The organism is Vineibacter terrae (assembly GCF_008039615.1).
GTDB classification, from domain to species: Bacteria; Pseudomonadota; Alphaproteobacteria; order Reyranellales; family Reyranellaceae; genus Vineibacter; species Vineibacter terrae.
The window spans coordinates 1-56,808 of record NZ_VDUZ01000043.1 but is presented as its reverse complement, the minus strand read 5'-3'; the positions used below and the strand labels follow the sequence as shown (position 1 = coordinate 56,808).

Annotated in this window: 47 protein-coding genes and 2 pseudogenes (1 of these 49 only partly in view); 28 read left to right on the top strand and 21 right to left on the bottom strand. The window is 68.6% G+C overall.

The window, feature by feature from the left end; all coding sequences use genetic code 11:
* Positions 1 to 511 carry the 5' portion of a hypothetical protein gene (locus FHP25_RS30115; protein ID WP_147850694.1) on the bottom strand. Its footprint begins 413 nt before the window's first position, so only the first 511 of its 924 coding nucleotides appear in the window; it begins with the start codon at positions 509 to 511; its stop codon lies beyond the left edge, outside the window.
* Positions 512 to 713: 202 nt separating this feature from the next.
* Here FHP25_RS30115 and FHP25_RS30110 point away from each other — a divergent pair, with 202 nt between their 5' ends.
* Positions 714 to 1,595, top strand: coding sequence for a hypothetical protein (locus tag FHP25_RS30110; RefSeq protein ID WP_147850693.1), 882 nt, complete (start codon positions 714 to 716; stop codon positions 1,593 to 1,595).
* Positions 1,596 to 1,645: 50 nt separating this feature from the next.
* On the opposite strand, the gene FHP25_RS30105 is transcribed toward FHP25_RS30110, so the two are convergent.
* Together FHP25_RS30105 and FHP25_RS30100 are read right to left on the bottom strand one after the other, a co-directional pair.
* A complete protein-coding gene (locus FHP25_RS30105) occupies positions 1,646 to 2,092 on the bottom strand; it encodes a hypothetical protein (protein ID WP_147850692.1) in 447 nt (148 codons plus the stop codon).
* A gap of 79 nt (positions 2,093 to 2,171) precedes the next feature.
* The gene (locus tag FHP25_RS30100) at positions 2,172 to 3,134 is read right to left on the bottom strand and encodes a hypothetical protein (protein ID WP_147850691.1); all 963 of its coding nucleotides are present in this window, start codon (positions 3,132 to 3,134) and stop codon (positions 2,172 to 2,174) included.
* A 231-nt stretch (positions 3,135 to 3,365) separates the two neighbouring features.
* Between FHP25_RS30100 and FHP25_RS30095 the strand changes: the two genes are divergently transcribed.
* Complete coding sequence (locus tag FHP25_RS30095; RefSeq protein ID WP_178133891.1) at positions 3,366 to 5,075, top strand: N-acyl-D-amino-acid deacylase family protein; 1,710 nt, start codon at positions 3,366 to 3,368, stop codon at positions 5,073 to 5,075.
* A 177-nt stretch (positions 5,076 to 5,252) separates the two neighbouring features.
* Here the strand turns inward: FHP25_RS30095 and FHP25_RS30090 are convergent, their stop codons facing one another.
* Positions 5,253 to 6,563: an adenylate/guanylate cyclase domain-containing protein gene (locus FHP25_RS30090; RefSeq protein ID WP_178133890.1), complete on the bottom strand. Its 1,311-nt coding sequence runs from the start codon at positions 6,561 to 6,563 to the stop codon at positions 5,253 to 5,255.
* Positions 6,564 to 6,952: 389 nt separating this feature from the next.
* On the opposite strand from FHP25_RS30090, the gene FHP25_RS30085 reads away from it, so the two are divergent.
* The 3 genes from FHP25_RS30085 to FHP25_RS30075 all read left to right on the top strand — a co-directional run bounded on the left by FHP25_RS30085 (position 6,953) and on the right by FHP25_RS30075 (position 9,808).
* The gene (locus tag FHP25_RS30085; RefSeq protein ID WP_147850688.1) at positions 6,953 to 7,678 is read left to right on the top strand and encodes an SAM hydrolase/SAM-dependent halogenase family protein; all 726 of its coding nucleotides are present in this window, start codon (positions 6,953 to 6,955) and stop codon (positions 7,676 to 7,678) included.
* A gap of 174 nt (positions 7,679 to 7,852) precedes the next feature.
* Positions 7,853 to 9,106, top strand: a complete 1,254-nt coding sequence (locus FHP25_RS30080) for a radical SAM protein (RefSeq protein WP_147850687.1) — start codon at positions 7,853 to 7,855, stop codon at positions 9,104 to 9,106.
* A gap of 321 nt (positions 9,107 to 9,427) precedes the next feature.
* Positions 9,428 to 9,808, top strand: coding sequence for a hypothetical protein (locus FHP25_RS30075; RefSeq protein WP_147850686.1), 381 nt, complete (start codon positions 9,428 to 9,430; stop codon positions 9,806 to 9,808).
* A 509-nt stretch (positions 9,809 to 10,317) separates the two neighbouring features.
* Here FHP25_RS30075 and FHP25_RS30070 read toward each other — a convergent pair.
* Entirely contained in the window at positions 10,318 to 10,599 is a 282-nt protein-coding gene (locus FHP25_RS30070) for a hypothetical protein (protein ID WP_147850685.1), read from the bottom strand.
* 91 nt (positions 10,600 to 10,690) lie between these two features.
* Between FHP25_RS30070 and FHP25_RS30065 the strand changes: the two genes are divergently transcribed.
* On the top strand, positions 10,691 to 11,833 hold the full coding sequence (locus FHP25_RS30065) for an acetamidase/formamidase family protein (RefSeq protein WP_147850684.1): 1,143 nt from the start codon (positions 10,691 to 10,693) through the stop codon (positions 11,831 to 11,833).
* A gap of 61 nt (positions 11,834 to 11,894) precedes the next feature.
* Here FHP25_RS30065 and FHP25_RS30060 read toward each other — a convergent pair whose 3' ends face one another.
* Positions 11,895 to 12,677, bottom strand: a complete 783-nt coding sequence (locus FHP25_RS30060; protein WP_147850683.1) for a phytanoyl-CoA dioxygenase family protein — start codon at positions 12,675 to 12,677, stop codon at positions 11,895 to 11,897.
* Between the two features lie 207 nt (positions 12,678 to 12,884).
* On the opposite strand from FHP25_RS30060, the gene FHP25_RS30055 reads away from it, so the two are divergent.
* Entirely contained in the window at positions 12,885 to 13,607 is a 723-nt protein-coding gene (locus FHP25_RS30055; protein WP_147850682.1) for a phosphatase PAP2 family protein, read from the top strand.
* A 271-nt stretch (positions 13,608 to 13,878) separates the two neighbouring features.
* A complete protein-coding gene (locus FHP25_RS30050) occupies positions 13,879 to 14,196 on the top strand; it encodes a hypothetical protein (protein ID WP_147850681.1) in 318 nt (105 codons plus the stop codon).
* 669 nt (positions 14,197 to 14,865) lie between these two features.
* Here the strand turns inward: FHP25_RS30050 and FHP25_RS30045 are convergent.
* Both FHP25_RS30045 and FHP25_RS30040 read right to left on the bottom strand, forming a co-directional pair.
* Positions 14,866 to 16,788: a hypothetical protein gene (locus tag FHP25_RS30045; protein WP_147850680.1), complete on the bottom strand. Its 1,923-nt coding sequence runs from the start codon at positions 16,786 to 16,788 to the stop codon at positions 14,866 to 14,868.
* A gap of 231 nt (positions 16,789 to 17,019) precedes the next feature.
* Positions 17,020 to 20,802: a hypothetical protein gene (locus FHP25_RS30040; RefSeq protein ID WP_147850679.1), complete on the bottom strand. Its 3,783-nt coding sequence runs from the start codon at positions 20,800 to 20,802 to the stop codon at positions 17,020 to 17,022.
* Positions 20,803 to 21,324: 522 nt separating this feature from the next.
* On the opposite strand from FHP25_RS30040, the gene FHP25_RS30035 reads away from it, so the two are divergent.
* From FHP25_RS30035 to FHP25_RS30005, 7 genes and pseudogenes are all read left to right on the top strand, one after another.
* Positions 21,325 to 22,137 carry an urease accessory protein UreD gene (locus tag FHP25_RS30035; protein WP_147850678.1) on the top strand — a complete coding sequence of 271 codons (813 nt, stop codon included), beginning with the start codon at positions 21,325 to 21,327 and terminating at the stop codon, positions 22,135 to 22,137.
* A gap of 159 nt (positions 22,138 to 22,296) precedes the next feature.
* Positions 22,297 to 22,596, top strand: a pseudogene (locus FHP25_RS30030) (urease subunit gamma); the annotation flags it as partial.
* Positions 22,597 to 23,121: 525 nt separating this feature from the next.
* Positions 23,122 to 25,173 (top strand): urease subunit alpha, encoded by a 2,052-nt coding sequence (ureC, locus tag FHP25_RS30025; RefSeq protein WP_147850677.1) that lies wholly within the window; start codon positions 23,122 to 23,124, stop codon positions 25,171 to 25,173.
* A gap of 196 nt (positions 25,174 to 25,369) precedes the next feature.
* Positions 25,370 to 25,843, top strand: a complete 474-nt coding sequence (ureE, locus tag FHP25_RS30020; protein ID WP_147850676.1) for an urease accessory protein UreE — start codon at positions 25,370 to 25,372, stop codon at positions 25,841 to 25,843.
* A 141-nt stretch (positions 25,844 to 25,984) separates the two neighbouring features.
* Positions 25,985 to 26,668: an urease accessory protein UreF gene (locus FHP25_RS30015; RefSeq protein ID WP_147850675.1), complete on the top strand. Its 684-nt coding sequence runs from the start codon at positions 25,985 to 25,987 to the stop codon at positions 26,666 to 26,668.
* 154 nt (positions 26,669 to 26,822) lie between these two features.
* Positions 26,823 to 27,473 carry an urease accessory protein UreG gene (gene ureG / locus FHP25_RS30010; protein ID WP_147850674.1) on the top strand — a complete coding sequence of 217 codons (651 nt, stop codon included), beginning with the start codon at positions 26,823 to 26,825 and terminating at the stop codon, positions 27,471 to 27,473.
* Between the two features lie 125 nt (positions 27,474 to 27,598).
* Positions 27,599 to 28,186, top strand: a complete 588-nt coding sequence (locus tag FHP25_RS30005) for a HupE/UreJ family protein (protein ID WP_147850673.1) — start codon at positions 27,599 to 27,601, stop codon at positions 28,184 to 28,186.
* Here the strand turns inward: FHP25_RS30005 and FHP25_RS30000 are convergent.
* The 8 genes and pseudogenes from FHP25_RS30000 to FHP25_RS42030 all read right to left on the bottom strand — a co-directional run.
* On the bottom strand, positions 28,149 to 29,384 hold the full coding sequence (locus FHP25_RS30000; protein ID WP_147850672.1) for an MFS transporter: 1,236 nt from the start codon (positions 29,382 to 29,384) through the stop codon (positions 28,149 to 28,151). The two genes, FHP25_RS30005 and FHP25_RS30000, sit on opposite strands and share 38 nt — an antisense overlap.
* A gap of 101 nt (positions 29,385 to 29,485) precedes the next feature.
* Positions 29,486 to 30,388: an FkbM family methyltransferase gene (locus FHP25_RS29995; protein ID WP_147850671.1), complete on the bottom strand. Its 903-nt coding sequence runs from the start codon at positions 30,386 to 30,388 to the stop codon at positions 29,486 to 29,488.
* Positions 30,385 to 31,905, bottom strand: a complete 1,521-nt coding sequence (locus tag FHP25_RS29990; protein WP_178133889.1) for a lipopolysaccharide biosynthesis protein — start codon at positions 31,903 to 31,905, stop codon at positions 30,385 to 30,387. Before FHP25_RS29990 ends, FHP25_RS29995 begins: the two co-directional genes overlap by 4 nt.
* A 19-nt stretch (positions 31,906 to 31,924) precedes the next feature.
* Positions 31,925 to 32,887: a glycosyltransferase family 2 protein gene (locus FHP25_RS29985; protein ID WP_178133888.1), complete on the bottom strand. Its 963-nt coding sequence runs from the start codon at positions 32,885 to 32,887 to the stop codon at positions 31,925 to 31,927.
* 103 nt (positions 32,888 to 32,990) lie between these two features.
* Positions 32,991 to 33,668 (bottom strand): FkbM family methyltransferase, encoded by a 678-nt coding sequence (locus FHP25_RS29980; RefSeq protein WP_178133887.1) that lies wholly within the window; start codon positions 33,666 to 33,668, stop codon positions 32,991 to 32,993.
* A 332-nt stretch (positions 33,669 to 34,000) separates the two neighbouring features.
* Entirely contained in the window at positions 34,001 to 35,482 is a 1,482-nt protein-coding gene (locus tag FHP25_RS29975; RefSeq protein WP_147850667.1) for a caspase family protein, read from the bottom strand.
* Between the two features lie 188 nt (positions 35,483 to 35,670).
* Positions 35,671 to 36,159, bottom strand: coding sequence for a glutathione S-transferase family protein (locus FHP25_RS41570; protein ID WP_218578708.1), 489 nt, complete (start codon positions 36,157 to 36,159; stop codon positions 35,671 to 35,673).
* Between the two features lie 130 nt (positions 36,160 to 36,289).
* Positions 36,290 to 36,457 (bottom strand): annotated as a pseudogene (locus FHP25_RS42030) (glutathione S-transferase family protein); the annotation flags it as partial.
* Positions 36,458 to 36,804: 347 nt separating this feature from the next.
* Between FHP25_RS42030 and urtA the strand changes: the two are divergent.
* The 6 genes from urtA to FHP25_RS29940 all read left to right on the top strand — a co-directional run bounded on the left by urtA (position 36,805) and on the right by FHP25_RS29940 (position 44,841).
* Positions 36,805 to 38,088, top strand: coding sequence for an urea ABC transporter substrate-binding protein (urtA, locus tag FHP25_RS29965; protein WP_147850666.1), 1,284 nt, complete (start codon positions 36,805 to 36,807; stop codon positions 38,086 to 38,088).
* A gap of 155 nt (positions 38,089 to 38,243) precedes the next feature.
* Complete coding sequence (gene urtB / locus FHP25_RS29960) at positions 38,244 to 39,851, top strand: urea ABC transporter permease subunit UrtB (RefSeq protein ID WP_147850665.1); 1,608 nt, start codon at positions 38,244 to 38,246, stop codon at positions 39,849 to 39,851.
* Between the two features lie 159 nt (positions 39,852 to 40,010).
* On the top strand, positions 40,011 to 41,144 hold the full coding sequence (gene urtC / locus FHP25_RS29955; protein WP_147850664.1) for an urea ABC transporter permease subunit UrtC: 1,134 nt from the start codon (positions 40,011 to 40,013) through the stop codon (positions 41,142 to 41,144).
* Complete coding sequence (urtD, locus tag FHP25_RS29950) at positions 41,141 to 41,923, top strand: urea ABC transporter ATP-binding protein UrtD (RefSeq protein ID WP_147850663.1); 783 nt, start codon at positions 41,141 to 41,143, stop codon at positions 41,921 to 41,923. Before urtC ends, urtD begins: the two co-directional genes overlap by 4 nt.
* A 151-nt stretch (positions 41,924 to 42,074) precedes the next feature.
* Entirely contained in the window at positions 42,075 to 42,770 is a 696-nt protein-coding gene (urtE, locus tag FHP25_RS29945) for an urea ABC transporter ATP-binding subunit UrtE (RefSeq protein ID WP_147850662.1), read from the top strand.
* Between the two features lie 658 nt (positions 42,771 to 43,428).
* Complete coding sequence (locus FHP25_RS29940; protein WP_147850661.1) at positions 43,429 to 44,841, top strand: pyridoxal phosphate-dependent decarboxylase family protein; 1,413 nt, start codon at positions 43,429 to 43,431, stop codon at positions 44,839 to 44,841.
* Between the two features lie 4 nt (positions 44,842 to 44,845).
* On the opposite strand, the gene FHP25_RS29935 is transcribed toward FHP25_RS29940, so the two are convergent.
* Positions 44,846 to 46,519 carry an N-acyl-D-amino-acid deacylase family protein gene (locus FHP25_RS29935; RefSeq protein ID WP_147850660.1) on the bottom strand — a complete coding sequence of 558 codons (1,674 nt, stop codon included), beginning with the start codon at positions 46,517 to 46,519 and terminating at the stop codon, positions 44,846 to 44,848.
* A 217-nt stretch (positions 46,520 to 46,736) separates the two neighbouring features.
* On the opposite strand from FHP25_RS29935, the gene FHP25_RS29930 reads away from it, so the two are divergent.
* Positions 46,737 to 48,065, top strand: a complete 1,329-nt coding sequence (locus FHP25_RS29930) for a patatin-like phospholipase family protein (RefSeq protein ID WP_147850659.1) — start codon at positions 46,737 to 46,739, stop codon at positions 48,063 to 48,065.
* A 55-nt stretch (positions 48,066 to 48,120) separates the two neighbouring features.
* Here the strand turns inward: FHP25_RS29930 and FHP25_RS29925 are convergent, their stop codons facing one another.
* On the bottom strand, positions 48,121 to 48,768 hold the full coding sequence (locus FHP25_RS29925; protein WP_147850658.1) for a glutathione S-transferase family protein: 648 nt from the start codon (positions 48,766 to 48,768) through the stop codon (positions 48,121 to 48,123).
* Between the two features lie 224 nt (positions 48,769 to 48,992).
* Between FHP25_RS29925 and FHP25_RS29920 the strand changes: the two genes are divergently transcribed.
* The 3 genes from FHP25_RS29920 to FHP25_RS29910 all read left to right on the top strand — a co-directional run bounded on the left by FHP25_RS29920 (position 48,993) and on the right by FHP25_RS29910 (position 51,364).
* Positions 48,993 to 49,388: a RidA family protein gene (locus FHP25_RS29920; RefSeq protein ID WP_147850657.1), complete on the top strand. Its 396-nt coding sequence runs from the start codon at positions 48,993 to 48,995 to the stop codon at positions 49,386 to 49,388.
* A 124-nt stretch (positions 49,389 to 49,512) separates the two neighbouring features.
* Positions 49,513 to 50,325, top strand: coding sequence for an SDR family NAD(P)-dependent oxidoreductase (locus FHP25_RS29915; RefSeq protein WP_147850656.1), 813 nt, complete (start codon positions 49,513 to 49,515; stop codon positions 50,323 to 50,325).
* 166 nt (positions 50,326 to 50,491) lie between these two features.
* A complete protein-coding gene (locus FHP25_RS29910; RefSeq protein ID WP_147850655.1) occupies positions 50,492 to 51,364 on the top strand; it encodes an enoyl-CoA hydratase in 873 nt (290 codons plus the stop codon).
* Positions 51,365 to 51,687: 323 nt separating this feature from the next.
* On the opposite strand, the gene FHP25_RS29905 is transcribed toward FHP25_RS29910, so the two are convergent.
* Both FHP25_RS29905 and FHP25_RS29900 read right to left on the bottom strand, forming a co-directional pair.
* The gene (locus FHP25_RS29905; protein WP_147850654.1) at positions 51,688 to 52,863 is read right to left on the bottom strand and encodes a mandelate racemase/muconate lactonizing enzyme family protein; all 1,176 of its coding nucleotides are present in this window, start codon (positions 52,861 to 52,863) and stop codon (positions 51,688 to 51,690) included.
* A 122-nt stretch (positions 52,864 to 52,985) separates the two neighbouring features.
* Positions 52,986 to 53,855, bottom strand: a complete 870-nt coding sequence (locus FHP25_RS29900; protein ID WP_147850653.1) for a TauD/TfdA dioxygenase family protein — start codon at positions 53,853 to 53,855, stop codon at positions 52,986 to 52,988.
* A 113-nt stretch (positions 53,856 to 53,968) separates the two neighbouring features.
* On the opposite strand from FHP25_RS29900, the gene FHP25_RS29895 reads away from it, so the two are divergent.
* On the top strand, positions 53,969 to 54,649 hold the full coding sequence (locus FHP25_RS29895; protein ID WP_147850652.1) for a DUF4286 family protein: 681 nt from the start codon (positions 53,969 to 53,971) through the stop codon (positions 54,647 to 54,649).
* 206 nt (positions 54,650 to 54,855) lie between these two features.
* Here the strand turns inward: FHP25_RS29895 and FHP25_RS29890 are convergent, their stop codons facing one another.
* Complete coding sequence (locus FHP25_RS29890; RefSeq protein ID WP_147850651.1) at positions 54,856 to 55,650, bottom strand: enoyl-CoA hydratase/isomerase family protein; 795 nt, start codon at positions 55,648 to 55,650, stop codon at positions 54,856 to 54,858.
* Between the two features lie 130 nt (positions 55,651 to 55,780).
* On the opposite strand from FHP25_RS29890, the gene FHP25_RS29885 reads away from it, so the two are divergent.
* The gene (locus FHP25_RS29885; protein WP_147850650.1) at positions 55,781 to 56,245 is read left to right on the top strand and encodes a DUF1801 domain-containing protein; all 465 of its coding nucleotides are present in this window, start codon (positions 55,781 to 55,783) and stop codon (positions 56,243 to 56,245) included.
* A gap of 47 nt (positions 56,246 to 56,292) precedes the next feature.
* Positions 56,293 to 56,727, top strand: a complete 435-nt coding sequence (locus tag FHP25_RS29880; RefSeq protein ID WP_147850710.1) for a helix-turn-helix domain-containing protein — start codon at positions 56,293 to 56,295, stop codon at positions 56,725 to 56,727.
* Positions 56,728 to 56,808: the final 81 nt, after the last annotated feature.

The window sequence follows — 56,808 nt, the reverse complement described above, 5'->3', positions numbered from 1 at the left end:
TGACCGGGCCGTCCACCTGCATCCGTCCGGTCGGCAGGGTTTCTGCGTAGCTTGCCGACAGCCGCTGCGCCGCCGGCACGATCGCCAGCGCGCCGCGGATCAGCCGGCCGTGGAAGTACGGCGACCATGCGTGCGAGTAGCAGGCGTAGATGCCGGCAAGCGAGACGTCGTGCTCATGATGATGGCCGGCCGGTCCGTCGGCCCCGTCGGCGTGCCGGCGCAGCGTGTCGGGGTCGCGCTGATGGCGGGCGCAGAGCGCGTCGAGGAAGGCCTCGCTGTCGCATTCGGCGATCCATGCCCCGGCGCGGCCGAGATCGACCAGCTTGGCCCAGTCCTCGTAGACCTGCTGCTCGCGCGGCCGGGCGCGGCCCTGCAGCCATTTGCTGGCGCGCTCGACGTCGAATGCCGTTGCCGGGTTGACCCGGCGGAACGCAGCCGCAAGGTCCTTGCGCGTGACGGTGCCCAGCAGCGCCGCCGTCAGTCGCAGTTTGCGGTCGATCTCCCGCGCCACGAGCCCCCCTGGCCGCCGGCTCACCGCGCCGGTGAATTTCCCGGCCGATCTTCCAGGAAAAGACGCGGAAATCCAGTGCCTTCCGGACGTGGGGCCTTACGCAGTGCGAAATGCGCCGCAAGATGGCGCCAGCCGGCCCTGCCGCGGAAACAGCCTGCCGTGCCGCAGGAAATCGTCGTCAGGGCGGTACTGGAGGGGAGAGATGCTGCTGCTCAACCACCGCAACTTCAAGGTTGTCGCGTCCGCCGGGGTCGTCAATTCCGGCGAGGCCGCGACGCTGGCCAACGATGGCCTGTTCCAGAACAAGATGAAGCGCATTCTCGACATGGCCACCGAAATGGTGTCGGCGGCGTCCTGGGCGCTCTTGAATTTTGACAGCGCCTGGCGCGTGAACCCGTCAGGGGCGGCCACGGACACCGACGTCATCGTCGTCGCGCCGGCGCTGCTGAAGTACTTCCATATCGAGATCGACGCAGCCAACGAGTCCGCGCGGCGCAAGCAGCTCAGCCGCATCGACCGCATCCGCTGGGTCTACCAGACCATCAACACCGGCCTGTCGTTGCGCAGCTGCGACATCATCATCGAGCATATGAGCGCCACCACCAAGGCGCGCGTGGCGCTCGAGCAGGTCAAGCGCGACGGCGCCAGCCCGATCCGCCGCAATTTCGGGTTCACCGACGAGTTTGGGCACAAGCAGTGGCAGCAGGCGATCGGCGACATCGAGCTCAACCTCAACTATGTCAAGGGCGAGCCGCCCGACACCGTCGCCCGCACCGTCGTGCACGAGGCGTCGCACAAGTTCGCCAACACCAAGGACGTCCTCTACAAGGATGGATCGTTTGCCAAGCTGCCTGCCGATCAGTTCGATGAGGCCCGCGACCTGGGCATCATCGGGGCCAACGACCAGCGCGAGATCACGCTGCCAGGACGCACCAAGAAGCTGCGCCCGATGTCGGGGTGGGAGAAGAACACCAACGACGTCATCACCGACGATCGGTGGCTGGAGAATGCCGACAGCTACGCCTGGACGGCGCGACGGATCTGGAAGAAGAAGACGGGGTTCAGGAAGGACCAGGCGGCGTAGCCGCTTCAGCTGCTTGCGGCATGCTGTCCGGGGAGAAGGGACGCCCCCGGTCAGCGCCGCCGCCCCAGCAGGAACAGCCCGCTCCACCAGGCATGCAGGCCGGCGACCGGCGCCGCATACCACAGCCATAGGTCGGCGGCGCGCCGCGCGCTCAGCACCAGGACCAGCACTGCCAGCGAGACGAGGCTGGCGATCGCCGTCAGCTGCAGCCAGCGCCGCAAGGCGGCGGCCATCGGCGGCGTCGCCGACCAGGCGATCCACGACGCCAGCGGCGCGAGCACGAGCGCCGCGCCGGTGCCCAGCAGCATCAGCGCCAGCAGCACGCCGCCGCCCCAGCCGGCCGAGGCCGGCCACACCACAATGATCAGCACCAGGGCCTCGAGAAGGGTCGCCGCCAGCGATCCCAGCACGTAGACGCCCCGCGAATCCCGCCACAGCCCCGACCGCGCCGGTGCCGCCGCCATCGCCATCGCCGGCGACGGCGTCCGCTCCCCCATGCCCCGCTCCCCGCATGTTCTGCCGGCCGCAGCGTGACGGCCTGGGGGCGTCCTGGCAACCGGCAGCCGGGTGGCGGCGTCAATACGCCGGGCGGTTGCCGCTGCCGTAGCGGGGCTCGCGCGGCTGGTACGATGCCGGCTGCAGCGAGCCGATGTATTTCGCCGCCGACGGCCCGTCGACCGCCACCACGCTGCCGTCGGTGTAGACGATGCTGACCTCGAGCCCGCCCGATGCCGGCAGGTCGAAGGTGATCAGGCATTTCATGCGGTCGTCGAAGTTGCTCAGGCCGACGAGGTTCTTGAACAGGTTGATCATGCCCTCGTTGTGCACGAAGCCCGAGGTGAGCTGCATCAGGCTGTCGAGGCTCTTGATCTGCGAGGTGCGCACCTGGGTCAGGGCCCGGATCAGCTTGGCCAGCGCGCCGGCGGTCTTGGGATTGGCCAGGCGCTGGCTCTTGAGCCAGGCCGACCAGCGCGCGCCCAGGCTGAGGTTGAAGTCCCAGCCGCCCAGCCCGATGCCGAGCGCGCCCTGCGGGCTGTCGAAGCCGTAGCCCAGGCACAGCACCACGCCGCCGCTGGCGCCGGCGCCCAGGCCGACGCGGCTGGCCGTCGCCACGAACGGGAAGCCGAGGTCGGCGCTGTGCAGGTTCCACAGCGAGCCGACAAGCGCCTCCTTGCCGCCGGCGACCACGGTCACGCCGCCCTTGAGCCCGGCGCCGATCCAGGCTTTCGCCGGGTCGACCCGCGGCGCCATGCGCGCGATCACGATCTTATCGCGCCAGCCGTCGGGCCGGATGATGACGCCGCTGGCCGTCTCGCCGACAGCCGGCAGGCGGTCGAGCTGCATGATCTGGCGGTGGTTCTGGTCCTCCAGGAAGACCGTCGCCGTGATGCTGCCGCCGCCCGGGATGCGGGCGCCGCCATAGGTCGAGCTCACGGGCGCGATCCGCACCCAGGTGCCGATGATGTTCTCCAGCAGGCTCTTGTTGAAGGGCGGCCGCTGGCGCCAGTTCTGGCTGGTGCTGATGGCGCCGGCGCGCACGTCTCGAACTCGATATAGCAGCAGCGGCCACCGTTGCTGATCACGTAACACGCGCCCATGCCTGCCTCCAGCCTGCCGGCAGGATAGGCAAGCCGGCCAGCGCCGGCCGGGGGCGTGTCGGGGCACGTCATGGCATCGCAGGGCAGGCCCTGCATGATCGCCGGCGCCGCCGTCTTGCGCGCAGCCCGGGCCGCCCTATCATCGGGCCAACCAACGGCACGAGGAAACGCCATGACGCTCGATCTGCTCATCCGGGGCGGCACCGTGGTCGACGGCTCCGGCGGCCCGCGCTTTTGCGCCGATATCGGCATTTCAGACGGCCGCATCACCGCCATCGGCCGCATCAAGGCGCCGGCGCGCCGTGCGCTCGATGCCGACGGCCTGATCGTGGCGCCCGGCTTCATCGACGGCCACACCCACATGGACGCGCAGGTGGCATGGGACCCGCTGGGCTCATGCTCATGCTGGCACGGCGTGACATCGGTGGTGATGGGCAATTGCGGCTTCGCGCTGGCGCCCTGCAGGCCGCAGGAGCGCGAGTGGTTCGCGCGCTGCCTCACCGCTGTCGAGGACATCCCGACCGAGGCGATCATGGCCGGCGTCGACTGGCGCTGGGAAAGCTTCCCGCAATATCTCGACACCGTCGATGCTCTGCCCAAGGCCATCAACTACGGCGCCTATATCGGCCATTCGGCGATCCGCATGTATGTGATGGGCCGACGGGCCATGACCGAGCCCGCCACCGACGACGACATCGCGCGCATGCGCGCGCTGGTGCGCGAGGCGCTGCAGGCGGGCGCCATGGGCTTCTCGACCTCGCGCTCGCCCACCCACACCGCGCCGGGCGACGTGCCGGTGGCCAGCCGCGTCGCCGATTGGTCCGAGGTCGAGCGCATCGCGTCGGTGCTGGCCGAGGCGGATGCCGGCATCTTCCAGATCGCGCCCGACACGACCTCGGGGGCGCGCCAGCGCGCCTTCCTCGAGCGCCTGCGCGGGCTGGCGCTGGCGCTGGGCCGGCCGGTGATGTTCGGCACCATCGCCACGCGCCAGGGCGAGGCGCCTAACCCCTGGCAGTACCAGACGCAATGGCTCGACGACGTCGCCGCCCAGGGTGCCCGCGTCTGGGGCCAGACCACCACGCGCTCGATCAACGCGATCTTCTCGCCCAAATCCTATCTGCCCTTCGACGTGCTGCCGGCCTGGCAGGCGGTGCGGGCGCTGCCGATCGCCGAGCAGGTCAGGTGTTTCGCCGATCCGCAGACGCGCCGTGCGCTGGTCGAGGCCGAGGCGCAGATGAAGCCGCGCGACAACGTCTTCCAGGGCGGCGGCGCCGCCACCACCGACCCGCGCAAGCCCGACTACGACAACCTCTTCGCCCTGCAGGGCGTCGACTGGGACGAGCCCTCGGTCGGCGAGCTGGCGCGGCGGCGCAATGCGCATCCGCTCGAGGCGATGCTCGACCTGATGGCGGCCAACGAGGATCAGGTGTTCGTGCAGCCGCTGGTGAACGAGCGGCCCGACGAGGTGCTGGGCCTGCTGAAGCATCCGCGCACCCTGGCCACCTTCTCCGATTCGGGCGCCCATGTGGCGCAGGAGATGGGCTCCTCGCTGCAGACCCACATGCTGAACTACTGGGTGCGCCAGCGCGGCGCCTTCACCCTGGAGGAGGCGGTGCGCAAGATGACCTTCGACATCGCCTCGGCCTGGGACCTGCGCGACCGCGGCCTGCTGCGCCCCGGCATGGCTGCCGACATCGTGGTGTTCGACGACAAGAGCGTGCGGCCGCTGCTGCCCGTGGTCGAGCGCGACCTGCCCGGCGGCGCCCGTCGCCTGGTGCAGAAGGCGCAGGGCATCGCCGCCGTCGTGGTCGGCGGCGCCGTCACGCAGGAGCACGGCGCCGACACCGGCGCCAGGCCCGGCCGCCTGCTGCGCCGCGCGTAGCTAACCTCTCCCGCGAGCGGGAGAGGTCGACGGTTGCGCAGCAACCGGCGGGTGAGGGCCTACGCACTCGGCGCCTCGTGCTTGGGCCCTCACCTTCCCATCCCTTCGGCGGGCTCAGGGCAGGCTGCTGACGCGATGGGCCCCTTCCTCTCCCGCAAGCGGGAGAGGAGAAGACGCTCACGCCGCCCGCGGTCCGCGCCGGCGTCCCGCGCGCGCCTGGCAGGGCTGGTCGTTGGCGGCGCGGATTGGGCTTTCGATGCCGGCCAGCGCCGTCGCCTGCAGCCGCGCCGGGCGGAACACGCCGATCGGCGCGTCGACGCCGCGCAGGCATTCGCGGCCCAGCTTCTCCCATGTGCCGCCACAATCGGTCGTGAACGCGCGGCTGGCCACGATCGGCGTCGCGAACTTCTTGGTCAGCGTCTCCAGCCGTGCCGCTTCGTTGACGGCCGAGCCGAACACCGAGAACGACAGCCGCTCCGGCAGCCCGACATTGCCGAACAGCACGCTGCCGACATGCAGGGAGAGCCCGTAGCCCAGCGCCGTCTTGCCGTCGGCGGCGCGCCGCCGGTTGGTCTCGCTCATCGCGTCCATCGCCGCTGTCGCCGAGGCCAGCGCCCGGCGGCAGGCCTCGCGCGATTCCTTGCGGCTGCGGTCGCACGGGAAGATTCCGAGGAAGCCGTCGCCCATGAAGGCCAGGATGTCGCCGCCCGCCCGTGCCACGGCGCCGGCCGTGGCGTCGAAGAACGCGTTGAGGTTGTCGATATAGGCCTGGCGCCCGAGCTGGTCGGCCATGCGCGTCGAGTTGCGCAGATCGCCCCAGACGATGGCGGCGCGCGTGGTCTCGCCGTCGCCGCGCCGGATCTGCCCGGCCAGCACCCGTTCGCCGGCATTGGCGCCGAGATAGGTCGACAGGGCGCTCTTGGCGACACCGCTGAGCATCGCCATCCGGCACGCCATCGCCAGCGACGACTGCACCGCCAGCAATGCCGCGATCTCGCCGTCGCTGAAGCCGCCGCGCTGCGCCGTCGACCACGAGCCCAGCATGCCCTGGCCCTTGGCCCTGGCGAAGTTGTGCGCGAACCCAAGGTAGTCGGTCAGCCCCTCGCGGCGCAGCTTCTCAAGGCTGGGGAAGCCGGCCGGCCCGTCGGTGTCGAGCCGGCAGCGCACATGCTCCACTTCATGCTTGAGCAGGTGGTAGTAGGGCGTTTCGCGGAAGTAGTCCGGCTGCGCCCCGTCGGTGGCGTGAGCGTAGGTGTGCGCCTCCAGCGGCAGGCCGCGGTGCCAGGTGAAGCCCACGGCGCGATAGAGCGGATGCAGCACCGAGAACACCACGTTGACGCGTGTGATCGGCAGGCCGGCGCCCTGCAGCCGCTCGCAGCAGCCCTGCACCACGGCCGCAAGGTCGGTATCGGTCAGCGCCTGCTCGCGCAGCCAGGCGGCGACCCGCTCGACAAGGGGCGGCGATACGGATGGTGTGGTGCTGCTCATGAGGGGGCCCCGTGTCAGTATATTGTAAGTGTGTGCGCACTCATATTTGACATCGCGGGGTATCATCAGCAAGCCCACGCGGCCAATCAGATCTCCTTGTCGATGTCATAAGCGGCCCTTTGGACCGCGCGTCGTACGTGTGCGAACGAAAGAACGGCAGTGCTGCTGATATATTCCGCCGGCGGCCTGCGTTGTCACGCCGACGTGACCGGCACCGGCTTTCCAAAATTGCACAGAGCAAGACGCGACCAAGCCAAAGGCGTGCAATGTCTTACCTCTGTGCCGTCTCTGTGCCTGTGCGTCTGTGTGATTTGCTTTCATGATGGACATGCCGGCCGTTCCCGGGTCTGGTTGCCGAGGGTGTCCGACGAGCCGGAGATTGTCGCCGCATGTTCGTGCTGTTCACCGATTTCGGCCTGCACGGCCCGTACACCGGCCAGATGAAGGCCGTGCTGCACCAGATGACGCCGGGCCGGGCCATCATCGACCTCTTCACCGACGCACCGGCGGGAGATCCGCGTGCCTCGGCCTACCTGCTGGCGGCCTACGCCGCCTGGTTCCCGATCGAAACTGTGTTCCTGTGCGTCGTCGATCCCGGTGTCGGCGGGACGCGGCCGCCGCTGGTGCTGGTGGCCGACGGCAAGTGGTTCGTCGGTCCCGGCAACGGCCTCTTCGAGCTGGTGCAGCGCCGTGCCGTCGAGGCGCAGCGCTGGGACATTTCCTGGCAGCCCGAGCGCCTGTCGGCGAGCTTCCATGGCCGTGATCTCTTCGCCCCGGTGGCCGCGGCGCTGGCGCGCGGCGAGCAGCCGCCCGGCCGCCTGCGCCATGACGATTCGGACCGTTTCCCTGACTGGCCCGACGATCTCGCCGAGATCGTCTATGTCGACCACTACGGCAACGCCATGACCGGCCTGCGCGCCGCCGTGCTGGCGCCCGACGCGACGCTCGCTGTTGGCGGCCGCGCCCTGCCGCGCGCCCGCACCTTCGGCGACCAGCCGCCCGGCACCGCGCTGTGGTACGAGAACTCCAACGGCCTGGTCGAGATCGCCGTCAACCAGGGCCGCGCCGACCACGCGCTTGGCCTCACGATCGGCGCGCCTGTCACGATCTCATGAATCTCCTCTCCCGCTGCGCGGGAGAGGAAGGGGCCCATCGTGCGCAGCACGATGGGAAGGTGAGGGCCCACAGACCGGGTGCCGCCTTCGAAGCCTCATCTGCAAGCAGGCGAGGCCGATTCCCACCCGGGGCATTTCCGCCTATGCTGTCGTCCACACGACTCGAGCCGCCCCATGAGCGACCTGCCCAGGCTGCGCATCTGGGAAGACCCCGCGATCCGCAGGGCGCTGTCGTGGTATGTCGCCGTCGCCGAGAACTATCGCCCCGCCAAGTTCCGCATCGCCGCGACCCTGCCGACGCCGCTCGACCTCGCATCCAGCGGCGAGGATGCGCTGTGGGTCGAGCTCGACCGCCTCACGCCGCTCTTCCTCGAACGCTGGCAGGCGATCCGCGCCGGGGCGCCGCTGCCGACGCCGGCGCCGGGCCCGAGCCTCCTGGAGCTGTGCCGGGCGCTGTCCTACCGAATGCTCGCCCATTGCAATTTCTGCCCGTGGGACTGCCGCGTCGATCGCGCCGCGGGCACGAAGCTCGGTGCCTGCAAGCTGGCCGCGGGGTCGCGTGTCAGCGCGCATTTCCATCACACCGGCGAGGAGCTGTTCTATCGTGGCACCCAGGGCTCGGGCACGATCTTCTTCACCTCGTGCAACATGCGCTGCGCCTTCTGCCAGAACGGCGACATCAGCACCGACAAGGACAATGGCGTGGAGGCCAACCCGCGTGTGATCGCGGCGATGGCCTGGACGCTGCGCCGCGAAGGCTGCCACAACATCAACTGGGTGGGCGGCGAGGTCGTGATCCACCTGCACGCCATCGTCGATGCCATCGCGCTGCTGGGCCGCGACTTCACGCCCAAGCCTGCCGAGCTGGCGCGGGCGCGCCAGACCAAGGCCGACCGCTTCTCCGCCTTCGACGAAAGACCGGCCGCCGCCGCCTACAACGGCAAGTTCAATGTGCCGATGCTGTGGAACAGCAACTTCTTCGTGACACCTGAGAGCATGAAGATCCTGCGCGTCCTGATCGATGCCTGGCTGCCCGATTTCAAGTTCGGCCCCGGCCGCTGCGCGATGTCCCTGGCGAAGACGCCCTGGTACTGGGAGACGGTGACGCGCAACCTGGCGCTGCTCGCCGAATGGGACGAGGACTTCACCATCCGCCACCTGGTGATGCCCAACCACGTCGACTGCTGCACGTTCCCGGTGCTGGAATGGATCGCCGGGAACATGCCGGCCGCGCCGGTGAACGTGATGGCGCAGTACCATCCCGACAATTTCTGCGATCCGGCGAGCGACAAGTACCGCCCGCAATACGCGGGGATTGCCCGGCCGCCATTGTCTGCCGAGCTGGCGCAATCCTGGCATCGCGCGCGCGAGCTGGGGCTTGCGTTCGAGACCGCCACGTTCGACGGACGATACGCCATCAGCCTCTAGCAGCTTTGCCTCTGCTAGGCCGGACGCAGACCATCGCACACGGTACCATCATACGTGTCGGGCCGCGCCGCTCCAGCGGCGCCTGTTTCTGATCTGGCCGCTTCAACGAAGCTGAACGACCGACAGCGATCACGGTGTCATCTCGAGTCAAAGGCGAAGGTTTCAGACACGGCACCCGGCTCCTCACTGCGCTCGGGATGACCGGCTCGGGCTGCGCCACCCGTCCTGTGACCAATCTGCGCCGTAGCATTTTTTATCCACCCCCCGGCAGCCTCCGCGCCTCAAATCCATTCTCTCTGCGCTCCCTCCGAGAGGACCGCGATGGACACGACGAAAGAACGGCTGTTCAAGCTTGAGATGCGCCTGGCGGCCATCGAGTACCTGGTCGCCAACATGTACGCCGTGGCGATCTCGCAGGTGCCCGATGCCGAACGCAAGATGAAGGCTGCCAATGAGGCCCTGCGCGCCAATCTGCGCGGCCAGGTCGTGCCCGGCCTCGATGCGGCATGGTCCGATCACATCATGGCCGAGATGCAGGACGCGATGGAGCGCGTGCTGGTGATGATGGAAGAGCTGGTCGCGAACCTGGCCAAGGCGCAGGCGCCAGGATCGGCCAAGGCGGTCGCTGCCGTGCCGGTGGCCACGCACCGCGGCAGCGCGATGAGCGCCATGCGCTCCGCGTGGCTGCGGCTTTCGTCCTGAGGCGCATTTTTCACCGTCCTGCATTCATAGTCCTGCACGAAGCGCAGAATCCGGTAGACTGCGGCATTGCTGCGAACAGGAACCCGCCGCCGGCCGTTACGTTGCTTGGCCGCAAGAAGCGGTCGCGCATCCGTTCTTCATCTTCCTGGTGCTGTTCGTCGTCGGTGCCCTGCTCGGGCTGGCAGGCCGCAGCCGATAGGGAGATTGTCATCGGCGATTTGAGTCTGCTCGCTGTCATCCTGAGCGCAGCGAAGGATCTTTTGAACGGTTCTATGGCACGGGAACGATGGTGGCGTACGTCGTCTCGACGGGGCGTGCCCGTGCGAAACGACGGTCTAAAAGATCCTTCGCTGCGCTCAGGATGACAGCGAGCGCGTGGCGAGCCCTGTCTTTTGATTGCGGCCAACGGCTGCGCTGTGCATCCCTCGCAGGAGATCCCTCTCCTGAGCCTGTCGAAGGGGCGCTAGGGATGACGGAAGGCTACTCGCGGAATGAAAGTAGTGTGCCTTTCAATCCGCCTCGAGCCTGATCCTGATCTTGTTGCCCAGGCGCACGCCTTCGGCCGTGAGCCGCACGCTGTGCACGTCGCGTCCGCCGATGGTCTGCACCCAGCCCTCGTCGGCGGCATGGCGCGCAGCCGCCTGGCCGATTGCGTCGTCGGTCACCCGCAGCTTGCGCTGGATGTCGCGCAGCGGGATCCACCGCCGCATGTCTCCCTCGGCGGCTTTGTGCACGGCATCGCGCAGCCTTGCGGCAAGTCGGTTCACCGGCGCCATGGCGGGACAACGCATGACGTCATCATTGGCTCCCGGCCTGCCGTGGCATTTCAATTGCATTCACCTTCCGCGCAGACAACGATGTGTCGCGAAAGCGGGGGGACACATGGCGCACAACCACATCCACATCGATCCGGCGCTGCCGTTGGCGCGCCAGGCCGACAAAGGCCACAACCGCTGGCATCCGGACATCGCGCCAGCCGTGCGCATCGCCTCGGGCTCGACGGTCGAGATGGAGACGCTCGATGGCCTCGACGGCCAGATCACGGCGCGCACCACGGCGGCCGACCTCGCCGGCATCGAGATGGGCCGCATCCATCCGTTGACCGGGCCGGTGCATGTCGAAGGGGCGCAGCCCGGTGATCTGCTGGCGGTGAGGATCGAGCAGGTCCTGCCGGCCAGCCGCGGCTTCACCATGATCCTGCCGGGCTTCGGCTTCCTGCGCGATCTCTTCGCCACGCCGTTCCTCGTGCATTGGGAGATGGCCGACGGCTTCGCGCGTTCCGAGCAGCTCCCCGGCGTGCGCATCGCCGGCGCGCCGTTCATGGGCGTGATGGGCGTGGCACCCTCGCACGAGCTGCTGCAGCGCATCGTGGCGCGCGAGGCCGAGCTGGCCGGCCGCGGCGGCATGGCGCTGCCGCCCGACGCGGTCGGCGCCGTGCCGACGGCCGAAGGCATCGCCAGCCATGCGATCCGCACCATCGCGCCGCACGAAACCGGCGGCAATTTCGACATCAAGCAGCTCACGGCCGGCGCCACGCTCTATCTGCCGGTGCAGGTGCCGGGGGCGCTGTTCTCGGTCGGCGATGCGCATTTCGCGCAGGGCGATGGCGAATCCTGCGGCACCGCGGTCGAGACCTCGGCCACCTTCGTGGCCCGCTTCGAGGTGCTGAAGGGCGAGGCCGGGCGCCGCGGCCAGCGCGACCCGTCCTATAAGCTGCCCGGCCATGCGCATCACGGCGCCGCCGGCGTGCACGGCGCCCACGGCGTGACGCCCAGCAAGGGCTACTACGCCACCACCGGCATGTCGCTGCGCGCCGACGGCCGCGCCGAATCGGAGGACATCACGCTGGCGGCGCGCAACGCGCTGGTCAACATGATCGACTACATCGCCGATGCCTACAGCTTCACGCGCGAGCAGGCCTATTGCCTGGCCAGCGTCGCCGTCGACCTGCGCATCAGCCAGGTGGTCGACGTCCCCAACATGACCGTCTCCGCCGTGCTGCCGCTGGACGTGTTCGATCGCTGAGCGCCGATCAGATCGGTCCTCTCATTCCGGGCGCTCACTTCGCCCGAGCGTTCAGTCTCGGCTACGCCAGCGCCCGCCGGATCGCTTCCTCGACCGGCGCGTAGGCGCCGTCGTCGCGCATCAGGCGCAGAGGCTCCGCCGGATGCAGCGGTGGCTGGGCCATGAACCGCGGCTGCGTGCCGTGATGTTGCTGGGCGGCGTGCACCAGAAAGGGGTGGCACAGATAGACCGTGCCGGCCGTGCCCGTGGCGTGCACCTCCGGCCGCGCCGCCGACTCGGCGAAGCCGCTCGACGCCAGCTCGGCAAGCGACAGTCCATCCTCGCCCGCAGGGGCAAGCTGCCGCGCGACATCGATGTGCGAGCCGGCACGGATACGGGTCGGCGCGTCATGCGGACCGACATCGCTGAGCAGGAACAGCATCAGAAGCGCACGTCCCTTCGAGGCGATATTGGCCCGCCAGTGGAAGTAATCCGTACCCGCGGGCCCGAAGCTGACATCGATATGCCAGCCTGTGTCGCCGGGATCGCCGGGCACGGGGAAACGTACGGGAAATGTTCCGAGATCCCCTCGAGGCCGCCAGCGCCCGTGTCCGACCAGCTGGTCGAACGCGCGGTGCAGCGTCGGCGTGTTGACGGCCGCCGTGAAGGGCGCTTGGCCGTGGTATCCCAGCCGCACCACGGGCCGCGTCCATGTCGACGGATCGTCCGGATCGCAGCCGGTCGCGGGCCACAGAATCGCGCATGCCGCGTCCGCGACCGCGCGTGGGAACGCCGCCTCGATCCGCACGAACCCGTCGGCGATGAACTGCTCGATCTGCGCGTCGTTCAAGCCGAGATCCGACATGCCATCCACCCTCACCCAAAAAGCGGCACCCTGCGCCGCCGTCGTGGTCTGTGGCTTGATCCTCTCCCCGGAGGATACGTATTCACACATCTTCACCCTCGCTGCGCTCGGGAGCGCAGTCCAGATTTCCGGGCACAATCCGTCATGTCGAGCCCGGCGCTGCATCCGGGCGTTGACCCCCGCCGGGTGAGCCGGCATCACCGCGGCATGAACATCCTGCGCAGCCCGTTCTGGGCGACCACTTGGCGGCTGATCAAGGACGAGGTCGGCCTGCTGGTGGCCCTGGCCATCGTCACCGGCGGCCTGCTGGGATTCCTGGCGATCGCCGACGAGGTAATCGAAGGCGAGACCGCCGCCTTCGATCGCGCCGTGCTGCTGGCCTTCCGCCAGCCCGGCGATCCCGCCGCCACGGTCGGCCCGCACTGGCTGCCGGCGGTGGCGCTCGACATCACGGCGCTGGGCAGCATCGCGGTGCTCAGCCTGATCGTGGTGTTCACCGTCAGCTACCTCGTGCTGGTGCGCAAGCGCCACGCGGCGCTGTTCGTGCTGGTCGCCGTGCTGGGCGGCCTGGGGCTCAGCAATATGCTAAAGGCGCTGGTCGGTCGCACCCGGCCCGATCTTGTGCCTGGCGCGCCGGTCGAGCTGTCGGCCAGCTTTCCCAGCGGCCACGCCATGCTGTCGGCTGTCACCTACCTGACCTTGGGCGCCCTGCTGACCCGGGTGGAGACCGACCGCCGGGCCCGGCCGTTCTTCCTGGTCGTGGCGGTGATCCTCACCCTGATGGTGGGCTACAGCCGGGTCTATATCGGCGTGCACTGGCCCACCGACGTGCTGGCCGGGTGGTGCCTGGGCGCCGCCTGGGCGACGCTGTGCTGGATGGTGGCGCTGTGGCTGCAGCGCCGCGGCCAGATCGAGCCCGCCGGCGCCTGACGATCCACAGCCGGCGCCACCGGGCATATTTTATTTTAGAAGTTTTAATGGGAACCGCGGCGCCGCATCCCGTAGGTAACGCTCTCGTCAACCCGTTGTGGCTTCGTGCCGCGATATCCCGGTGGCGACCACCTGAACCCCACCCGCCATCGGGTGCTGGACCGCGCGGCGACCCCACGCGCCGCGCGGTCCTAGCGCGGCGCGCCCGCAGCCGCATTTTATATTTCTACATGACGATGTATGTTGTGGCCGTGCAGCAGGGGAGGCGGGGATGCTCGAGCTGATCGCGCTGGTGGCGGCGGTGGTGGTGTGCATCTGGACTCCGATCGAGACCCGCAAGGTGCGCGGCGGCTGGATGCGCAAGAACTTCAAGGGCGACCATGCCGAGTTCGTCGCCAAGTACCGGCGCCAGCTCACGGTGATGAGCTGGATCGGCTTGGTCCTTGGCGTCCTCAACATCGCCCTCGGGCTGGTGGCCGATGGGACGGCGGGCCTTGTCGTGAAGCTGGTGGCGGGCGCGATCTGGATCGCCGCCGGCATCGTGTCGATGACCTCGCGCCGGATTTTGGACTTGCCACACACGACGTAGGCAATCCCTGGCGCCATCCCCGTCTGGCGCAGGGCGATCACATGTGGCGTTGCCGGCGGAACTATCGAAAGACGAACCACAGAGGCACAGCGCAGCCGTTGGCCGCAACCCAGCGGGCACGCTGCATGTTGCCGGCTCGCTGTCATCCTGAGCGCAGCGAAGGATCTCTTGGACCATCGGCTCGCACGGCCGGAACCATCGACGCACCATGCGCCAGCGACGGGCCTGTGCGATAGCACCGCCCAAAAGATCCTTCGCTGCGCTCAGGGTGACAGCGAGCCGGCTCAAATCACCGCGGCTTGCGAAGATTTTTGAGGTCAATAGTACAGAGACGCAGAGTTCACACAGAGCAAGACATCATCGCGCGCCGAAGGCGCGCAATGATTTTCTCTCTGTGTTGCCTCTGTACTACTGACCTCAAGAAATCTTCGCAAGTTACGGTGATTTAAGTAGCCTCATGGTGAGCCTGTCGAACCATGAAGGCGTCGCACGAGCAGTGGTACGGCGCTTCATGGTTCGACAGGCTCACCATGAAGCGGTCCTTCCGCTTGGTTGCGGCCAAAGGCTGCGCTGTGCCTTTGTGCCTCTGTGGTTTTCTTTTCGTGGTGCGACACGCGATCGCCCTGCTATCTGCCGATTGGCGGGCAGCCGCCGCGCGATGCAGGATCTTCAGGCGCCGTTGATGTCCAGCCCGGCGTGGTCCCGGGCGGCTTCGAGGTAGAGCTGCAGTCTCCGGAAGTTTTCCGCCACGGCGAAGCTTTTCTTCAGGTTGCTGTGCCCCTGCATGGCCGGGAGCGAGAACACTTGGCGCTGCAGGGAGTACTCCAGGGCCGCGTCGAGGGCCGGCACCAGCCCGTTGTCCCGGATGATCGTCATCACGGTATTGACCGTATCGGCTGCCTGCAGCGCCACGGCATCTGGCGCTGCGATGGGCGGGAACCATGGCGGCACACCGCCCGCTGCGCGCCACGCCTGCTGCACGCCGACCGTGCGCCAGACCAGCTCGCCCGCAGGCAGGGTCGGATCGAAGCCTGTGCCGGGTGGATTGTAGTAGACGGCGTTCTGGCTCCAGAACCGGTCCGCAGCCTGCAAGGCGGCGGCATGCGCGCTCGCCGTGCCTTGCGTCCACCCGGCATTGTCCAGCAGGGCGGGAAGCCAGCTCGCGTCGGGAATCGCGCTCCTCCAGCCGGAAGCGGCGGGTTCGGCCTCCCACTTGCTTCGCAGCCGCAGCAGATCCTTCAGCACGCGGATCACGCACCCCATGAACAGCACGTCGCCAAGGTGATAACGCAGATAGGCGGTGAACGGACCAAAGCGCGGCACCGTTGGATCGGCCGCGCGGTCACGCCAGGCGAGCAAGGACAGCGGATTGAGGCGCGATCGATACCAGCGCGCCGCCGCCTTCAAGGCAGCGAACGTGGCGTTGCCATAGTCGTCGCTCAGCAGGAAGAGGCGTTCGGGATTGGCGGCTGTCGGCTCTGCTCGCGCCTTGTGCAGGCGCATCAGCTCGTTGAGCTCGGCATAGGCGGCATCGAGGCTGGGCCCCAGCGCCGGCAGGCTGTCCTGCGTCTCGAGCGCGCTCATCCATAGCGTCTCGAGCAGCCGGTCGTAGGTCGGCCGGTTGACGACGGCGAGCCTGCTCCTGCGGGTGAGCGATGCCGCACGCGCGCTGTTCGAGCGGAAGTCGGCTTCCGCGATCTCGCGCAGCTCGTCGCCGGGCTGCAGCGACCATGTCGTCAGGGCGTCCAGCCCGCCGATCCAGTTGAGATTTTCCTGGGCCAGCTTCAGGCGGAAGTCTTCGTCGGCGCCCGTCGTCAGAAGGCTGGCGCTGATCACGAGGAGCCATCCCGGCCGGCTGGCGGACTTGTCGGCGGCAGCGGCGCCTCTGTCGCGGATGACGTCAGGCGTGCGGCATGTTCCCGTGCGGGTGAGCGTCAGGGGGCCATGGGGAAAGCTCAGCTCGGGCGGGGCGCAGCAGCAATTCCCCTCCATGCGGTAGAGCGCCAGCAGCTCGGTGAACGAGACCGTGTGGCGCGCCGGCAGCATGCTCAGCCGGGTCACGTAGTCGAAGCGGCGAACCAGCTCATGCACCTGCCGCGCGGCCTGCAGGCCGATCGCCTGAACCTCGCGCGTCAGCGATGCGGTCTGGCCCTGCAGCACCTGGCGCATCAGCGACAGCAATGTCTGCCCGGGAAACGTCGCCAGCTGCGCCGTGAAGGCGGCGACCTCGTCCAGCGCCACCATGCAGCCGAGGTCCTGCAGCAGGATGTCGGGCATGGGCTCGGCGTGCAGGCCGCGGCGGCCCGCATCAGTGCCGATCACGTCCGGGTCGGACGCCGCCGCGGAGAACGTGAGCGCCGGAGGCGGCGCGGCATCGAGCTGCGACAGGTCGGCGATCCACGGTGCCAGCGTGCCGGTCCAGTAGGCGCGTGCCGCCCGCAGGCGCGCGGCATCGTCGACGATCGCCAGCGCCTCGTTGGGATTCTGCGTCGGCCCGCCGAACCAGAACGCCTGGACGCCGGCCAGCAGCTGATAGCCGATCCGCACCATCAGGTCGGCGAACGAGAGATCGCGATCAAGCGCGTCAGGCATGGTCGTTTCCTCCTCCCTGACACCTCTCCCCGCGGGAGCGGGGAGAGGGAGGGGCCCGCGCGTAGCGCGGGAGGGTGAGGGGTACGATCGTCCAGTCCCGGTATTCCGGCGCATGCTTTGAGCGTTCCTACCCCTCACCTTCCCATGCCTGCGGCATGGGCCCCTTCCTCTCCCCGCTCTCGCGGGGAGAGGTGATTTCGTGCGCCGCCTTCCCTCGGGGAAGGTTGCGAATCACGCCGGCCCGCGCAGGATGCGCGATCGTGGCGTGATCTTCTGCGCCTGCACCTGGCGCAGCAGCCGGCCTTGCGCCTCCTGGCGCAGCGCCGCCCGCTCGAACAGGAAGCGGGCCTTCTGCTTGCGCGGCGCCTTGGGCGGGCGCGCCGTGCCGGGCATCGGCACGTGCACGCGGACCGGCGGCTTCTTCACCGCCATCGGCGGCACCGCCAGGAACGCGGCGGTCTGCTCCACGCGGCTCTGGCCTTCGGCGATGACGACCAGCAGCGTGTGCAGGCCCTCGTCGAGACCCTCGATGTCCAAGGTCATGCGCAGGCGAAGGCCCCCTGGACCGCTCGCTGCGCCCGGGATGACAGGGACCGCTGCGGCACGGCCGCCTTTCCGCGTCCGCGCCTTGGCGCCGAGCACCGGCGCGCTCGCCCACGTGGCGGGCACCGCCTTCAGCGCTGCGCCCGGAGCGCCCATGCGCAGGCCGGGCAGCACGTGCTGGCCCCAGGCGCCGGCATTGCGGCGGATGTCGCCGATACGATTCGCCAGGCCGTCAGGCGTGCTCTCCACCTGGAACCGGTCGAGATCGACGGGCACGCCGTCGAGCCAGACGAAGACGCGCTGCTGTTCGTTGTCGCCCAGGCCGAGGAACGACAGCGGCACACCGTCGAGCGCGATGCTGACGGGGATGTCGCGATCGAGAGCGGTTGCGTGGCCCGGTGTCTCGATGTGGATGCTGCGTTCGTGCGCCTGCGAGTCGGCGCGCTGGGCGTTCACGTGCTGCTGCTCGTCCTGCGCCTCGTCGCGATCGCGTTGCGCCTGGTCAAGATCCTGCTCCAGGCCGAAGGCATGGGCCAGCGACGTAGCGATCTGGTTGACGGTGCCCTGGAACAGCTGCAGGCCCTTGATCATGTCTCGCAGCGTCGGCTCCAGCCAGCCGAGGTCCAGCCGGACCGCGCCGAGGTTGATCTCCTGCTCGAAGCGCCTGGTGCGGACATGCACGCCCGAGAAGTCGATCTCCACCACGTCCATGGTCCAGGACACGTCGAAGCGGATGGGAATCGTGGGTGTGGTACCGATGCGATCCAGGATGCGGTCGACGAACCAGTCCACCAGCACATCGGCGACCTCGCTGGCCAGGTTCGCACCGGGCTCGATGTCGCGGAAGCGATCGATCAGGTCGTCGGTCTCGGCCGCCACCGCGCCGATGGCGTCCCAGACCCGGTCGGCCACGGCATTGTCGAGGGCAGCGTCGATGGCACCCTTGAGCGCGTTGCGCGCCACCTGCTTCACCCCGCCGGGCAGCGCGGCATAGACCAGGTTGTCGGTCAGCAGCGGCTTGATGAAGTCGTACACCGCCGCCGACAGGCCGGTGCGCAGCTGGTTGCGACCCGGGCCGGATGACAGCGTGTGGATGAGATCCCGCAGCTGATCGAGCGCATCGGCGAAGGCAGCTGCAACCTGGGCCGCCAGCTGCTCGATCTGGCGCGCGAGGTCGGCCAGTCGCTGCAGGATCTGTTGTGCCAGATGCTCCAGGTCGGCGAGCCAGCGCTGCACCTGGGCCTGGATCGCCTGCAGCGTCTGAAGCAGGTCCTCGATCACCTTCTGGCCGATCCGCACCAGCAGCAAGGCGACGAACTGCATGAAGCGCTGGCCGGCGATCCCGGCCAGCTCCTTGGAAAGCGCATCGAGCCCGGCCGGATCGGGCAGGAAGAGATTGTCGGCAAGCTGGTCCACGAAGCCCGCCTGGCCGGTGAGGGGCAGCGGCTCCAGCAGCTCGTACAACAGGTTGCGGATATGGGCGCGCGTCTCCTGCGGCAGGGGGCCGAACACATCGGCGCCGACCCGCAGCACCTCGGCCATGGTCTCCGCGATCTCCTGGGCGCTGGCGCCGCCCATCACCGGCGTCAGCATGCGCACCAGGCCGACATCGTCGACATGGTCGGCCAGATCCAGCAGCAGGGCCTGCATCTGCTGCTGGGCGGTGGTCATCAGGATGTCGGCCGTGACCGTCAGGCTGCGGCCGAACAGCATCACCAGCACGCTGGAGAGTGCTTCGGTGAAGGCGCTCTTGTCGACGGGCTGCGTGTCCCAGGCCAGCACGCGATCGAACACCAGCTCGGTCGTGAGGTTCAGCGACGGCACCAGGACCTCGTCGAAGTACAGTCGCAGGTCCGGGTTGTCGGCTGCCAGGTTCTGCACGATGGGGGCGAGCTGCCCGCGCACGGTCTGCACCAGAAAGCCGGACAGCCCGGCGGCCAGGGCGCCGAGGCTGGCCTTGACGTCCGGGCTGCCCTGGCTGTCCGTCTTCATCGGACCAAGCTGCGAGAGCAGCACGGCCGCCACATCGGCGACCGTGGCCCCGACCGGACCCTGGAAGATCTTGAGGTACACCGCGACGTCGGGCAGCACCGTGACGGCGAGCTGGATGCCCTGGTCCACCAGGTATTGGATCAGCTCCTCGAGCCGCAACGGGGCGGTCGTGGTGTTGCCGCGGATCTCGCGGCGGATGGCCGCGCCGGGATCGGAGACGGTTGGGCCTTGGAAGCTCTGCTGCGCGGAGGCCGGATTCAGTCCGGCCAGCGTGAAGGACGCGCGGGCCTGCGGATCGGTCAGGCGCCTGGCGCAGATGCCGAGCAGCTCCATCGCCGCCCACAGCAGCGCCACTGGCTTGCGTGGCAGCGGCGTGCCGGGCGAGACGGCGTCCAGCGCCTGCGATGCCAGCGGCACGAGCGCGGTCCAATAGGAGAGGCTGGCGGCCGCGAACGGATCGGCCGGGCATTGCGTCATCTTCTGGCCCAGCGCTCGCACGGCGTCATTGGCGGTGGTCCAGGTGACGCCGGTGAGGCTCGCAAGCTGCTGCTCCAGCGTGCGCTGCAGGTCGAGCACGGCGGCCGACGCGATCCGCTGCAGCAGGTAGCGCTGGCTTTCCTCAAGGATCACCTGGCAGCAGCGCAGGGCGAGCCGCTTGGCGCCGTCGGCGGAGACCGGTACGGGCTGCGTCGTGCTGCCCAGCAGCACACCGATCTCGTAGGCGTTGCGCAGCGCGATCTTGGCGGGCGCTGCGAAGGCGCGGGTGATCGCGGCCTCGGCCGAGGCCGACGCGGGCAGGTGCTGCAGGATCTGGACCACGACCTCGTCGACGACGGCATCGACCGAACGGCTCACAAGGCTTTCGAAGCTGCCGATGCCGGCATTGACGAAGAAGCGGAACCCGGCGCCCGCCTTCAGCCCGGCGCCCATCTCGAACAGGAAGTTGAAGCCGGGCGTCTCGTTCTGGGTCGGGCCCTGCAGCGCCCGGCCGCTGACGACGAGATTGACGTAAGCCATCGCCGACGCGGCGGCCTTGGCATACAGGCCGCCGCCGAACGTGGCCTCGTCGAGGAAGATCATGAACAGCTTCAGCGGTAGCCCCTGCACGCGCAGGTCGGTCTGCACCAGGCTGAGCAGCTCGCCGGCGCTCAGCCCCAGCCGCAGCGACACGCCGGCGGCGGCCTCGGCCGCCAGCTTCAGGCGCACCGCCAGGCCGATCTCCTCGAACAGGTTCAGCGGCACCTGCACCTGGCCGGTGACGCGCACCTCGGCCATCGCCTGGCCGGTCAGCTCGGCGGCGACGTACTTCTGGAACTTGGCGTCGAGGTTGACGTAGGCGCCGAGCCCGAGGTCGAAGGCAACGCCGTGCCGCAGCTCGGCCTTGAAGGTGGCCAGCGCGTTGCCCTGGATCGCGGCGCTGCCCCAGGGATTGGACGCACCGGCAGCGGTGCTGACGAGCGGTTGGCTGAGATCGGCCACGGTCTCCCCCTCCGTGAACAGTCGCCGACAGCAAAACAAGCCTGGTCTCTTTTCATTCCGTTGCGGCGATCGAGGCCGTGATGTAATGATGTTCTTCGCCGCCGCCGGGCGTGCCGCGAGACCATGATCTTGCGAGGCATAGCGGGCGTTTCGCCGGCCCGGTCGTCACAGGGCATTGTCTCGTCCTCGCATTCTCGTCGGCATCAGATGTATCGCGCCGCTGCGGCTGACTTCCGGAGTCGAACGCCATGGAACACCACCTGACGCTCAGTGTCCTGCCGCCCCGGCTGGACGGATATGCTTTCTCCGCAAACAGCGCAGGTTTCCGGCAGTCATGCCGCTCTGATTTAACTTGTTGATGCGGCTTCGAAATCCACCGTGTTGGCAATATCTGAAACAGCGCAGGCGCAGTCGCGTGGATGGCGGACAAGAACCGGAACGCCTGACCGCGGCGGCGCGCTGTGCCATAACCCCGCGCCGGCGGGGGAGGCATGGCGGCGTGATCAGCCCGGATGGTCGAGCATGAAGCTGCAGCGCGGCGACGGCGCGGCTTCGGTGGCCTATGCGCTGGGGCCGCAGGGCACGGCGCTGGCCGACCTCTATCAGCGCGATCCCTGCCGCGTGCTCTTTCCCCACGGCGAGCCCGGCGATCCGCCGCAAGCCGTGTTCGTCACCATGTCGGGTGGCCTGGCCGATGGCGACCGCCTGCGGCTGCAGGCGCGCCTGCACGCGGGCGCGGTCGCGACGGCGACCACCCAGGCGGCGGAGAAGATCTACCGCGCCTCGCCGGTGGCGGCCGATTGCGTCATCGACATCGCGGTCTCGGTCGCGGCAGGCGCGGCGCTGGAATGGCTGCCGCAGGAGACGATCCTGTTCGACGGCGCCCGCCTGCGGCGGCGCACGGTGGTCGACATCGCCGCCGGTGGTCGCCTGCTGGCCTGCGAGATGGTGGTGCTGGGCCGCATCGCCAGCGGCGAGCGCTTCACCTCGGGCCTGCTGCTCGATGCGTGGCGCGTGCGGCGCGACGGCAGGCTGGTGTGGGCCGATGCCCTGCGGCTGGACACGGCGGCGCCGGTGGCCGCCGGCTTCGGCGACGCCACGTCCGTGGCCATGGCGCTCTATGTCGCCGACGACGCGGCGCGCCATCTCGAGGCCGCGCGCTCGGCGCTGCCGTCCGACGTGAAGGCCGGCGCCACCGTGGTGAACGGGCTGCTGCTGGCGCGCTTCCTGGGCGCGGCGTTGCCGGTGCGCCGCGGGCTTGCGTCATGGCTGGCGAACATGCGGTCGGTATGCTTGGATTTGCCGCCCCGCCTGCCGCGCGTGTGGCATGTTTAGTGCTCATAAATCCTCCCCAGCGAAGCTGGGGAGGTGCCCCGAAGGGGCGGAGGGGAGCCGACGTGATCTTGATTACGGAGGCCACGTCGGCTCCCCCTCCGGCCTTCGGCCACCTCCCCCAACGCAGTTGGGGGAGGGAATGACCTTGAGGGACAAACCTTGAACCTGACGCCCAGAGAAAAGGACAAGCTTCTGGTCGCCATGGCCGCCATGGTGGCGCGCCGCCGCCTGGAGCGCGGCGTGAAGCTGAACTACCCCGAGGCCGTGGCGCTGATCAGCGACTTCGTCGTCGAGGGCGCGCGCGACGGCAAGAGCGTCGCGGCGCTGATGCGTGACGGCGCCACGGTGCTGACGCGCGACCAGGTGATGGACGGCATCACCGAGATGATCCACGAGATCCAGGTCGAGGCCACGTTCCCCGACGGCACCAAGCTGGTGACGGTGCACAACCCGATCCGGCCGCGCGTACCCACCATCAAGTCGCTGCCGCCCGAGGAAGACCCCTTCATCACCCAGATGCCCGGGCCGGCGCCGGTGGCCGCCCCGCCGCCCGCTTCGGCAGCCCCACCGGTCGTGCCGGCCCCGCCATCGCCGCCGGTCGTCGCGTCCGCGCCGCAACCGCCACCCGAGCCGCCGGCGGCTGAGCCCGAGCCGCCCGCCGAGCCCAAGGCCAGCCCCGCCCAGACCGAGCCGTCCCCCGATGCGCCCAAGCCGACCTGACCTTCCCCCTCGCCCCGCGAGAGCGGGGAGAGGGAGAGGCCCATCGCGAAGCGATGGGAGGGTGAGGGGTACGGGCGACCAGTCCCTGTTCTCTCCGCATGGCCTGATCGTTCCTACCCCTCACCTTCCCATGCCTTCGGCATGGGCCCCTTCCTCTCCCCGCTTGCGGGGAGAGGAGACAGCACCCGTACGTTCAAACGTGATCGCCCTGCCGTCCTGGGAAAGGGCAGGCGTTCATTCTGCCCCACGCCACAGGAGCCCCGCATGAAGCCCGGCGAGGTGATGCCGCGCGACGGCGAGATCGTGCTCAACGAGCAGCGCGAGACCCTCACCCTCACCGTCGCCAACACCGGCGACCGCCCGATCCAGGTCGGCAGCCACTATCATTTCTACGAGACCAACCCGGCGCTGCAGTTCGACCGCGAGCGCGCCAAGGGCTTCCGCCTCAACATCCCGGCCGGCACCGCCGTGCGCTTCGAGCCCGGCCAGACGCGCGAGGTGACCCTGGTGGCGCTGTCGGGCGAGCGCGTGGTCTTCGGCTTCAACGCCTGGACCAGCGGCCGCCTGCCGCCGCCGCCCTTCGCGCCCGGCATGTCCGGCGGCAACAGCCCGGCCCGCATGTCGCGCGCCGCCTATGCCGGCATGTTCGGCCCGACCGTGGGCGACAAGGTGCGGCTGGCCGACACCGACCTGATCATCGAGGTCGAGCGCGACCACACGGTCTACGGCGAGGAGGTGAAGTTCGGCGGCGGCAAGGTGATCCGCGACGGCATGGGCCAGAGCCAGCGCACGCGGGCGCAGGGCGCTGTCGACACCGTGATCACCAACGCCCTGATCATCGACTACTGGGGCATCGTGAAGGCCGATATCGGCATCACCGACGGCCGCATCGTGGGCATCGGCAAGGCCGGCAACCCCGACATCCAGCCCGGCGTCACCATCATCATCGGCCCCGGCACCGAGGTGGTCGCGGGCGAGGGCAAGATCGTCACGGCCGGCGGCATCGACGCCCACATCCACTTCATCGCGCCGCAGCAGATCGAGGAGGCGCTGACCAGCGGCGTCACCACCATGATGGGCGGCGGCACCGGGCCGGCGCATGGCACGCTCGCCACCACCTGCACGCCCGGCCCCTGGCACCTCGCGCGCATGCTGCAGGCGGCCGAGGACTTCCCGATGAATCTCGGCTTCTTCGGCAAGGGCAATGCCAGCCTGCCGGCGGCGCTGGAGGAGCAGATCAACGGCGGCGCCTGCGGGCTGAAGCTGCACGAGGACTGGGGCACCACGCCGGCCGCGATCGACAACTGCCTCGCCGTGGCCGACCGCTTCGACGTGCAGGTGGCGATCCACACCGACACGCTCAACGAGTCGGGCTTCGTCGAGTCCTCGATCGCGGCCTTCCGCAACCGCACCATCCACACCTTCCACACCGAAGGTGCCGGCGGCGGGCATGCGCCCGACATCATCAAGGTCTGCGGCCTGCCCAACGTGCTGCCCAGCTCGACCAACCCGACGATGCCCTACACGGTGAACACCGCCGACGAGCATCTCGACATGCTGATGGTGTGCCACCACCTCGATCCAAAGATCCCCGAGGACGTGGCCTTCGCCGAGAGCCGCATCCGGCGCGAGACCATCGCCGCCGAGGACATCCTGCACGACATGGGTGCCTTCAGCATGATGTCGTCCGACAGCCAGGCCATGGGCCGGGTGGGCGAGGTCGTGATCCGCACCTGGCAGACGGCCGACAAGATGAAGAAGCAGCGCGGCCGGCTGCGCGAGGAGCAGGGCGACAACGACAACCTGCGGGTCAAGCGCTACATCGCCAAGTACACCATCAACGTCGCCATCGCCCAGGGCATCGGCCGCTATGTCGGCTCGATCGAGGTCGGCAAGCTCGCCGACCTGGTGATCTGGTCGCCGGCGTTCTTCGGCGTGAAGCCCGACCTGATCCTGAAATGCGGCTCGATCGCGGCGGCGCCGATGGGCGATCCCAACGCCTCGATCCCGACGCCGCAGCCGGTGCACTACCGGCCGATGTTCGCCGCCCATGGCCGCAACCGCATCCAGAGCGCGGTGCTGTTCACATCGGCGGCCGCGATATCGGGCAAGGTGGCCTCGACCTGGGGCCTGCAGCGCGCGCTGCTGCCGGTCCAGGGCACGCGCAACATCGGCAAGCAGCACATGATCCACAACAACATGCTGCCGCACATCGACGTCAATCCCGAGACCTACGAGGTGCGCGCCAACGGCGAGCTGCTGACCTGCGAGCCCGCCACCGCGCTGGCCATGGCCCAGCGCTACTTTTTGTTCTGATGGACCCCTCTCCGCCCGCGCAGCGGGGGGAGAGGGAGGGGCCCATCGTGAAGCGATGGGAGGGTGAGGTGGGTGTTGCGACCACACGAGATTAGCCTGGAGAAACCATGACCGGCCCGCGACCCACCTCACCCTCCCGCGCTGCGCGCGGGCCCCTCCCTCTCCCCCCACTGCGTGGGCGGAGAGGGGCGCAGCCATGAAGCACGCCACTGCCGTGGCCCTGTCCGGCACATGGCCGCTGGCCGAGCAGGTCGACACGATCACCTTGATCTTCGACGACCGCTACCGCCGCCGCCTGCGCCTGCTGGGCGATTCAGGCACCGATTTCCTGCTCGATTTGCCGGAGCCGCGCGTGCTGCGCGAGGGCGACGGGCTGGTGCTCGAGGAGGGCGGCTACGTCATGGTGAGGGCCGCCGACGAGCCGCTGGTCGAGATCCGCGCCGCCGACCCGGCGCTGCTCGTGCGCCTGGCCTGGCACCTGGGCAACCGCCACCTGCCGACGCAGATCGACGCCGGCCGCCTGCTGATCCGCGACGACCACGTCATCGTCGACATGCTCAAGGGCCTGGGCGCCGACGTACGTCACGTCTCGGCGCCCTTCAATCCCGAAGGCGGCGCCTACGGCCAGCACAACCATGACCAGCGCCACCCGCACCGCCATGGGCATTGATCCCATTCCCTCCCCCACGCAGTGGGGGAGGTGGCCGAAGGCCGGAGGGGGAGCCGACGTGGTCTTTGTTATGGAGACCACGTCGGCTCCCCTCCGCCCCTTCGGGGCACCTCCCCACTGCGTGGGGAGGAAGGCTGGGCCATGACCCCCACCGCCCTCTATCGCCTGTTGGCGTGGCTGTCGCCGTCCTACCCGATCGGCGCCTTCAGCTATTCGCATGGCCTGGAGGCCGCGATCGATGCCGGCCTGGTCGGCGACCGCGACTCGCTGGTCGCCTGGGTCGAGGGCGTGCTCGATCATGGCACCGGCCGTGTCGATGGCGCCTTGTTCGCCGCCGCCTGGCGGGCGGCGCAGGCCGGCGACGACGCGGCGCTGGACGATGTCGCCGACCTCGCCGCCGCCTGGCGCGGCACGGCCGAGATGGCCCTGGAGCAGCGCCAGCAGGGCGCCTCGTTCCTGTCGATCACGCGCACCGCCTGGCCGGATCCGCGCCTGGATGCCGTCGCCCGGCGCCGCGACGGCCAGTGCGCGCTGCCGGTCGCGGTGGCGATGGCATCAGCCTTCGGCGGCGTCGCCCTTGAGCTGGCGCTGACCGGCTACCTGCACGCCTTCGCCGCCAATCTGTGCTCGGCCGCCGTGCGCGCCATCCCGCTGGGCCAGTCCGACGGCCAGCGCGCGCTGGCGGCGCTGGCACAAGCGGTCGACCGCGCCGTCGCCGCGGCGCTGGCGGTGACATCGCTCGACGATGTCGGCACCGCGTCGCCCGTGCTCGACTGGTGCTCGATGCGCCATGAAACCCAGTACACGAGATTGTTCAGGTCATGATGATGCTTATGTCTTCCTCCCCAACAAAGTTGGGGAGGTGCCCCGAAGGGGCGGAGGGGAGCCCTCGTGGTCTTTGTAACAGAGACCACGTCGCCTCCCCATCCGGCCTTCGGCCACCTTCCCCACGCAAGCGTGGGGAAGGGAGAAGAAGCCCATGACACACGGACCTTTGCGCGTCGGGGTCGGCGGCCCGGTCGGCTCCGGCAAGACCGCCCTCGTCGAGCGCCTGTGCAAGCACATGCGCGATGCCTACGACATCGCCGTGGTCACCAACGACATCTACACCCGCGAGGACGCGCAGTTCCTCACCCGCGCCGGCGCGCTGCCGCCGGAACGCATCGTGGGCGTCGAGACCGGCGGCTGTCCGCACACCGCGATCCGCGAGGACGCCTCGATCAACCTGGCCGCGGTCGCCGACCTCAACCGCGCCTTCCCGTCGCTGGAGATCATGTTCGTCGAGTCGGGCGGCGACAACCTGGCGGCCACCTTCTCGCCCGAGCTGGCGGACCTCACGATCTACGTCATCGACGTCTCGGCCGGCGACAAGATCCCGCGCAAGGGCGGCCCGGGCATCACGCGCTCGGACCTGCTGGTGATCAACAAGATCGACCTGGCGCCGCTGGTCGGCGCCGATCTCGGGGTGATGGACCGCGATGCCAGGAAGATGCGCGGCGCGCGGCCTTTCGTCTTCACCAACCTGAAGGCCCTCCAGGGCGTCGCCGACATCGCCGCCTTCATCGTGCGCCAGGGCGGCCTGCCCGAGCGCGCGATGGGTAGCCTTCATGGTGAGCCTGTCGAACCATGAAGGCCTCGCACGATCGTCTGTGCGGTCGCTTCATGGTTCGACAAGCTCACCATGAAGCGCACTTCCCATCGCGATACGATCTATCGCTATGATGCCCGTCACAAAGTCCCAAGGAGTTCCCGTCCATGACCCGTCTCATCTTCCTCGCCGCAGCGCTGCTGGCCGCCACGGCCGGTGCCGTGCAGGCGCATGCCGGCCACGAGCTGGGCGGCGCCGTGGTCGGCTTCCTGCATCCGGTCGGCGGGCTCGATCACCTGCTGGCGATGGTGGGAGTCGGCATCTGGGCGGCGCACGTCGCCACCCGCGACCGCCGCGCGGTGTGGCTGGTGCCGGCCGCGTTCGTGGCCGTGATGGTGCTGGGCGGCGCGCTGGCCGTGGCCGGCCTGCGCCTGCCGATGGTCGAGGCAGGCATCCTGGGCTCGGTGCTGCTGCTGGGCGTGATCCTGCTGGCGGCGCCGACCCTGCCGGTGTGGGCGCCGATGATCGCGGTCGGCCTGTTCGCGCTGTTCCATGGCCATGCCCACGGCACCGAGATGCCGGCAGCGGCCGCGCCGCTGGCCTATGCCGCAGGCTTCGTGCTCGCGACGGCGGCGCTGCATTCGCTGGGCATCGGCATCGGCATCGCCGCCCGCCGCCTGGGCGGCCTGGCGGGCACGCGCGCGCTGGGCGGCCTGGTCACGCTGGGCGGCGTGGCGCTGCTGGCAGCGGGCTGACGCGGCGGACCCGTCGCCATCCGACATGGAGGATGGCGACGGCCAGCAGGTTCACGAGGTTGAACAGGAAGCCGATGCCGAAGGCGGCCTGGTAGCGCAGGGTGAGGTCGAAGATGATGCCGGCCAGCCAGCCGCCCAGCGCCATGCCGCAGAGCGTGAACAGCATGATGAAGCCCAGGCGCCAGCCGGCGGCGCGGGCGCCGTAGAAGTCGCGCAGCGCCAGGGCGTAGGCCTGCACGGTGGCGATGAAGGGGATGCCCATCAGGCCGGAGAGCGCGAGCAGGCCCGGCAGGCTGTCGACGAACATGAAGCCCAGCAGGGCCAGCGCCTGCAGGCTGGAGCCGATCAGGATGGCGGGCAGCGGCCCGATGCGGTCGGCCAGGCGGCCCATGATGAAGGCAAAGACGATCGCCACCAGCAGCACCAGCGACACGGCCTCGCTGCCGCGAGCGGCCGAGAAGCCGAGATCGCTGCAGAACGCCACCATGTGCACGACAGGCATCGCCATCGGCGCGCAGCAGCACAGCCCGGCGATGCCCAGCAGCGCCATGGTGATCGGCGAGCGGTAGGGCAGGCGGCCGCCCGCGGCGGCGGCGCCGCCGCCGGCGGTGTCGCGCCGCACCGGCGCGGCGCGGACGTAGAAGCTGAGCGGCACCAGGGTGACGGCGGCGAAGGCGCCGTAGGCCATGAGGCTGTCGCGCCAGCCCCAGGCCGGCAGGCTGAGCCGGAACACCTGCGGCCAGATGAAGCCGCCCACCGCGTTGCCGATGGCCACGATGGCGATGGCGGTGCCGCGGCGGCGGTCGAACCAGCCGGTGATGTTGTTGACCAGCGGCGTGAAGGTGCCCGACTGGCCCAGCAGCCCGACCAGGAGGCCGTAGCCCGCCAGCAGGACGGCCTCGCCGCCCTGCGCCACCGTCCAGCTGCCCACGGCGATCATCACCCCGGCCATCATCACCGGCCAGCGCGGTCCGACGCGATCGGCCAGCCAGCCCATGGCGATGCCGCCGATGCCGGTGCCGATATAGGCGAGCGTGTAGGCCAGCGACGGCACCTGGCGGCGGTTGCCGAACTCGGCGGCGATGTCGGTCATCGCCACCACCGGCATGTACAAGCCGCCGGCGCCGATGGCGATGCACAGCATCGACGCGACGGCGAGCCGCCACGCGTAAGGGCTTTCGAGCGACGGCGCGTGCATGGGGGGAAGGGTGACGAGGCCAGCGATGACGGGCCGGCAACTTGCCCGATCGGGCCCGGCAATGCAGCCCCGTCGGCCGCGGCGCGCAGCAGCTATGCGCGTCAGCCCGCCAGGCGGTTGTCGATCGAGAACACGTCCTCGCCGAGATAGACGAAATCGCGGTCCAGGGCGCTGATGCAGCGCAGGAAGGGCAGCGCCGTGCGCTGGCCCGGCAGCAGCCAGTCGTGCAGCTCGGTGATGATCACCGGCGTCTGCGCCACCCACTGGGTGTTGCGTCCGAACACGTCCTCCTCGCCGCCCTCGATGTCGATCTTCACCAGGAAGGGGAAGACGTCGGGACCGGCATGGGCCGCGAAGAGTTCGTTGATCGTGAGGCAGGGCACACCGCCACCGGGCTGCGCCGCCTTCTCGGTGCGGAACGACCAGGGGCCCTCGCCGCCGTCGTGCACGGTGGCGTGGCCGGCCTCGGCCGACAGCGCTGCGCGCCGGCAATGGACGCCCAGGCCCTGGGTGTTGCGCTCCAGCAGGGCGAAATTGCTGGCCTCGGGCTCGATCGCCACCACCACGGCGGTGGGGAAGGTCAGCGCGAAGAAGACGGCGCTGACGCCGATATTGGCCCCCGCGTCGATGATCAGCGGCCGCTGGCCGGCGGCGGCGCGGCGCTCGACCAGGCGGCTGATGTCGTCGAAGCGGCGCAGCCGGGTCAGGTCGTAGTCGCCGCCGCCGAAGATCTGCCAGATCACGTCCTCATCCGACGTGCCGAAGCGGTAGTGCAGGCGCTGCGCGCGGTCCGGGGTGCGCACCGTCAGGTGGCCGAGCCCGTCAGCCGAGGCATGGCGCAGGCGGCGCAACCGCTTGACCACGGCGCAGTCGGGGTTGCGCGCGCGCAGCAGGCGGCGCGCCAGCTTCTCCATCCGGGCCGGGATGGTTCCGCTCAGCGCGAAGCCGTCGAGCGCGAGGGCATGGGGTGGCACGATGGCGGTGGCGGTCGAAAGGGTGGTCATGCGCGGGCCTTGCGGGCGCCGAGCGCGAGGCGCGGCAGGTGGAGCAGGCCGAGCAGGGCGCTGCGGCTGCGGGGGATCAGGCTGAAGCACAGCAGCATCGTGGCGATGGAAGCGGCGCCGGTGATGGCGAGGCCCAGGATCGGGCTGGCGGCCTGCAGCGTGGGCAGTGTCCGTAGGAGGGTGGCGACCAGGAAGACCGCCGCAGCGGCGGCGACCGAAGGCAGCAGCGACCGGTAGAGGTCGCCGGTGCCGACCGGCCCCTTGCGCCCGGCAAGCCAGAAGCACATCGGGATGCGCAGGCAGGTCATGCCCAGCGCGAAGCCGGCCGCGACGCCCACCGTCCCGAACGGCAGGCCGGCCAGGATCGCGGCAATGCTGATGGCGGCGCCCAGCAGCCCGACCTTGAAGAGGTCGCCGGCCCGGTCCTGGGTGAGGAACAGCAGCCCGGTGATGGTGGCCACCGGCATCAGCGATGCCGCCAGGCCCAGCCAGGCCAGGATCGGCGCCGCCTCGCCCCACTGCGAGCCCAGCATCACGGCCACGACCCAGTCGGCCGTCACCATCAGCAGCGCCGCCGGCGGCACGGTCAGCATCGCCAGCCGCTCCGACAGCGCGATATAGGTGCGGCGGTAGCGGTCGGGGTCGCTGGCCATGCGGCTCAGCGCCGGCATGCCGACGCTGTAGAGCGGGATCGTGACCTGGTTGATGGGACCCATCAGCAGCTTGTAGGCTCGCTCGTAGAGGCCCAGCGGCTGCGGTCCCCAGAACCAGCCGATCAGGACCTGGTCCAGCGTGCGGGCCACGACGTTGACGATGCCGTTGCCCGTCACCGAGGCGCCGTAGGTCAGCAGCGAGCCGACGCCGGCACAGCGCCGCGGCAGGCCGGGGCGCCAGCCCGCCGTGCTCCACGACGCCAGCATCACGGCGGCGCCGTAGGTCAGCCGCTGGGCGACCAGCGCCCACAGGCCGGCGCCGTGGGCGGCCGCGACCACGGCCGTGGCCATGGCCAGCACCTCGCAGCCCAGGTCGATGGCGGCGATGGTGCTGAAGCGCATCTGGCGGCGCAGCAGCGCCCAGTGCTGGGTGGCGAGGCCGCTTATCAGGAAGCCCAGCGCCAGCCAGCGCGTGATCTCCGTCAGTTCGGCGTGGCCGTAGAACTGGGCCACCAAAGGTGCTGCCGTCCACAGCGCCGTCGCGGCGGTGGCGCCGATGCCGGAGTTGATCCAGAACAGCGCCGTCACCTGCTCGTGCGTGACGTCAGGCTTCTGGATGGTGGCCATGGAGAGGCCGAAATCCTTGATCTGGTCGAGGATCTCGGTGAGCGCCGCGACCATCGCCAGCAGGCCGAAGGCATAAGGCGGCAGCAGCCGGCTGAGGATCAGGATGGTGCCGAACTGGATGACGACCTTCAGCGCCTGGGCGCCGACGGTGACGGCACCGCCGCGCACCGAGCGGCCCACGAGGTCAGACTGCAGGTGATCCACGCGCAGCGGCTGCTCATTGTCGCGTTGCGCCACGGCGCCGGTCCTCGCGCCGTCAGCCGCGCCCGTCGCCGACAAGATCGCGCAGCGGCGCTGCCGCGACATCCCGGCTCAGGCGTTGAGGACGCACCTGTACGAGCTCCTGCAGGCGCGGCGGCGATGCCAGCAGGTAGCGGACGCCCATCAGGCAGCCGAGCGTGAGCGGCCCCAGCGCCGGCGCCACGCCGCCGGCGCCCAGCTTGTTGGTCAGCACATTGCGCGTGTTGCGTGCCAGATCACGGCGCGCGCTTCTGACGCCGCGCAGCGCGAAGGCCGTCAGCACCGCGGTGGCGCCGAGGATGTAGCCGCGCGCCAGCGCCGGGTACTGCGCCCGCGACAGCCAATTGTCGTGCTCGACCAGCGGGCCGGGCGCGTAGGCGAAGCGCATGCGATTGTGCAGCGCGCGATAGACGAACTCGGTGTCCTCGCCCGACTTCATCCAGGTGCCGGCACCCAGGGTCTCGATGAACAGGCCGATACGGCGGAAGACTTCCTTGCGGAACGACATGTTGTTGCCGGCGCCCAGCACGTCGTAGGGCGTCACGGGACGGTCGACGACCTGCCGCTCGTCGCGCTCGATGAGGCACGGGCAGAACATCCCCGGGGCGCCGGTGCCGTATGCCACGACCCTGCCGAACACGCCCATCAGCAGCGGATCGCGGTCGTATTCGGCCACCACGGCGCCGATCCAGTCCGCATCGCAGATGCAGTCATCGTCGGTGAACAGGATCGTCTCGGTGCGGCTTGCCCGGACCGCGATGTTGCGCGAGCGCGACAGGCCCACGGTCGTGGTGCGGATATAGACCAGCCGGGAATCGTCGATGCCGTCGACGGCATCTCGGGTGCGGTCGTCGGTGCTCTGGTCGACGACGATCAGCTCGAAGTCGCGGTAGCTGTTGGCAAGGATGGATGCGATGCAGCGCCTGGCCTTCTCCGGTCGGTTCCTGGTGCAGAGCAATACGGACACGCGCCCGGACATCGCTGGTTCCTCTGGAGAGAGTGCTGGGGCGTGCGGCCGCCGCTGGCGTTCTCTGATGAAGATGACCCTCGATGCGCCATTCCTCAACCAAACCACGATTTGATCACACGCGACGCAGGCGGGCCTGGATCTGCGGCAACGTTGTTTCCGGCTCGTCCGGCGGAAAGAACAGGAAATTGTTGATGTAGCCTGCAAAGTGTCGCCGCGGCACGCCGCCGCCAAAGCCGGCGATGTCCTCGGGACGTTGCATCGACCGGGCATCGAAGTGCTCGATCGGTTCCAGCGCTCGGCCGCGGATGAAGTCGCCGCGATAGTTCAACCGGCCCAGCATCCGGGTGATGCGACTGACCGCACCCGGGGACATCCGCTCCTCGATCTCGATCAGCAGCCGCGGGTGGCAGCGCTCGATCGCCTTGCGGGCACCGTCCAGGACCGCCTCCTCATGGCCCTCCACGTCGATCTTGATGAAGCCCACCGTACCGGAATAGACCGCATCGAAGGGCGCCATCGGCACCTCGATGCGCCGGCTTTCGGGATAGTCAGCCACTGCCCTGGGATTGAGGCTTGCAAGCCCGGTGACGACGCCGCCCGCGGCGATGGGAATCTGCAGCACCGCCGTGCCGCTGGTGTCCGACAGGGCCATACCGTGGACGGTGACACCCTTGGGGAACTTGGACGCCAGCAGGTCCGCCAGCCACGGCACCGGCTCGAAGGCATGGACGTGCCGCGAATAGCGCCGCATGAAATGGATGTAGCTGCCTTCGTTGGCGCCGATATCCACGGAATCCGCCTCCGGTCGGCAGAGAAGCCGCACGATTCCCAGCTCGACCTCGCCGAATCGCCGGAAGTATGAGGCCTCCCGCCACATCAGGATCGCGCGCGGACATACGCGGCGCAGCATCCGCTTCGCGCGCCGGGCCAGGGTTCGGTCGCTAGGATCGGCGATCGCGGACATGAGCCGGAGAGGCACGAGCCATCGCCGACCGATGAAGGGCAATGCCGGCCGAGACCTGAAGCGATCAAATTGTGACCATTGCCGGGATGAACCGGGGCCGCAAAAACAAAGACGGCGCGGCCTGCCCGGCCGCGCCGTCTTGTTTCGGCCTGCGCCGGCTAGCGGCGGAAGATGCGGATCGTGTCGGTGATCGTGCCGACGCCCTGCAGCACGTCGCGTGCCGACGGGCCCTGCTGCTGCGGCGGCTGTGGCTGCGGCGGCGGCGCGGCCGTGGCCGTCGGTTGCGGCGCCTGCGGCTGCGGCGCCGCCTGCTGCTGCTGGCGCAGCTTCTGCTGCTGCACCACCCAGTTGGTGTAGACCGTCTCGCTCTGGGTGATCAGCGCCTGGTACTGCTGGGCGTTGAGGAAACCTGACGCCGGCATGAAGTTGCGCGACGTCTGCCAGCGCGAGATGGCGTTGCGTGTGCCCGGGCCGAAGGCGCCGTCGATGCCGCGCGTGTCGAAGCCGATCAGCGTCAGCCGGCGCTGGATGGCGTTGCGGTCGCTGGCCGTCAGGCCGATCTGCAGCTCGGCGGCCTCCTCGGCGGAGCGGTTCTGGCTCTGGTCGACCGAGCGGCCGGGGTCGGCGGCGGCGGTGTTGGTCGGCGTGCCCGCCGGCTTGTTCTTCAGCGCCTCGAGCCGGTTGCGCGCCAGGCCCGCGAACTGGCCGTTGGGGTAGCGCTTGAGGTACTCCTGGTAGTCGGAGGCTTGGCCGCTCTTGTCGGCCGCCTGCCACATCGCCAGCTCCATCTGGCGGTCGTCGAAGCCGGTGGCGGCCGGCGGCGCGGCCGGGGCCGTCGCGGTGGCGGCCGGGCTCTGCGGCGTGCCGGCGGCCTCGCCCTGCTTGAGGTACAGCTCGCCGGTCAGCGAGGCGTTGGTCCAGGGGCGCTGGCGCTCGCCGGTGCTTTCGTAGACGTCCTTGGTGACGCGGCGCAGCATCAGGCCGATCTCGATGCCCGGCGCCTCGATGTGCTTGAGCAGCGCCGTGGTGAAGGGGCTGTGCTGGCCGTCGCCGTCCAGCGCCACCGAGCCGGGGTCGGTGGCAAAGGCAATGATGGTGCCGCCGGCGGTGCCGACCTCGGCCAGGCCCTGCTTCACGATGGTCGAGCGCGTCTTGCCCAGGCTGCGCGACAGCTCCTTCTCGAACGGATTGTCGCGGCAGGCGTCGAGCATGATGATCTTGACCTTGGTCTCGCGGTCCATCTGGCGCGAGATCAGGTCGATCTTGACGGCGTTGAAGTCGAGGTCGGCCTCGGAGCGGATCGCGGCATCGACCGGGATCAGGTAGTTCTCGCCGCTCACCTGCAGGCCGTGGCCGGCGTAGAAGAACATCGCCACGTCGGCGCCGACCAGCTTGTCGGCGAAGGCCCGCACCGTCTTGCGCATGTCGGCGTTGCTGAGGTCGAACCCCGAGACGACCTCGAAGCCGAGCCGCTCCAGCGCCGCAGCGATGGCACGCGCGTCGTTGGCGGGATTGGCCAGCGCCGCCGCCTGCTTGTAGGCGCCGTTGCCGATCACCAGCGCGACGCGGCGGTCGGCATGGGCAGCCGAAGCGATGAATGAGCCGAGCAGGGCCGCGACCAGCGCGACGATGCGAAACATGACAGCCTCCTGTGACGGGCGGTTCACTTTTAGAAAGTGAGTGAGCACTCGTCAACACAAAAAAGAACGCGATCTTGTTTTGTTCGACCGGCGGACAGCCAGACCAACGCGCAAAACCGCATTTTACAGCAAATAGACCCTTTCCGCAGCGGTCTATTCCATCCGCAAGGCTATCGGCCTGCCTCGGGTCACTTGAAATCGGTGCTGAAGCGGATGTTGCTCTTCTCCAGGCCCTTCAGCACCACCTCGACGCCGCCCGACTTGATCATCCATTCCAGGCGGTGATCGCGGTACTCGCGCTTGAACCTGCCCGACTCGATGACCTGGGCGACCTGAGCCAAGCTGGCCAGCGACGCCTTGGCCTCGCGCGCCGTCTCGGCCACCGACGGGCGCGCGTTGGCGCGCTCGAGCCAGTCCGACAGCGGCGAGCCGCGCGCCGGCGCGTTGCCGAAGCCGACGGCACCGTTGAGATAGGGCACGACCGACAGGTCGCCCCAGCCGAACGCCTCGCCGTTGAACCAGGGGCGATCGCCCAGGGCGCGCTCGAGCCAGGCCAGGAAGCCGGCCGTCTGCGCCGCGGCCCGGGCGAGAAGGGCGTCCGCCAGCGCGCCCTCGGCGCGCTTGAAGCGGTGGATCTCGCTCAGGCCCCAGTTGATGGCCTCGAACTGGGTATCCATCACGTCCTCGATCATGCGGACCCGGGGCCCGCTCGGCGGGGCTCGCGGGCAGCATCGCCGGCGACGGCCATGAGTCCTCAATGTATTCCAGGATCACGGTCGAATCGAAGATGCGCGTCTGGCCGTCGACCAGGGCCGGAACCTCGGCCCGCGGGTTGGCCTCGACGAACGCACCCGCCGCGGCGCCGGAACCGATCGCGTTGGGCGTCACGGCCTGAAAGGGGATGCCTTTCTCGCGCAGCGCGATCTTCACCTTCTGGACATAGGGCGAGAGCGGGTGTTCGTAGAGCGTGAGCATGTTTCCCTCTGGTCTGTAGATGGCGCGCCAGCCTCCATTATGGCCCTCGGGATCCGGCGCGCCACGGCCAGCTGGCCTATGCCCAACTTCGAGGCAGTTCCATTTTGTGGCACGGACAATGGTCGGCCGATGACCAGTCGATCGCCCAAGATTTAGGCGCTTGACCCGGTGCGGCGCGCTTGTGGGCGGGATCGCGGCGATCGTGCCCATTTTGTCATCCCCGACGCCTTCTGGGGGGCTGCGCGCTCTTTGACCACGCTTGGCCCGCCTCTTGCTTTCCTTCGGCTGCGCATAGGGGACGTGCGGCTCAGGGCGGGCCGGCGCCGGCGCCGAGAAGGGGGCATCGCATGGGAAGCTGGAAGACGTGGGCATCAGCCTCGGCCGTCGTGGCGGCCGTCGCGGGATGGGCGCTGGGCGCAACGGCTCAGCAACCGCCGATCAAGGTCGGCGTGCTGCACTCGCTGTCGGGCACGATGGCGATCTCGGAGACCACGCTCAAGGACACGGTCCTGATGATGGTCGACGACATCAACAAGAAGGGCGGGCTGCTGGGCCGCAAGGTCGAGGCTGTGGTGGTTGACCCGGCGTCGAACTGGCCGCTGTTCGCCGAGAAGGCGCGCGAATTGATCCAGAAGGAGAAGGTCGACGTGGTCTTCGGCTGCTGGACGTCGGTCAGCCGCAAGTCGGTGCTGCCGGTGTTCGAGGAGCTGAACGGGCTGCTGTTCTACCCGGTGCAGTACGAGGGCGAGGAAAGCTCGCGCAACATCTTCTACACCGGCGCGGCGCCCAACCAGCAGGCGATCCCGGCCGTCGAATACCTGATGTCCAAGGAAGGCGGTGAGGTGAAGCGCTGGGTGCTGGCCGGCACCGACTACGTCTACCCGCGCACGACCAACAAGATCCTGGAGGCCTTCCTGCTCGCCAAGGGCGTCGCCAAGGAAGACATCATGATCAACTACACGCCGTTCGGTCACGCCGACTGGCAGACCATCGTGGCCGACATCAAGAAGTTCGCGTCGGCCGGCAAGAAGACGGCCGTGGTCTCGACCATCAACGGCGACGCCAACGTGCCATTCTACAAGGAGCTGGCCAACGCCGGCATCAAGGCGTCCGACATCCCGGTCGTGGCGTTCTCGGTGGGCGAGGAGGAGCTCGCCGGCATCGACACCAGGAACCTGGTCGGCCATCTGGCGGCCTGGAACTACTTCCAGTCGGTGAAGGCGCCAGTCAACGATGCCTTCATCAAGCAGTGGAAGACGTTCATCAAGAACGACAAGCGCGTCACCAACGACCCGATGGAAGCCACCTATATCGGCTTCAAGATGTGGACGCAGGCGGTGCAGCAGGCCGGCACCACCAACATCGACGCCGTGCGCCAGGCGCTCTACGGCCAGCGCGTGGCGGCGCCGTCGGGCTTCGAGGCGGTGATGAACACCAACCACCACCTCAGCAAGCCGGTGCTGATCGGCGAGATCCAGGGCAACGGCCAGTTCGAGATCGTCTGGCAGACCAAGGGCCCGGTGAAGGCCGATGCCTGGTCGAAGTACATCCCCGAGAGCGCCAAGCTCACCGCCGACTGGACCTATCCCTGGGTCTGCGGCAACTGCGAGAAGCCGAAGTACTCACAGTAGGTGTTGGTCATTCCTCCCCAGCGAAGCTGCGGAGGTGCCCCGAAGGGGCGGAGGGGAGCCGACGTGGTCTCAATTGCCAAGATCTCGTCGTGTCCCCCTCCGGCCTTCGGCCACCTCCCCCAGCGAAGCTGGGGGAGGAAGAAGTCGGAGCCGTCATGTCGCGTCTGAAGGCTATAGCGGCGGCATTGCTGCTGCTGCTGTCCGCCGTCGCAGTGCCCGCCTACGCCCAGACATTCGAGGACTGGGTGCGCAAGCTGGCGGCCGACGATTTCGGCGACAAGCTGGAGGCGGCCGAAAAGCTCGGCGACCTGGGCGACGGCCGGGCCGTGCCGGCGCTCAAGGCGCTGTCCGACGGCGCGCTCTATGTCCGTAAATCAGACGGTGCCGCCCTGATCCAGGACGGCAGCCGCTATTTCGATGCCGCCAGCGGCAAGGGGCTGGGCGAGCTGCCGGCCGCCGATGTCGACAAGGTGCGCGTGAACAACCGCCTGCGGGGCGTGATCTCGGCCTCGCTCTCCAAGCTGTCGCTGTTCAGCGCCGATCGCGCCACCCGACTGGCGGCGGCCAAGCAGGCTTTCGCCAACCCGACGCCGCAGACCGCGGCGGCGCTGGACCGCGCGCTCAGGAGCGAGAAGGCCCCGGAGGTGCTGGCGGCCATCCGCTTCAGCCTGGCGGCAGCACAGGTGACCGCCGGCGAGGTCGCCGACCGGGTGAAGGCCATCGAGTCGCTGGCGGGCACGGCCGATCCGCAAGTGCGCAATCTGCTGGCGGCGGTGCTCGACACCAGGGACGCTCCGTCGGAGGTGCGGCAGGCGGCGCAAGCGGCGCTGACGTCGATCGAGCGCCGGCTGGCGATGGTCGGCATTCTCGAGAACGTGTTCCAGGGCATCAGCCTGGGCTCGGTGCTGCTGCTGGCCGCGGTCGGGCTCGCCATCACGTTCGGCGTGATGGGCGTCATCAACATGGCGCATGGCGAGATGATCATGCTGGGCGCCTACACCGCCTACAGCGTGCAGCTCGTCTGCCGCGCCCTGCTGCCCGCCGACCTGGTCGGCTACTATCTCGTGCTCTCGCTGCCTATCGCCTTCCTCGTCTCCGGCGCCGTGGGCGTGCTGCTGGAGCGCGGCGTGATCCGCTACCTCTACGGCCGGCCGCTGGAGACCATGCTGGCGACCTGGGGCATCAGCCTGGTGCTGCAGCAGGCGGTGCGCTCCATCTTCGACGCGCAGAACAAGGAAGTCGCCAATCCCGAGTGGATGACCGGCGGGTTCGACCTGATGGGCGGCTTCTTCGTCGCCTGGAACCGGCTCTACATCATCATCTTCTGCTTCCTGATGCTGGGCATCATCGCGCTCGTCCTGCGCCGCACCAGCTTCGGCCTGCACATGCGCGCCGTGACGCAGAACCGCGACATGGCGGCGGCGATGGGCATCCCCACGGCCCGCGTCGATGCGCTGACCTTCGGCCTGGGATCGGGGCTTGCCGGCATGGCCGGCGTGGCCCTGAGCCAGATCGGCAACGTCAGCCCCAATCTCGGCCAGATCTACATCGTCGACAGCTTCCTCGTGGTGGTGTTCGGCGGCGTCGGCAACCTGGTCGGCACGCTGGTGGCGTCGCTGTCGCTAGGCCTGATCAACAAGATCCTCGAGCCGTTCGCCGGCGCCGTGCTGGGCAAGGTGGCGGTGCTCGTGTTCATCATCCTCTTCATCCAGTGGCGCCCGCGCGGCCTGTTCGCGCTCAAGGGCCGCTTCGTGGAGCAATGACATGACGGGAGTGTGGCTTGCATTTTCCTCCCCAACGAAGTTGGGGAGGTGCCCCGAAGGGGCGGAGGGGAGCGTCCGCGGTCTCAGTAATAAAGACCACGTGGGCTCCCCATCCGCCCTTCGGGCACCTTCCCCACTTCGTGGGGAAGGGAGGAAACAATGACACGCCACAGCCTGCTGACGCCGCGCGGCTGGCTGGTGTTCCTGGCCGCAGGCTTCGTGCTGATCGTGCTGCTGCCGGCGGCCAACCGGCTGGCGGCGCCCGGCGGCTGGCTCTACCTGCCGGACTATCTGGTGCCGCTGATCGGCAAGTATTGCTGCTACGCCATGCTGGCGCTGGCGATGGACCTGATCTGGGGCTACGCCGGCATCCTCAGCCTGGGCCAAGGTGCCTTCTTCGCCCTGGGCGGCTACTGCATGGGCATGTATCTGATGCGCCAGATCGGCGATCGCGGCGTCTACAAGAATCCGGTGCTGCCCGATTTCATGGTGTTCCTGAACTGGAAGGAGCTGCCCTGGTACTGGCAGGGCTTCGACATGTTCTGGTTCGCCGCGCTCATGGTGGTGCTGGTGCCGGCGGCGCTGGCCTTCGTGCTGGGCTGGCTTGCCTTCCGCTCGCGCGTGACCGGCGTCTATCTCTCGATCATCACGCAGGCGATGACGTTCGCGCTGATGCTGGCCTTCTTCCGCAACAACATGGGCTTCGGCGGCAACAACGGCCTCACCGACTTCAAGGATCTTCTAGGCCTCCAGGTGCAGTCGCCCACGACCCGTGTCGGCCTGCTGATCGCCTCGGCGGTCGGGCTGGGCCTGTCGTTCCTGCTCTGCCGCTGGATCGTGGGCTCCAAGCTGGGCCGTGTCTGCCGGGCGCTGCGCGACGCCGAGAGCCGCGTGCGCTTCCTGGGCTACTCGCCCACCGGCGCCAAGCTGTTCGTGTTCGTGGTGGCGGCGATGATCTCGGGCATTGCCGGCGCGCTCTACGTGCCGCAGGTGGGCATCATCAATCCCGGCGAGTTCTCGCCCGCCAACTCGATCGAGATCGCGATCTGGGTCGCGGTCGGCGGCCGCGGCACGCTGGTGGGCGCGATCCTCGGCGCCTTCATCGTCAACGCCGCCAAGACCTGGCTGACCGGCGCCGCGCCCGAGGTGTGGCTGTTCTTCCTCGGCGCCCTGTTCATCGTCGTCACCCTGCTGCTGCCGCGCGGCGTGCTGGGCGTGATGCGCGACTGGCAGACGCGCCGTGCCGCGTCGCGCGCGACAGCCGTGGCTGCCAAGCCCGTGGAGGCGACATGAACGCCATCGCCCTGGCCGATCCGATCGCCGACACGGCGATGGGCGACACGCTGCTCTACCTGGAGGACGTCACCGTCAGCTTCGATGGCTTCAAGGCGTTGAATGCGCTGTCGCTGGCCATCGGCAAGGGCGAGATGCGCACCGTCATCGGGCCCAACGGCGCCGGTAAGACCACGATGATGGACGTGATCACCGGCAAGACCCGGCCCGACACCGGGCGCGTGCAGTTCGGCGATCGCATCGACCTGACCCGGCTCGACGAGGCTGCCGTGGCCAATCTCGGCATCGGGCGCAAGTTCCAGAAGCCGACCGTGTTCGAGAACCTCACGGTGTTCGAGAATCTCGAGCTGGCGCTGAAGACCAGCCGCGGCACCTTCGCCACCTTGATGGCCCGGCTCGACGGCACGGCGTTGCGCAAGATCGACGAGATGCTGGCGCTGATCGGGCTGGGCGGCCACAAGGCGCGGTCGGCCGGCGCGCTCAGCCACGGCCAGAAGCAATGGCTGGAGATCGGCATGCTGCTGCTGGCCGAGCCGCAATTGCTGCTGCTCGACGAGCCCGTCGCCGGCATGACCGACATCGAGACCGAGCAGACGGCGAAGCTGTTCAAGGAGCTGGCCGGCAGCCATACGCTGGTGGTGGTCGAGCATGACATGCAGTTCGTGCGCGAGCTGGGCGTGCGCGTCACCGTGCTGCACGAGGGCTCGGTGCTGGCCGAAGGCTCGCTCGATCACGTGCAGAAGAACCAGCGCGTCGTCGACGTGTATCTGGGGCGTTGAGCAGAAGTATTTCCTCCCCAGCTTTGCTGGGGAGGTGCCCCGAAGGGGCGGAGGGGAGCCGACGTGGTCCCAGTTACCAATACCACGTCGGCTCCCCCTCCGGCCTTCGGCCACCTCCCCCAACTGCGTTGGGGGAGGTTGAGGACCAACCATGCTGCGTGTCGAGAAGATCAACCTGTTTTACGGCGCCTCACATGCCTTGCGCGCAGTCAGCGTCGAGGCGGAAGTGGGCAAGGTCAGCTGCGTGCTGGGGCGCAACGGCGTGGGCAAGACCTCGCTGCTGCGGGCCATCTTCGGCCTGCAGGCGATCCGTGGCGGCAGGATCGTCTGGCAGGACCAGGACATCGCCGGGCTGAAGCCGCACGAGCGCGCCCGCCGCGGCCTGGCGCTGGTGCCGCAGGGGCGCGAGATCTTCCCGCGGCTGACCGTGCTGGAGAACCTGCAGACCGGCTTCGCGCCGCTGGCCAAGCCGCTGCGCCACATCCCGGACGAGATCTTCACGCTCTTCCCGGTGCTGCAGGACATGCTGCATCGCCGCGGCGGCGATCTCTCGGGCGGCCAGCAGCAGCAGCTGGCGATCGCCAGAGCGCTGGTGACGCGGCCCAAGCTGCTGGTGCTCGACGAGCCCACCGAGGGCATCCAGCCCTCGATCATCAAGGATATCGAGCGCGTGATCCGCATGCTGGCCGATCGTGGCGACATGGCCATCCTGCTGGTCGAGCAGTATCTCGACTTCGCCCAGGCGCTGGCCGATCACATCAGCGTCATGGACCGCGGCGAGGTCGTGCTGTCCGGGCCCGCCAAATCGCTGACGTCCGAGCAGGTGCGCAAGCACTTGATGGTGTAGGGCGGAAGCAGGCAATGAGGCCAGCACTGCTAAATGTGAAGATACCGCCAAACCAAGAGCCGCACCACCATCCACACAATGGGGGCGAGACTGAAAAATGAAATCGCCCCCACAATCAAGCGACCAACCCAATTCAGCCCGTAGCCTTTGATTGCAACGAACAAGGATACCGGGCCAACGAACCAACCAGATTGGATCGAGAGTACTATCCAGGCAAGCCCCAGATTTGAGGACATCATCCAAGCCCAATCGGGGCCGCTAAAGCAGTCGACTAACCAAGATAGAACTACATTAACATGCAACCTCCTGATTGTGCACAGTGTGGCGGAGCGGAATCCGCGACATCTTGTCTGTATCTCGCAGTTGCCGGCCGACCGCATCAGCGTCATGGCTCGCGGCGAGGTTGTGCTGTCCGGGCCCGCCAAGTCGCTGATGTCTGAGCAGGTGTGCAAGCACTTGATGGTAAGGCCGAGTTATCTCGGAAGCCCGCCTTCTCGAGCGGAGTTGGAGTCCGCGACGTCATGGGCTTTTGGACGCGATGCAAACCGCAGCCGCTGACCGAGGCACGGATGCGCGCAACAGCCTGAGTGCGTAGTCTCCTCCCGGGCGCTGGACAGCCGTTCGCAGCGGCCACGCGCGTTCGAAGGAGATGTGCAACATGGACAACCAAGCGTTCCGCGACTGGGTGGTGCGTGCCGCCGAGTGGGCTGCCGACTACCGCGCCACCCTGGCCGAACGGCCGGTGCGGGCCCAGACGAAGCCCGGTGCCGTTGCCGCGCAGCTGCCGCCGCGCGCGCCCGAGACGGCCGAACCGATGGCCGACATCTTCGCCGACTTCGAGCGTGTCGTGCTCCCCGGCATGACGCATTGGCAGCACCCGCGCTTCTTCGCCTACTTCCCCGCCAACGCCGCCCCTGTTTCGGTGATCGCCGAGATCCTGGTCTCGGCGATGGCCGCTCAATGCATGCTGTGGCAGACCTCACCGGCCGCCACCGAGATGGAAACGGTGGTGCTGCAGTGGCTGCGCGACGCGATCGGCCTGCCCGAGGGCTTCCACGGCGTCATCCAGGATTCGGCGTCGTCGGCAACGCTGGCCGCCATCCTCACCATGCGCGAGCGGGCGCTGGGGTTCGCCGGCAACAGGCAGGGCCTTGCCGCGCATGCCCGGGTGCGGATCTACGCCTCGCACGAGGTGCATTCCTCGATCGACAAGGCGGTGTGGATCGCCGGCATCGGCCAGGACAACCTGGTGCGGATTCCGACCAGGGGCCCGTCACGCGCCATGGATACCGAGGCGCTGGAATCCGCCATCGCCGCCGACCGTGCCGCGGGCCTGCTGCCGGCGGGCATCGTGGCCTGCGTGGGCGGCACGAGCGTCGGGGCGGCCGACGATGTGGCGGCCACGTCGGCCATCGCCCAGCGCTATGGCCTCTACCTCCATGTCGATGCCGCCTGGGCCGGCGCCGCCATGATCTGCCCCGAGTTCCGTGCGATGTGGCAGGGCATCGAGCAGGCCGACAGCCTGGTGCTCAATCCGCACAAGTGGCTGGGCGCGCAGTTCGACTGCTCGGCGCATTTCGTGCGCGATCCTGCCGCGCTGGTGCGCACCTTGGCGGTCGAGCCCGAGTTCCTGCGCACCTACGGCCGCGAGGGCATCGTCAACTACAGCGAATGGTCGATTCCGCTGGGCCGGCGCTTCCGTGCGCTGAAGCTGTGGTTCCTGCTGCGCGCGCACGGACTTGAGGGCCTGCGCGCCATGATCCGCGACCACGTGCGCTGGTCGCAGGCCCTGGCGCGGCGGCTCGCGGCGACGGCGGGGTTTGCACTGGTCACGGAGCCGGTGCTGTCGCTGTTCTCCTTCCGCCATGACCCCGGCGACGGGCGCGATCTCGATGCCCACAACCTCGCGCTGGTCGCGGCGATCAACGACGACGGACGTCTCTACCTGACCCAGACCCGGGTGGACGGCCGCGTCGCCATCCGCTTCCAGGTCGGCGCGATGACCACCAGCGAGGCCGACATCGACCTCGCCTTCGACGTCATCCGCGCGATCGCCGGTCGGTTGTCCTGAAGACCTATCCCCGCAGCACCGTGCCCGCCTTGGCCTCGGTGAGTCGTCCCTGCTCCCAGGTGATGGCGCCATTGACGAGCGTGTATTCGACGCCCTGCGATGGCATCACGATGCGCTTGGCGCCACCGGGAAGATCGTAGCGGCGCTCGCCATGGTTGGTCGAGCCGACGCGGGCGGGATCGAAGATCGCCACGTCGGCCGGCGCCTCCTTGGCGAGCCGTCCCCGGTCCTTCAGGCCGAACAGGTCGGCGGGATCCGACGTCAGCTTCCGCACGCCTTCTTCCAGGGTGATGGCTTCCTTTTCGCGCACCCAGGTGCCGAGCAGGTAGGTCGGATAGCCGGCATCGCACAACATGTCGACATGCGCGCCGCCGTCGCCCAGCGCCATCAGGATGGCGCGATTGTTCAGCAGCTCGCGCATGCGATCCTCACGCGTGTTCCAAGAGGCCATGGTCAGCTCGAGCTCGAGGTTGTCGGCCAGCACCGTGTCGAGGAAGGCATCGCCGCCGACCGTGCCCTGGCCGGCCGCTATCTGGGCGATCGACTTGTCCTCCAGATGCTTCAGCGCCGGATTGCGGACGGTATGCACCACGATGCGGCTCCAGTTGCTGAAGCCCATTGGCTTCTTGAGGTCCTCGCGGAACTGGTTGCGAAAGGCCGGATCGGCATAGACGGCCTTCTGCGCTTCCTTCGAGCTATCCGCGAACACCCGTTTCCACGATGGAAAGGCGGCGAAGGAGAAGGGATTGTCCATGTTGATTTCGCGGGTCAACGGCAGCGGCGAGGTCTGCGGACGCGCGCCCTTGGCGATCATGGGCGCGGCGCGGCGCAACGTGTCGCGCACGGCCTCGGGGATGTCGTCACGATCGAACAGGGCGATGAAGGTCACCGGCCGGCCGCTCTCGGTGAGCAGGAAATCCAGCAGCTCGCACTGGTCCTCCTCCAGCACGCCGACCTGGCGGGTGAGCGCGATCTCGATCGCGCCTTTGCCCCGCGTCTTCAGCGCATTGGCATAGGCCTTCAGCTCCTCGTGGCTGGCATTGCGGCAGGCCAGCGGCTTGCCCTGGAAGCCGATATGCTGGTTGAGCGTCGTGCTCGAGAAGCCCAGCGCGCCGGCGTCGATGGCCTCACCGATCAGGGCGGCGATCTTCGCCGTCTCCTCGGGGGTGGCGGCCCGCTCCAGCGACGCTTCGCCCATGACGTAGTGGCGGAAGGGTGTCAACGGCGCGATGAAGGCGAGGTTCAGCGACGGCGCGCGTCGCGCGGCCGAGTCCATGAACTGCGGGAACGTTTCCCAGTCCCAGGTGATGCCCTGGTGTAGCACGTCGAACGGGATGCCCTCGACATTGACCAGATCGCGCATGGCGATCTCGCGCGTCTCGGGCCTGCAGGGCGCGATGCCGACGCCGCAATTGCCCATCACCACGCTGGTCACCCCGTGCCACGACGAAGGAGTGACCGCGCCGTCCCAGCAGATCTGCGCGTCGTAGTGGGTGTGCGGATCGACGAAGCCCGGCGCCACGACCAGCCCGTGGGCATCGATGGTGCGTTTCGCGCCTTCCGTCACCTTGCCGATTTCAGCAACCTTGCCGGCCGCAATCGCGACATCCGCCTGGTAGCGCTTCGCGCCCGTGCCGTCGACCACGGTGCCGTTCTTGATCACGAGATCGTAGCTCATCGGCTCCTCCCGGGAAGCGGGTCAACGTACTACCGCCCGACCGCCCCGCCCATGCGATATCCGCAGACCGGACATGGCATTCGATCTATCCTTGCAGGACGCGACGGCCCTCTGCCGGTCTGGCAGCGCGCCACTGTATCGCGACCAGCTGCGGATTTTTCTGCACCCAGCGTAGAGCGTGTCTCAAGTCCAATGCTCCAAAAAGGGGAGGGGATTCATGATCACACGAACCATGGCTGCGCTGGTTTCGACAGCGCTCCTCGCCGGCTGCGGCGGGCCACGGCCGGCAGAGCAGCAGGGCGACGTCTGCCGCTCGATCGCCACGGAAGGCCGGGCGCCGTATCCCTGGCCGGATATCCTGCAGTCGGCGACGCCCCTGCGGGCCGTGCGCCAGGGTGATGCCGACCTGCTCGTGCGGCCCGAGAACCGCGGCTTCCGCGACAAGGTCAGTCGCCGCTATGCCGTGCCGACAGCCAAGCCGCTGGAAGTTCTCTCCGTCTCGGCCGGCGGCGCCTGGGGCGCCTTCTCGATCGGCTTTCTGGACGGCTGGGGCCACAACGCCGGCCCGGACCCGCGTCCCCGCTTCGACATCGTGACGGGCGTCAGCACCGGGTCGATGATCGCGCCGATCATCTTCCTGAACGACCAGGGCGACATCGAACGGCTGCGCGGCACCTACCGCACCCTGACCAACGACCAGGTCTTCACCAAGCGGTCGCTGCTCACGGCGCTGGCGAGCACGTCGTTGTACGACACCGCGCCACTGCGTCGCCGGGTCGAGAGCCTTCTCGATACCGGGATGGTGCTGCGCATCGCCCGGGAAAACGAGAAGAACCGCATGCTGGCCCTGCTGGTCGTGAATCTCGACAGCGGCGTGCCGGAGGTTTTCGACATCACGGAGATGGCATCCGACGCGACCAAAACCCTGGAGGAGCGGCGGCGTCGGATCATCGACGTCATGATGGCATCGGCGGCAATCCCGATCGCCTTTCCGCCGGTGTTCATCGACGGGAACATGTACGTGGACGGCGGCGCCCGGCGCCATGCCTTCATCGCGCGCGAGGTCATGGCGGCCGTGCAGGGCCAGCCACGCGAACCGCGGACATCGGGACTGGAGCGCTACAGCCTGTCCGCGGCCCATCGGCCGATCGACCTGGCCATCGTCGTCAGCGGCGACATGAGGGTGATGCGCGACTGTGTCGGCAAGAAGCGGCTGGACCTGCTGGCGATGGCCGGGCGCACCCAAGAGGTGGTCACCGACCAGCTTCTGCGCGACAGCGTCGAGCTGTTGCTGCTGCAGGTGGGCCAGTCCCGCGCCAATCGCGCCCGCTTCGTCGACGCGTCGGCGCTCGTTGCCTATCCGAAAAGCCGGGATGCCGATCTCCGCAGTGGCCTGTGCGCTGTGCCCGAGGGCGACGACGCCCTGTTCGACCCGACCTTCCAGGACTGCCTTGATCGCCAAGGCTACGCGGTAGGCCAGCGTGATCTCATCCCGTGGAAGATCCAGCTGCGGGAGTCCCGGATGGTGAGATCTCCACGCTCCTGAGGTCTCGATGCTTTGCCAGGAACGGCGAGCGCAGGCGGCCTGCCCGCACGCCGTCTCAGTAGTCGAGCCGTCCGCGCAGCTCGTCGAACGGCACCATGACGTGCGCGCGGAAGGCGGGCCGTTCCTGCAGCCGGCGATACCAGGCCACGACGTTGGGAACGTCGGGGCGTTCGATGTCGAGCTCGAAATAGCGGTAGAGCGCGGTGCCGGCGGGGATGTCGGCCAGCGACAGCCGGTCGCCGCCAAGGAACGGGCGGGTCGCGAGCACTGAATCGAGCAGGCGGAAATGCCGGCTGCAGCGGCCGATGCTCTTGCGGATGGCGGGCCAGTCGCGCTGCGCTTCGGGCGTGCGGTAGTAGCCCCAGAACACGCCGTTGAGGAAGTCGGGCTGCAGGGCCGTCTGCGACCAGTCCATCCAGCCGTCGATCGGCGCGCGCGCCGCCGGGTCGTCGGACCAGAAGCGATCCTGCCCGTAGCGGGCCGCGAGGTAGCGCAGGATCGCCTGCGACTCCCAGACGGCGAGATCGCCGTCCTGGAGCACCGGCACCCGTCCATGCAGGTTCAAGGCGCGGAACGACGGTTCGTCCAGCCGTCCGAAGCTGCCGCCAGCCGGGATGTGCTCATGGGCCAGCCCCAGCTCGCCTGCCAGCCACAGCACCTTCTGCACGTTGAACGAGCTGCGCCGTCCCCAGATCTTGATCATCGGCCGCCTCCTTGCCGGGAGCGCGCCACTCCAGTGGCGCACAGGCGCGCAGCGCCTGATCGTTGGCTGGGAAGGAGCCGGCCCGCCGGGCCGGTGCGCCACTGGAGTGGCGCGCTCCCGGCCACCATAGCGCCGCCTTTCGACACACGCTGCCCGGCGATAAGCTGTCACCTGTGCACAAAGCGCCGGCAGCTTCAACACGCCGGCGCGTGGAGGGCAATGCCATGGCCAAGCGGACGCGAATCATCAGCCCGGAGGTCGCGGAACCACCGCCGCAGCGCTGGTCCAACTGCCTGCGTGTCGGCGACATGGTGTTCGTGTCCGGCATGACCGCGCGTGTCGGCGAGAAGATCGAGGGTGCCGACGAGTACGAGCAGTCGAAGATCATCTTCGGCAAGATTCAGGATCTCGTCGAGGCGGCCGGCGGCCAGATCAACGATGTCGTGAAGGTCACGATCTTCCTGGTCGATATCCGCAACAACACCAAGGTCTGGAAGGCGCGCAGCGAGGTCTTCAGCGGCGATTTCCCGGCCAGCACCCTGGTCGAGATCCGGGCGCTGGCGACGCCCGACACCCTGGTCGAGATCGAGGCCATCGCCATGATCGGCTCCTCCAGCTGATGGCGGGCGCCGCCGGCAGGCCGCCGCCGGATAATGACCCGCATAGTGATACGTCAGGGCATCCCCGGCGTGACGCCCCGCCCGGGCGTGATGCACCATCGCCATTGCAATCATCGAGGCAGACATGAACGAGGTCGTGAAGGACAGCCGCCTGGCCGGCAGGGTGGCGATCGTCACTGGTGCGGGATCGCGCGCCGACGGCATCGGCAATGGCCGCGCTGCGGCGATCCTGATGGCCCGTGCCGGCGCCAAGGTGATGCTGCTGGATACGGTCAAGGAATGGGTCGACCGCACGGCCGAGATGATCACCATCGAGGGCGGCACATGCATGGCGCGCCTGGCCGATGTCACGGATCAGGCCGCCTGCGCGGCGGCGGTGGCAGCGACGATGGAAGCCTGGGGACGCCTCGACATCCTCCTGAACAATGTCGGCATCGGCGGCCCGCCGGGCACCGCGGTCGATGTCGACATCGCCGCCTGGGAGCAGGCGATGCGGGTCAATGTCACCTCGATGGTGCTGATGGCGAAATACGCCATCCCCGAGATGCGCAAGACAGGCGGCGGGTCGATCATCAATATCGCGTCGGTGGCCGGACTGCAGGGCGGGCATCCGCACCTGCTGTACCCGACCTCCAAGGGTGCCGTCGTGCAGATGACCCGGGCCATGGCCTCGCATCACGGCCGCGAAGGCATCCGCGTCAACTGCATCGCGCCGGGCATGGTCTACACGCCCATGGTCTATTCCCGCGGCATGACGCCGGCGCTGCGCGAGGCGCGCAAGCTGCGCTCGCTGCTGCAGGTCGAAGGCGAGGGCTGGGATGTCGGCCATGCCGCGCTCTACCTGGCCAGCGACGATGCCCGCTGGCTCACCGGCGTCATCCTGCCGGTCGACGCCGGCGCCACGGCGGGCCGCGCCGAATCGCCGTCGCCGCGGTGAACATCTTCATGCCTTCCCCGCTTGCGGGGAAGGTGGCCGAAGGCCGGATGGGGAGCCGACGTGGTACCTGGTTTTCGAGACCACGTCGGCTCCCCTCCGCCCCTTTGGGGCACCTCCCCACATTCGTGGGGAGGAAGGTATGATCCAACTCAAGAGGAAGCCCACGATGACTGCCACCGACTCGCCCATTCTCTACGAAACGCCGGCGCCGCACGTGGCGCGGCTGGTGCTGAACCGGCCCGACACCCGCAACGCGCAAGACACGGCGTTCCTGTATGCTTTCAACGACGCGCTCGACCGCGCGGCGCAGGACGACGAGATCAAGGTGATCATCGTCGCCGCCAACGGTCCGCACTTCTCGTCGGGCCACGACCTGCGCGAGTCGGACGGGCATGGCAACATGCGCAAGCATCGCACCGTCGAGACCTGGAGCGGCTTCGGCAAGCCCGGCGCCGAGGCGCAGTTCGCGCGCGAGAAGGAGATCTACATCGGCTTCTGCGAGCGCTGGCGCAACATCCCCAAGCCCACCATCGCTGCGGTGCAGGGCAAGGTGATCGCCGGCGGGCTGATGCTGATGTGGCCGTGCGACATCGTGATCGCGTCGGAGGATGCGCAGTTCCTCGACCAGACCGTAGCCATGGGCGTGGGCGGCGCCGAGTTCTTCATGCACCCCTGGGAGCTGGGCGTGCGCAAGGCCAAGGAGTTCCTGTTCACGGCCGACTGGCTCGACGCCAAGGATGCGCATCGGCTGGGCATGGTGAACCATGTCGTGCCGCGGCCGGAGCTCGACGCGTTCACCCTGGCGATGGCCGAGCGCATCGCCAAGAAGCCGCTGTTCGCGCTCAAGCTGGTGAAGGAGGCGGTCAACACGGCGCAGGACGCGCAGGGCCGCCGGCAGGCGATGCAGACAGCGTTCGCCTTGCATCACCTGGCGCACGCCCACAACGCCCTGGTGCACGGCACGCTGGTCGATCCCACCGGCCTGATGGGCCCGATGCAGACCAAGGCCAACGCCGCCAAGAAGGCCGCCGCGGAATAAGCTCCTCTCCCGCTGCGCGGGAGAGGAAGGGGCCCATCGTGCGCAGCACGATGGGAAGGTGAGGGGCCAAGGACGAGGCGCCGAGTGTGCAGGCCCTCACCCGCCAGGCGCTTCCGCGCCCGTCGACCTCTCCCGCTTGCGCTACAGGATTCACACATCCAGTCTCAGGAAGCTTGCGTCCCGAAAAATAGGACTGTCATCCCGAGCGCCAGCGAGGGATCCCCCGCGAAAGACGCACGGTGCGCCATTCGCGGGAGATCCCTCGCTGGCGCTCGGGATGACAGTGAAGATGTGTGAATGCCGCAGCCCGCTTGCGGGAGAGGTTATGATTTCACCGGATGTGCGCGGATTGCGTCTTCGTTGACGTCGGCGCCCCAGCCGGGGCGGGTCGGCACCAGCAGGTGGCCGTCCTCGATCACCGGTGGATGGGTGACGAGATCGTCCTTCCACGGCACGTCGTCGATGTCGATCTCCATGATGCGGAAATTGGGGATCGCGGCGCAGAAATGCGCGCTCATCAAGGTCGAGAGATGGCCGTAGAAATTGTGCGGCGCGCAGTTGATCTCGTAGGGGTCGGCCATGGCGGCGATCTTGACCGACTCGGTGAGCCCGTTCCACGGCACGTCGACGATCGCCACGTCCATCGACCGGTTCTCGAAGAAGGGCCAGAACTGCCGCCGCCCGAACAGCGATTCGCAGGAGGCGATGGGCATGCCGGCGCGGCTGCGGATATAAGCCAGCCCTTCGGGATCGTAGCTGTCGATCTCCAGCCAGAAGAGGTCGTAGGGCTCGACAGCGCGCGCGACCTTCACATAGCCCTCGGTTTTGAAATTGAAGTTCAGGTCGAGCAGGATGCCCATGTCGGGGCCGGCGCCCTGGCGGAACGCTGCCAGCTCGTCGCGGATCGCCGCCAGCAGGCGGGCATCGGTGTTCAGCTCGGGGAAGCCCGGGCCGCGCGTGAAGCCGGGCTGGTGCATGTAGGGCGGATTGGCGTCGAAGCGGAAGATGTTGGTCTTCAGCGCCGCAAAGCCGCGCTCGCGCACATGCCGTCCCAACTTCACCAGGTCGTCGAGCGAGCGCACGGGCTCGACGCCCATCTTTTCCGCCTGGTTCAGGCGATAGCTGCCGCAATGCGACCAGTAGAGCTGCAGCCGGTCGCGCACCGGGCCGCCGAACAGCGCGCAGACCGGCACGCCCAGGGCCTTGGCCTTGACGTCCAGCAGCGCGTTCTCGATGGCCGCGATCGCCTGGCTGTTCATGCCGCCCGGCGCCTGGCGCGTGATGGCGTAGAGCGTGGCGCTGATGCGCTCGACCGGCCGCGGATCCTGGCCGATCAGCCGCTCGCCCAGCTTGCGGATGATGCCGGTCAGGCCGTGGCTGCCGTAGCTCTCGTTGTACTCCGACCAGCCGACGAGCCCGTCATCGGTCGTGATCTTGAGGAACGAGAAGACACGCCAGCCGGCGTCGCAATGCAGGTTCTCGATGCGCGCGATCTTCATGGATTGGCTCCCAGGTCTTGGTCGCCTTCATGGTGAGCCCTGTCGAACCATGAAGGCCTCGCACGAACCGCGGGTGTGGACCCGCTTCATGGTTCGACAGGCTCACCATGAAGCGGTCGTTTTCACACCGGCCGGTCGCCGCGCAGCAGGGTGCGCAGCATGATGCGCGGCTCGCCCTGCGGGTAGTCGACGTCGACCCGGTGCATCAGGCAGCGATTGTCCCAGACGATGGCATCGCCCACCGTCCAGCGATGCCCGTGGTGGAAGCGCGGCGTCTCGGCGATGCCCTGCAGCTCATCCAGCAGCGCGTCGCTTTCGGGGCGCGGCATGTCGAGGATGCGATCGAGCCGGTTGAAGTTCAGGTACAGCGCCTTGCGTCCGGTCTCGGGGTGGGTGCGCACCAGGGGATGCACGACATCGGGTGTCTCCGCGATCTCCTGCGGCGTGCGCGGCGATGGCCGGTTGAGCGCCCGTGGCGTGTCATAGGCGTGCACCGCCTGGCGGCCGTCGATGCGCCGCTTGAGCGCTTCGGGCAGGGCATCGTAGACCGCGTGCATGTTGCAGAACCACGTCATGCCGCCGCTGCCGGGGATCTGGTGCGCATGCAGCACCGTCCCCTTGGCCGGGATCTGCATGTAGGAGTCGTCGGTGTGCCAGCGCTCGGCGCGGATCGCGGTCTTGTCGGTGCCGCCGTCGGGCTTCAGCGTGCTGTCCATGCGCGACACTTCCGGCAGCTCGCCGACGCGCTTGTAGCGCAGCAGCTGCGGCACGACCTCGCCGAAGATGGCCGACATGTCGCGCATCTGCGCCGCCGTCATCGGCGCGCCAGGCAGGACCAGGAGCTGGTGGTCGAGGAAGGCCTGGTTGAGCGCGGCGCGCAGCGATGGATCACACGGCTGCGTGCGGTCGAAGCCCTCGATGCGGGCGCCCAGCGCGCCGCCTGTGGGGACGATGCGGATGCGATCCGCCTGGACCATGGCCGTATCGGGCATGGGCGCCTCTCCCTTCGACAGATCTTCGCTGGCGCCACCCTAGCATGCGCCGGGCGATGCCTTCACGCGCCGGCTGCATGCTAACGTTGCTTCCTGCGCAGAGGGAGGATGCTATGGCGCTGCGGGGCAAGGGCATGCTGATCACCTTCACCGACGTGAAGCCGCGCGACGAGCGCGACTTCAACGAATGGTACAACCGCGAGCATATTGACGAGCGGGTCAACCTGCCGGGCTTCCGGCGTGCCCGCCGCTACGTGGCGGCCGACGGCCAGGCCGATCCGCGCTACATGGCCACCTATGAATGCGACACGGTGGGCGATCTCGCGACGCGGCGCTACCTGAAGCTGCTGGCCAACCAGACGCCGTGGACCCAGCGCGTCATGGCGCGCTTCACCAGGTTCCATCGGCTGACGTTGCGCATCCGCGCCGACCTGGCGCATGGCGTCGGCGGCGCGGTCACCTGCGTTCGCTTCGTGCCCGACCCGGCGATGGCGGGGCGGCTGGCCACCTGGCTGCGGCGGGTGGCGCTGCCGGCGGCAATCGAGCGGCCCGGGATGGTGGGCGGGTTCGCTGCATCGAATGAGCTGGATGTCGCCAATGCGCCGGCCCGCGCCCAGGGCGTCGACTACCCGCAGGCCAGCACGATCGAATGGGCCGTGGTGCTCGAGGGCGCCGCCGCCGCCACGGCGGCGGCGTCACGCGCCACGCTCTCCCGCCGCGCCCTGGCGCCGTTCGGCGTCACCGGCGCGCCGATCGTCGGGACCTACACGCTGCTGTTCGGGAATGAGCGGTAACACCTCTGCCCGCGCGAGCGCTACGGCGTGGACAGAGCTTTCCTCCCCACGCAGTGGGGAGGTGCCCCGAAGGGGCGGAGGGGAGCCGACGTGGTCTATGTAACTGAGATCACGTCGGCTCCCCCTCCGGCCTTCGGCCACCTCCCCCAACTGCGTTGGGGGAGGGGTCGCACGCTATAGCGCTCCCGCGGGAAGAGGAGGAAATCTCACTCCCCCGTGTAGTTCGGCTTGCGCTTCTCGACGAAGGCGGAGACCGCCTCCTGGCGATCCCTCATCATGTTGCTCAGCATCTCGTAGGCGATGGCCGCGTCGTTGACCTTGTTGGCGATGTCGCGCAGGGTCACGTTCACCGCCGTCTTGGTCCAGCGCACCGCCCAGCGCGGGTTGCCCTGGATCTTGCCGACGATCTCGTCGACCTTGGCGTCGAGCTGGTCGGCCGGCACCGCGTGGTTGATCAGCCCCATGGCGACGGCTTCCCGGGCCCGCATCATGTCGCCGGTCAGCAGCATCTCCTTGGCGCGGGCGAAGCCGATGAGCTGCGGCCACATCACCGCGCCGCCGTCGCCGGCCACCAGCCCCACCTTGACATGCGGGTCGCCGATCTGCGCCGTCTCGTCGGCGACGATGACGTCGCACAGCAGCGCCAGCGACGCGCCCAGCCCGGCCGCCGCGCCGTTGAGCCGGCAGACGATGGGCTTCTCCAGCTCCAGCAAGCCCATGATGATGCGCTTGGCTTCAGGCGCGATGCCGCGGAACTTGGTGGGATCGTCGATCATCTGCTGGAACCACGCCATGTCGCCGCCGGCGCAGAAGGCCGGGCCGGCGCCGGTCAGCACGATGATGTCGCTGTCGGGGTCGCGCTGCAGGTCCGCAAAGACGCGCGCCAGCTCCTCGTGCATGCGGGCATCGACACCGTTCATGCGGCTCTTGCCGGCGATGGTGACGCGCAGCACGCGGCCGCGGTACTCGAAGCGCAGCGTCTCGTAGTCATGGAATTGCATCGTCGTCTCCGGATGTTCTTGCTGTGACCATAGCACCGGCTTCTCGCCGCCCTTACGCGCCGGCTGCATGCTAACCTTGCTGCCGGCGCGGACGGCACCCTGAAACGCAACATGTGACGGAGCGAGCACTATGGCGGGCAAGACGCCCAGGAAGGCCGCTGCCGCAACCAGGAGCAAGGCCCCGGTGGATGCGAAGCCGGCCCTGCTCTCGGGCGGCAACCCCCAGATCGCGAAGGCCTATGGCGACGCGCCCGTGCAGGCCTATATCGCGGCCATGCCGGACTGGAAGAGCGGCGTCGGGCGGCGCCTCGATGCGCTCATCACGCGCGCCGTTCCCGGCGTGGGCAAGGCGGTCAAGTACAACACGCCACTCTATGGCATCGAGGAGGAACGCTGGTTCATCAGCTTCCACTGCTTCACGAAGTACGTGAAGGTCGCCTTCTTCCGCGGCGCGTCGCTCTCTCCCGTTCCGCCCGGCACGTCGAAGCACAAGGACGTGCGCTACCTCGACATCCACGAGGACGACGCGCTCGACGAGGCGCAATTCACCGACTGGGTGAAACAGGCCAGCCGGTTGCCCGGAGAGCGCTTGTGAGCCAGGACCCCGACCTGCTGCGCCGCCTGCTGCGCGCCAAGGACCGGATGGACGGCGCCTCGCACGAAGCGTGGCCCGTCCCACGGCTGGCGCGCGTGAGCGGCGTCTCCCAGGCGCATTTCGCGCGGTCATTCAAGGAGGCCTTCGGCATTCCGCCGCATCGCTACCTGCTCACGCGCCGGATCGAGCGGGCCACGGCGCTGCTGCGCGACACCGACCTGCCCATCACCGAGATCGCGTTCGAGACCGGCTGGAACAGCCTGGGAACGTTCGGGCGCACGTTCCACGACATCACCGGCCAAAGCCCGCAGGCGCTGCGGGCGCGCGCGAAGGCGACGCCCCACCAGCGCGAGCGGGTGCCGGGCTGCTACCTCAGCGCCGCCCACCGGCCCGGCCTCACAATCGCAGTTTCGGAGAAGCGGCGGCGGGAGGCGGACGCTAGCCCAACTTTCCCAACTGGAGGGCTGAAACGGCAATTTTGAGGTTGGAAAGTGTGAAAACGCGAATCATTTCAAGGGGTGTCGGTCGGCGAGCGGCTGTAGTGAAGACCAAGTGCCTTTTAT

Bases quoted from the DNA above. Each gene is read 5' to 3' on its own strand.
- FHP25_RS30110 (WP_147850693.1), top strand. From the start codon at position 714: ATGCTGCTGCTCAACCACCGCAACTTCAAGGTTGTCGCGTCCGCCGGG.
- FHP25_RS30105 (WP_147850692.1), bottom strand. From the start codon at position 2,092: ATGGGGGAGCGGACGCCGTCGCCGGCGATGGCGATGGCGGCGGCACCG.
- FHP25_RS30095 (WP_178133891.1), top strand. From the start codon at position 3,366: ATGACGCTCGATCTGCTCATCCGGGGCGGCACCGTGGTCGACGGCTCC.
- FHP25_RS30090 (WP_178133890.1), bottom strand. From the start codon at position 6,563: ATGAGCAGCACCACACCATCCGTATCGCCGCCCCTTGTCGAGCGGGTC.
- FHP25_RS30085 (WP_147850688.1), top strand. From the start codon at position 6,953: ATGTTCGTGCTGTTCACCGATTTCGGCCTGCACGGCCCGTACACCGGC.
- FHP25_RS30080 (WP_147850687.1), top strand. From the start codon at position 7,853: ATGAGCGACCTGCCCAGGCTGCGCATCTGGGAAGACCCCGCGATCCGC.
- FHP25_RS30075 (WP_147850686.1), top strand. From the start codon at position 9,428: ATGGACACGACGAAAGAACGGCTGTTCAAGCTTGAGATGCGCCTGGCG.
- FHP25_RS30070 (WP_147850685.1), bottom strand. From the start codon at position 10,599: ATGCGTTGTCCCGCCATGGCGCCGGTGAACCGACTTGCCGCAAGGCTG.
- FHP25_RS30065 (WP_147850684.1), top strand. From the start codon at position 10,691: ATGGCGCACAACCACATCCACATCGATCCGGCGCTGCCGTTGGCGCGC.
- FHP25_RS30060 (WP_147850683.1), bottom strand. From the start codon at position 12,677: ATGTCGGATCTCGGCTTGAACGACGCGCAGATCGAGCAGTTCATCGCC.
- FHP25_RS30055 (WP_147850682.1), top strand. From the start codon at position 12,885: ATGAACATCCTGCGCAGCCCGTTCTGGGCGACCACTTGGCGGCTGATC.
- FHP25_RS30050 (WP_147850681.1), top strand. From the start codon at position 13,879: ATGCTCGAGCTGATCGCGCTGGTGGCGGCGGTGGTGGTGTGCATCTGG.
- FHP25_RS30045 (WP_147850680.1), bottom strand. From the start codon at position 16,788: ATGCCTGACGCGCTTGATCGCGATCTCTCGTTCGCCGACCTGATGGTG.
- FHP25_RS30035 (WP_147850678.1), top strand. From the start codon at position 21,325: ATGAAGCTGCAGCGCGGCGACGGCGCGGCTTCGGTGGCCTATGCGCTG.
- ureC (WP_147850677.1), top strand. From the start codon at position 23,122: ATGAAGCCCGGCGAGGTGATGCCGCGCGACGGCGAGATCGTGCTCAAC.
- ureE (WP_147850676.1), top strand. From the start codon at position 25,370: ATGAAGCACGCCACTGCCGTGGCCCTGTCCGGCACATGGCCGCTGGCC.
- FHP25_RS30015 (WP_147850675.1), top strand. From the start codon at position 25,985: ATGACCCCCACCGCCCTCTATCGCCTGTTGGCGTGGCTGTCGCCGTCC.
- ureG (WP_147850674.1), top strand. From the start codon at position 26,823: ATGACACACGGACCTTTGCGCGTCGGGGTCGGCGGCCCGGTCGGCTCC.
- FHP25_RS30005 (WP_147850673.1), top strand. From the start codon at position 27,599: ATGACCCGTCTCATCTTCCTCGCCGCAGCGCTGCTGGCCGCCACGGCC.
- FHP25_RS30000 (WP_147850672.1), bottom strand. From the start codon at position 29,384: ATGCACGCGCCGTCGCTCGAAAGCCCTTACGCGTGGCGGCTCGCCGTC.
- FHP25_RS29995 (WP_147850671.1), bottom strand. From the start codon at position 30,388: ATGACCACCCTTTCGACCGCCACCGCCATCGTGCCACCCCATGCCCTC.
- FHP25_RS29985 (WP_178133888.1), bottom strand. From the start codon at position 32,887: ATGTCCGGGCGCGTGTCCGTATTGCTCTGCACCAGGAACCGACCGGAG.
- FHP25_RS29975 (WP_147850667.1), bottom strand. From the start codon at position 35,482: ATGTTTCGCATCGTCGCGCTGGTCGCGGCCCTGCTCGGCTCATTCATC.
- FHP25_RS41570 (WP_218578708.1), bottom strand. From the start codon at position 36,159: ATGGATACCCAGTTCGAGGCCATCAACTGGGGCCTGAGCGAGATCCAC.
- urtA (WP_147850666.1), top strand. From the start codon at position 36,805: ATGGGAAGCTGGAAGACGTGGGCATCAGCCTCGGCCGTCGTGGCGGCC.
- urtB (WP_147850665.1), top strand. From the start codon at position 38,244: ATGTCGCGTCTGAAGGCTATAGCGGCGGCATTGCTGCTGCTGCTGTCC.
- urtC (WP_147850664.1), top strand. From the start codon at position 40,011: ATGACACGCCACAGCCTGCTGACGCCGCGCGGCTGGCTGGTGTTCCTG.
- urtD (WP_147850663.1), top strand. From the start codon at position 41,141: ATGAACGCCATCGCCCTGGCCGATCCGATCGCCGACACGGCGATGGGC.
- urtE (WP_147850662.1), top strand. From the start codon at position 42,075: ATGCTGCGTGTCGAGAAGATCAACCTGTTTTACGGCGCCTCACATGCC.
- FHP25_RS29940 (WP_147850661.1), top strand. From the start codon at position 43,429: ATGGACAACCAAGCGTTCCGCGACTGGGTGGTGCGTGCCGCCGAGTGG.
- FHP25_RS29935 (WP_147850660.1), bottom strand. From the start codon at position 46,519: ATGAGCTACGATCTCGTGATCAAGAACGGCACCGTGGTCGACGGCACG.
- FHP25_RS29930 (WP_147850659.1), top strand. From the start codon at position 46,737: ATGATCACACGAACCATGGCTGCGCTGGTTTCGACAGCGCTCCTCGCC.
- FHP25_RS29925 (WP_147850658.1), bottom strand. From the start codon at position 48,768: ATGATCAAGATCTGGGGACGGCGCAGCTCGTTCAACGTGCAGAAGGTG.
- FHP25_RS29920 (WP_147850657.1), top strand. From the start codon at position 48,993: ATGGCCAAGCGGACGCGAATCATCAGCCCGGAGGTCGCGGAACCACCG.
- FHP25_RS29915 (WP_147850656.1), top strand. From the start codon at position 49,513: ATGAACGAGGTCGTGAAGGACAGCCGCCTGGCCGGCAGGGTGGCGATC.
- FHP25_RS29910 (WP_147850655.1), top strand. From the start codon at position 50,492: ATGACTGCCACCGACTCGCCCATTCTCTACGAAACGCCGGCGCCGCAC.
- FHP25_RS29905 (WP_147850654.1), bottom strand. From the start codon at position 52,863: ATGAAGATCGCGCGCATCGAGAACCTGCATTGCGACGCCGGCTGGCGT.
- FHP25_RS29900 (WP_147850653.1), bottom strand. From the start codon at position 53,855: ATGCCCGATACGGCCATGGTCCAGGCGGATCGCATCCGCATCGTCCCC.
- FHP25_RS29895 (WP_147850652.1), top strand. From the start codon at position 53,969: ATGGCGCTGCGGGGCAAGGGCATGCTGATCACCTTCACCGACGTGAAG.
- FHP25_RS29890 (WP_147850651.1), bottom strand. From the start codon at position 55,650: ATGCAATTCCATGACTACGAGACGCTGCGCTTCGAGTACCGCGGCCGC.
- FHP25_RS29885 (WP_147850650.1), top strand. From the start codon at position 55,781: ATGGCGGGCAAGACGCCCAGGAAGGCCGCTGCCGCAACCAGGAGCAAG.
- FHP25_RS29880 (WP_147850710.1), top strand. From the start codon at position 56,293: ATGGACGGCGCCTCGCACGAAGCGTGGCCCGTCCCACGGCTGGCGCGC.